A 55,065-nucleotide genomic window follows, 5' to 3' on the forward strand; every position below is an offset into this window, starting at 1 on the left:
GCAGCCGGCGCCTACGTCTCCAGGGTCCGCAGGTAGTCGGCGGCCTCGTCGAGGTGGTCCTCGGTGAAGACGCGGATGCCGTGCTGTTCGAGCAGCGCCGTCGTGACGCCCTGGCCGGGGCTGCGCCGCCCGCTGAACGAGCCGTCGTTGATCGACAGCGCGCCGCACGACGGGCTGCCCTCCTTCAGCACCGCCAGCCGGATGCCCTGCGAGCGAGCCACGGCCAGCGCCGACTCCGCGCCCGCCACGAACTCGGCCGTCACATCGGACCCGTCGGTCGCCAGCACGCGGGCGGTCCCGGACAGGACGGCCGCCCCGCCCGCGCCGCGCTCGATCTCGGCGGCGGGGCGCGGGGTCGGCAGCCCGCCCGACACCTCGGGGCAGTGCGGCACCAGTCGCCCCTCCTCGCGCCACGCGGCGAGCCGGGCGTCCGAGCTGGTCTTGGCGCGACCGTCGTAGCGCACCCGGCGGCCCATCAGGCAGGCGCTGACGAGGATCCTCTCCATGCCTTCGATCCTATGAGCGCGATCGGCACCAGCGAGACGGCCGCCAGCGCGATCGCGACGCCGAACGCGTACGTGAAGGGCCGTTCCACGCCCGTCCTGGTGAACACCTGCAACAGCACGGCCAGCACCGCCACGCCGAACGGCGAGGCGAGCCGCACCGCGATCACGCTCAGCGTGGTCGCGGCCGGGATGGCGACCGGCTCCAGCGTCCTGAACGCGGCCGCCATCAGCGACGTCGACACCAGCCCGTGCCCGAGCCCCAGGACGAACATCGGCACGAGACCGCCGAAGACGGCGAATCCGGCGATGCCCGCCACCGCCACGACCACGCCCGCCGCGCCGACCCCGCGCGGCCCCCTGCTGTCGGTCAGCCTGCCCGCGACCGGCATCGTGATCGCCGCGCCGATCCCCATCGGGGCCAGCAGCAGGCCCGCCTCAAGCGCGCTCCCGCCCTGCGCGAGCTGGCTGTAGAGGGGCACGAGCACCGTGAAGCCGAACATGGCCGCCGAGTAGCACACGAGCGCGCCCACAGCGGCGGCGAACGTCCTGTTCCCGAACAACCGCAGGTCCAGCAGCGTGCCCGCCGTCCGCAGCGCGCGCACGGCGAACGCGGCGACCAGCGCCACGCCGATCCACAGCGCGGGATGGAGCGCGGAGGCCCCGTTGCCGATCTCGGACAGCCCGTAGACCAGCGCGGCCAGGCCGGGCGAGAGCACCGCCAGGCCCAGCACGTCGAGCCCCTGCGGGCTCGCGCCCGGCTCGCGGGGCAGCAGCACGAACGCCGCCGCCAGCGCCACCGCGCAGATCGGCACGTTGATCAGGAACAGCCACCGCCAGCCGAGGCTCTCCACGATCACCCCGCCCAGCGGCGGCCCGAGCACCGGCACCAGCATCGCGGGGAGCGAGATCATGGCCATCGCGCGGCCCATCCGCTCCTGGCCGGCCGCCCTGGCCAGCATCATCTGGCCGACGGGCAGGAGCAGGCCCCCGCCCAGCCCCTGCACCGCCCGGAAGGCGACCAGGCTCCCGACCGACCAGGCGGCGGCGGTGAGCGCGGAGCCCGCGACGAACAGCACGAGCGAGACCAGCCAGACGTTCCTGGCGCCGAACCTGCCCACGGCCCAGCCGGTGACCGGGACCGTCATCGACAGGGCCAGCAGGTAGCCGGTGACCGCCCACTGCATGGTGGCGAGCGTGGTGCTGAAGTCGCGGGCCAGGGTGCCGAGCGCGACATTGACGATCGTGGTGTCGAGCATCGTCATGACGACGCGCGCGGGGCGGACGACAACTTCGAACGCGGCCTCAACTGGGTCCTCGACGGCATCGAACGCGCCATCCCGCGGCGGTAGCGGGACCCCCACCTCATGCGGGCCCGCGGGATGGGGACCGGGGCACCCTGGGGATAGCCTTAGCCCCGATGAACACCGTCATCTCCACGATCGTCATCGTCATCTCGCTGCTGCTCATGCTGGCGAGCCTGATCGTCGCGATCCGCAACCGGCCGATGGGCATGGTGCTGCTGATCGGCTTCGCCGTGCTCGAGGTGGCCGTGCTGGTGCAGGCGGGTTTCGTGATCGCGGCGGTGGCCGGGGGCCAGGGGCCCGCCGAGAAGGTCACGCTCTTCGGCTACGTCGGGGGCCAGGTGGTGATCCCGCCCGCCGGGGTGTTCCTGGCGCTGGCGGAGCGGAGCAGGTGGGGCTCGGCGATCCTGGTCGTGGCCGGGTTCGCGATCGCGGTGATGACGGGGCGGCTGCTGCAGATCTGGGCGGGGGGCGCGTGACCACCTCCATCGGCACGGGGCCGGGGCGTGCCCTGATCGCGGTCTACGGGCTGTTCTCGCTGGCCGCCGGCGCCCGTGCGGCGGTGCAGATCGCGAGCAGGTTCGACCAGGCGCCGCTGGCGTACTCGCTGTCGGCCCTCGCGGCCGTCGTCTACATCGCCCTCACCGTCGCGCTCTGGCGCGGGGCGCGCCTCCTCGCGCTGGTGGGGCTGGGGATCGAGCTGGTCGGCGTGCTGGTCATCGGCACCCTCAGCGTCCTCGACCCGGCCGCCTTCCCGGACGAGACGGTCTGGTCGGCCTACGGGAAGGGGTACGCGTTCATCCCGCTCGTGCTCCCGGTGGTGGGCCTCTACTGGGTGCTCCGCCGCAACCGTTAGTCAGTCCGCGCGTCCGACGCCGCCTGCGCCATTCGCCACGCCTGCCGCTCTCGACCGATCCGCTCGCCTCACCCGCGCCTCGGCACCACCAAAGTCTGCACGGGCGATGCCGCCCGCGTCCTCGCTCGTGCTGAGTCGGCTGCCGCGCCCGCTCGCGTTGCGGTGGCGTTACCGGGGATGCCTCGGAGGGCGGTGGTGGGCGGCCAGGAATAAATGGATATTTCGGTCCTGTTAAGATGGCGATTCGTCCTATGACTTGATGAGTGGAGGACCGCCCCCGACATGAGTGTGCTGACCCAAGAGGCACGAGGCCGTACCACCGGACCCCTCGCCTGGCTCCTCGTGCTGGGAATCGTCCTCGCCGCCCTCAACCTCCGCACCGCCGTCACCAGCGTCGGCCCCCTCCTCGACCAGCTGACCGGCGCGCTGGGCATGTCCAGCGTCGGCACCGGCCTGCTCACCACGCTGCCCGTCCTCGCCTTCGCCACCGTGGGCGCGATCACGCCCACCCTGGCCAGGCGCCTCGGCGAGCACCGGCTGCTCCTGCTCGCCCTCGTCACGCTGGGCGTCGGCATGCTGGTCAGGTCGCTCGTCGGCTCGGCCCCGGTGTTCCTGCTGAGCAGCGCCGTGGCGCTCTCCGGCGGCGCGGTCGGCAACGTGCTCATCCCCACGCTGATCAAGCGCCACTTCCCGGCTCGCACCGGGATCATGACCACCGTCTACACCACGGCCCTGGCGGTCGGCACCATGCTGGCCGCCGCCGCGACCGTGCCGATCGAGCGCGCGTCGGGCGACTGGCACATCGCGCTCGGCGTGTGGGCGGCCCTGGCCGCCGTCGCCGCCATTCCGTGGCTTGCGCTGCTGCGCAGTGAGCCGGAGCGGGACGCGGGCAGCCGGGATGCGGGCCTGCGCCGTCTCCTCCGGAGCCGGCTGGCGTGGATGATCGCGATCTACTTCGGCACCCAGTCGATGATCGCGTACATGATGTTCGGCTGGCTCGCCACCATCCTCACCGACAGCGGGTTCAGCACGTCGGAGGCCGGGGCGGTCCTCGGTGTGTTCACCGCGCTGAACATCCCGGTCTCGATCCTCGTCCCTGTCGTCGCCTCCCGCTTCCGCGACCAGCGTCCCGCCGTGGTCGGGCTCGTCGTGTTCTACGCGGCCGGGTTCCTGGGGCTGTGGGTCGGGCCGCCCGCCCTGGCGCTGCTCTGGGTGACGCTGGTGGCGGTGGGCATGGGCTCGTTCCCGCTGGCGCTGATGATGCTGGCCCTGCGCACCCGTACGCCGGAGGCCACGGCCGCGCTGTCGGCGTTCGGGCAGAGCGCGGGTTATCTCATCGCCGGCGCCGGTCCGCTGCTGGTGGGCGTGCTGCGTGAGGCGACCGGCGGGTGGACGCTGCCGTACACGCTGATCTTCGTGGTGCTCGTCGCGCAGCTCTTCACCGGCCTGTACGCGGGCCGCAACCGCTACCTGGAGGACGAGCAGCCGGCCCCTGCGAGAATGACCGGGTGAGATCCACCCTCGTCACCTTCCCCGACGGCCGCACCAGCGGTCGTTCCCAGGTCGTCGGGGCCGTGCCGGTGGGGGACCGGCACGGTCTCGTCGTCGCCGAGACGCCGTTCCACCCCCTCGACCACACCTGGCCCGACCAGCCCGCGGACCGGGGCACGATCGGGGGCCTGCCGGTCGTCGACTGCGTGACAGGGGCCCGGTCGAGCGCCGGCGAGGTCTTCCTCGGCGACGCCATCCCGGTGCGGCGCGGCACTGAGGAGGGCTGGGACTGGCTGGTCGTCCACGTCACCGAGACCCCGCTGCCCGTGGGGGCGGAGGTGGAGCTCGAGGTGGACGCCGATCTCCGGGCGGCGCTCTCGGCGGGCCACACCGCCTGCCACCTGGCCGCCCTCGCCGTGAACGCGGCCCTGGCCGGCCACTGGCGCAAGGAGGCCGCGCTCGACCCGCTCGGGCACCCCGACTTCGACCAGACGGCGATCGTCTCGTCCAGGATCGAGCCGCACGGCAGCGTGGACGTCTACCGCCTGGGCAAGTCGTTGCGCAAGAAGGGGTTCTCCGCCGAGGGCGTGGACTTCGGGAAGATCGCCCAGCAGGCGAACGAGCAGCTGGCGGCATGGGTGGCGGCCGACGCGCCGGTCCGGCTGGACGTCCCGGGCCCGGGGCTGACGGCCCGCCGCACGTGGCACTGCTCGCTGCCGGCGGGCGAGGCGTCCATCCCGTGCGGCGGCACCCACGTGCGGGGCACGGCCGAGCTGGGACGGGTCGAGGTCGCGTTCTCGCTGGAAGAGGCCGCCCTGACCATGCGCACCACCTGCGGCGGCGCGGGCTAGCCGGTCAGCGACTCCGATCATGTCTGTCAGCATGTGTTGACAAGCGGGTGCTTGTCAGCACATGCTGACACCATGGAAGTCACCGAGCTGGCCGAGGCGGCCGCCGATCGCGACCCGGGAGTGGGGCTGGCGGCCGTGGCCGCGCTCAGGGCCCTGCTGGAGGAGCTGGAGGCGACGCACGTGTCGAACGCCCGCGCCCAGGGCTGGTCGTGGGAGCAGATCGCCGACGCGCTGGGGGTTCGGCGGCAGTCGGCTCATCGCAAGCATGCTCGAAGGACGGGGAGGTAGCCGCGTGTTCGCCAGGTTCACCGAGGGGGCCCGCAGGGCCGTGGTCAGGGCCGGGACGCTCGCGCTCGACGCGGGCCGGTCCACGCTCGACGCCGATCTACTGCTGCTGGGGGTGGCCGAGGTCCGGCCGTTCTCGCTGGAGTCGTTCACCGCCTCCGAGGCCGACGTGCGGGCGCGGGTGGACGTGGGCGACGCGCGGGCGCTGCTGGCCACGTTGGGGATCGACCTCGACGCCGTGCACCGCCGGAGCAGGGCGGGCCTGGACGTGCCCGGGTTGTGGAGCCTGCGGCGGTCGCGGGTGCGGCCCCTGCGGGTGACCCTGTACGGGCCGCTGGGGCAGATCCCGCTGGCCATGCACGCCAGGAAGGTGATCGAGGTGGCCATGTGGCGCCCCGGGCCGGTCGCGGGCGAGGACCTGCTGTGGGGCCTGCTCGCCGACCACGCGAACGGCGCCGCCGCGATCCTCCGGGACGCCGGGGTGGACCTGACCGCGCTGATCCGCGAGGCTCGCGTCCCCACCCGGCGTACGGCCTGACCGCACCGCCGTCAGACCGGCTCCAGGTGGGCGATCTTCTCGGGGTTCGCGAAGAGGTAGATCTTCTCGATCTTGCCGTCCGAGATCAGCAGCGAGGCGACCGAGATCACCCGCCCGCCCGCGGAGACGACCATCGCGGGGGCGTTGTTCACGGTCGCCAGCCCGAAGGTCAGGTCGGAGATCCCCGCCATGCCGATCGAGGCCATGAACGCCGCGATGTTGGCGGGGGTGTTGATCGACAGCAGCCAGCGGCTGACGTTGTCGGCGCCGGTGATGGCCCGCAGCGCGGCCCGGGCCTTGCCGCCGCCGTCGCTGACCATCGTGACCTCGCTCGCGAACAGCTCGATCAGCCCGTCGAGGTCGCCCCCGGCGGAGGCGCTGATGAACCGCTCGGTGATCCGCCGCCGCTCCTCCCGGTCCACGTCGAACCGGGGCCGCCGCTCCCGCACGTGGTCCCGCGCCCGCCGCGCGAGCTGCCTGGTCGCCGGCTCGGCCCGCCCGATGATCTCCGCGATCTCGGCGAACGGCAGGTCGAACGCCTCCCGCAGCACGAACACGGCCCGCTCCAGCGGCGACAGCGTCTCCAGCACCAGGAGCAGGGCCAGCTCCACCGTCTCGGCCAGCTCGGCGTGCTCGGCGACGTCGGGCGCCGTGCTGATCGGCTCGGGCAGCCACGGTCCCACGTACGACTCCCGGCGCGACTTCGCCCACCGCAGCCGGTCGATGGCCAGCCGCGAGGTCACCCTGATCAGGTACGCCTTGGGGTCGTCGACGGTCGCCTCGTCCACCCCCGACCAGCGCAGCCACGCCTCCTGCACGACGTCTTCCGCGTCGGCGACACTGCCCAGGATCCGGTACGCGACCCCGGTCAGCAGGCTTCGGTGGTCTTCAAAGGTCGGCATAACTCCATAGACGTACCACAGAGGCTTCGGCGTGACACAGCCGCTCCCGATCTCCGATACACTTGGTGATCGTAAGGGGCTATAGCGCAGTTGGTAGCGCGCCTCCATGGCATGGAGGAGGTCTGGGGTTCGAATCCCCATAGCTCCACAAGATTCACGGCAACGGCGAGGTCCTTCGGGGCATCGCCGTTTTCGCGTCTCCGGTGCGTCAGCGGCCCGCGGTGAAGGCCAGGAGGAGCGCGGCGGTCCGCGGCGGATCCTCCAGAATGGGCGAGTGCCCGACGCCGGGCAGCAACTCGATCCTCGCGCCCGGAACGGCGCGGTAGTCGGCGGCGGACGAGGAGCGCCACCTCCGGTCGTCCTCGCCGAAGATCACCAGCAGCGGCTTGCCGAGACCCGTCAGCCGGTCCGGGAGCGCCCGCTGCTCCAGATAGTCCTGGACCGCCCGCGGCGCCGTGGCGAACGCGTGGAAGGTCATACGGCGCAGATCGTTCACGAGCTCCTGCGGGACCTGGTAGCCCGCGCGGCTGAACCCGGTGCTCGCGAGCCGGCGGATCTGCTCGTCGGTCGGCGGCCACTGCGAGGGTCCGATCGCGGCGGGCTCCTGCGCGATGAAGGCGCTCATGCGGGGGCCGGTGTTGACGAGCGCGAGCGCGGTCACCAGGTCGGGCCGTCGCTCGGCGAGGGCGGTGGCGACCACGCCGCCGCTGGAGTGGCCGACGACCACGGCGTGCTCGACGCCGAGCCGGTCCAGCGCCTCACCGACCCGGCGGCCCTGGTCCGGGAGCGCATAGCCGCGGTCGGCAGGCTCGGCCGACCGGCCGTGCCCGGGCAGGTCGATCCGGATGACGCGATGGGCACCGGTCAGCAGCGGAACCAGCGCGTCCCACGAGCGGATCGAGGACGCGGTCCCGTGGACGAGCAGGAGCGCGGGGGCGTCGCGGGGGCCGTCCTGGCACACGTGGACGTCGCCGTCGCCGAGGGACAGGGTCGAACTTTCGGTGGCCTCGATGTCGCTTTCAGGAACAGTCATGAGGCCACTGTGCCGCCGGTACGGGCCGGCGGATTGGACAAATGTTCCCGCGGCCGGCGCGAATAGCATGGGACGGTGGGGACGTTCGTGCACGGCGCGGTGGTGTGGGACGTCGCGTGCCCGCAGCGGCCCAGCCGGGTGGCCGGCGTCACCATGGCCGGGTTCCGGGTGCGCCGGCTGGACGCGCTCCGGATGGTCCCGCACCCGGCCGTGACGCTGCTCGTGGAGTTCGGCCCTGGTTCCCCCGTCATGGACTGCGCCGCCGGGGGGCAGCAACGGGGAAGCGTGGTCGCGGGGCCCGGGCTCGGGTCCGGAGGCGCGGTCTGGGCCCGGGGCGAGAACGTCGAGTGCGTGCAGGTGCGGCTGTCCCCGGTGATCGCACGCGCGGTTCTGGGCGCCTCCCCGGCCGACCTCGACGGCGCCGTGGTGCCCCTCGACGACCTGTGGGGCCGGGAGGCGTCACGGATCCGCGAGCGACTGAACGATGTCTCCTCGTGGCAGGATCGCTTCGCGCTGACGGACGAGTTGCTCGCCCGCCGGCATGAGGCGGGGGCGTCCGTGGACGCGGAGGTGGCCTGGGCCTGGCACCGGATCGTCGTCAGCCGCGGCCTGGTCCGGGTCGACGGGCTGGCGTCCGAGGTCGGGTGGAGCCGCAAGCGCCTGTGGTCCCGGTTCCGCTCGCAGCTCGGCCTGCCGCCCAAGCGCGCCGCCAAGCTGGTCCGCTTCGACCACGCCGCCCACCGCCTGGTCGCGGGTGAGGGCGCGGCCCGGGTCGCGGCCGACGGCGGCTACACCGACCAGTCCCACCTGCACCGGGACGTCATGGCGTTCACCGGGGTGACCCCGGTGAACGTGGCAGGGGAGCCGTTCCTGGCGGTTGACGACATCGCCTGGCCGCGGTGAACGCGGCCGGTGGGCCGGGCCTTCGCGCCTGTTCCGCTCGCCCTACGGCAGGGCGGGCACGACACCGCCGAGGCCGAGGTGACCGTCGGCTACCAGCGCAGGGGGAGGGTGGCGACGAACTCGCCGAGCCGGTCGGCGATGATCCGGTGGTCGTGGACGGACGGGTGCCAGTGGCAGCCGAGGTAGTCCAGGCCGGACTCGCTGTAGTACCAGTAACGGATCCGGTCGTCGCCCCTGCTGTTGCGCTCCTGGACGATCTGCTGCGCGGTCTCGGCGAACACGGTGGTGTTGGACATGTTGGTGGCACTGACCACGATGATCGTGCGGGGACCGTACCGGGCCCGGAGCTTGTCGAGGAAGCCCTGGTAGGCGGTGCGGTAGGCGGCCACCAACGTCTCCGGCGTCCACGGCTCGCCCGGGTTGATCGCGGTGGAGAAGTCGTTGATGCCCAGGCCGACCACGACCAGTTGCGGGTGCCAGGTGCCCGGGTTCCGCCAGACGTCGCCGTCGACGTTCAGCAGGGCCCGGTCGTAGTAGGTGCGGAAGTCGGTCCCGGGGTCGCTGCCGCTGTAGTTGCGCACCATGCCGCGACCGGAGAAGGCGTTGATCTGGTAGTCGGCGTTCAGGCGGCGGGCGGTGAGGGCGCCGAAGCTGAGGTCGGCGTCGGTGGTCCGGGCGACTTCGCCGCCGGTGCAGTCGCGCGAGCCGGACAGGTTGCCGTAGCCGACGGTGTAGGAGTCGCCGATGAACTCGATCTGCCGGTGGCGCGCGGCGGGCCTGCCGAGGATCGCGCCGCCGGGGGCGGCGACGAACCCGCCGAAGGCGCTCGTGGCCCACGGGCTCTCCGTGCGTTTGACGAGCCGTACGCGGTGCACGCCGCTGGTCAGGCCGTTGACCCGGTACGTCGTCCGGCCCGGCGTCACCAGGGTGGCGACGGTCGCGCCGTCGACCTCGACGTCGTAGTCGTTGTCGGCGTCGTCGAGGACGATCCCGACGCCGGTGCCGCGGAAGCGGCCCTCGAAGTAGACGCCGGGCCAGCTGTATCGCAGGGAGTCCCCGTCGGCCTTGACACGTCCGGCGGTGTGCACCTTGGCGAGGGCGCCGGATGCCGTGTCCGCGCTCGCCAAGCCTGGCGGCAGGACCAGGGAACCCGCCAGCGCGGCCAGTGCCACGGTCACACGCACAGTTCGCACAGCTTCTCCTTCTCGGCTGGGCGATTGTAACGAGCGCTTGCCCGGGTGCCGCAAGATCCGGTCACCCCCCTGCGCGCCGACCTGGGCCGTTGCCGCCGTCCCCGTGAAAAGAGGCTGAAACTAAGCGGAGGCGGCTGCTTCGCCGACCAATCCTGAACGCCCCCGTCACTTGGCGAGCACGTCCAGGTAGTGCTGGTTGAACATGACGCCGAGCACGTTGCCGAACGGGTCGACCACGGACGCGGTGACGAACCCCTCGCCGTGCTGCCTGATCGGCTGGTGCTCCTTGGCCCCCAGGGCGAACAGCCGGTCGAGGGCGGCCCGCAGGTCGTCCACGTGCCAGTACGTGATCGACCCGGTGGGCCCGTCGGTCGCGCCCGCCGGGGCGTAGCGGGCGTCGATGATGCCCAGCTCGTGCTGGTAGTCGCCGACGCGGAACTCGATGTAGCCCGGCACCTGGTAGTACGGCTCCAGGCCGAGCAGCTCGGTGTACCAGGCCTTGGCCGCTTCGAGGTCGGCGGCGTGGAAGCTGATGGTGGCGAATCCGCGGAGCATGTGTGGTCCTTCCTTCCGGGTGATGTCTACGATTCTTCCGGTCAAAGTGCTCATCCAATGAGCACTTTTCCGAGGAGAATTTCCTGCCATGCGAGCCGATCGACTTGTGGCCGTCCTGCTGCTCATGCAGTCCCGCGGCCGGGTGACCGCGGCCGAGCTGGCCGCGGAGCTGGAAGTTTCCGTGGCCACCGCGCGCCGCGACCTCGAAGCGCTGTCCGCCGCCGGCGTGCCGGTCTATCCGCAGGCCGGGCGCGGCGGCGGCTGGTCGCTGCTGGGCGGCGCCAGGACCGACCTCAGCGGGCTCACCGCGAACGAGGCCGAGGCGCTGTTCCTGCTGGCCGGCCCGGCCGCGGCCGCCACGCCCGAGGTCAAGTCCGCGCTGCGCAAGCTGGTGCGGGCCCTGCCCCAGACGTTCAGGGACGACGCCGAGGCGGCCGCGGAAGCCGTGGTGATCGACCCCACCGGCTGGGGCGAGCGCGACCCCGACCGCCCCGAGCTGGTACGGGTCCTGCAGAGCGCCACCGTCCGCCGCCGCAAGGTCAGGCTCGGGTACGAGGGCCGCTCCGGCGAGCGTACGCACCGGCTCGTCGAGCCCTGGGGCCTGGTGGACAAGGACGACGTCTGGTACCTGATCGCCGGCACCGAGGCCGGGCAGCGCACGTTCCGGGCGGACCGGATCGTCGAGGCCGAGGTGACGGAGCTGACGTTCGAGCGGCCGGAGGGGTTCGTGCTGTCGGAGGCGTGGGGGAGGGTCGTGGACGAGATGGAGCGGCGGCGCTCGCTGCTGTCCGCGACCGTGCTCATCGCCGAGCGGTTCCTGCCGGTGCTGCGCCACCAGTTCGGGCGCCACTGCGAGGTCGAACGCGTCGAGGAGGACGGGCGGGCCAGGGTGCGGGTGGCCGCGCCGATGGCGTTGACGATCGCCGAGCAGCTGGCCGGATGGGGGGCGATGATGGAGGTCGTGGAACCGGCGGAGGTCAGGGCCCACCTGGCCAGGATCGGGTCCGAGCTCGTGGAGCGCTACCGCGCCTGAGCCCCGTGCCTGAACCGGGCCCGAGCCGGGTCTGAGCCGTCAGGGGAGGGTGGCCGACAGGGCCGCGTGCTCCCACCGGATGTGCTCCCACGCCTGCTCCACGTGCCGCCGCTCGGTCGCGACGCCGCCGATGGCCATCCGCAGCACCACCCGGTCACCGATCCTGGTGTGCGTCATGTAGACGGACCCGCTGGCGTTGAGCAGCTCCAGCAGCCGCATCGTGGCCCGGTCCGCCTCGTCCGCCGCCAGCCCCGGCCACACCGGGCGGAAGCACACGAGCCCGAGCGGGTGCGGCTCGTGCACCTCGAAGCCGGGCTCCGCGGAGATCCACGACGCCAGCTCCTGCGCCAGCGCCACGCCCTTGCGGATGTGCGCGCGCAGCCCCTCGGCCCCGTACCAGCGGATCACCGACCACAGCTTCAGCGCCCTGAACCGCCTGCCCAGCGGCACCTGCCAGTCCCGGTAGTCGACGACGGAGCCGGTCGAGGTGGCCGGGTTCCTGAGGAACTCGGGCATGACCGACAGCGCGTCCAGCAGCGGGGCGCGGTCGGCCGTCCAGAGCACGGTGCAGTCGAAGTTGGTCAGCAGCCATTTGTGCGGGTTCGTGGAGTAGGAGTCGGCGTACTCGGCCACCCCCTCGTTGAGCCACCGGAGCTCGGGACAGACCGCCGCGACCCCCGCGTAGGCCGCGTCCACGTGCAGCCAGATCCCGCGCTCGCGGCACACCTCGCCGATCGCGGGCACCGGGTCGACGGCCGTGGTGGAGGTGGTGCCGACGGTGGCGCACACCATGGCCGGCACGGCGCCGTCCGCCTCGTCCTCGTCCAGCAGGGCACGCAGGTGGCCGGGGTCCATGGCCAGCGTGCGAGGATCGGCGTCCACCACTCGTACGCCCGCCGCCCCCAGCCCCGTGATCCGCGCCGCCCGCTCCAGCGACGAGTGCGTCTGGGACGACACGTAGATCGTGTACCTCCGGGTGACGCCGTCGGAGGTGACCCGGCCGCCGCTCGCCCGGTGCAGCGCGGCCAGCAGGGCGACCAGGCACGCGCTCGACGCCGAGTCCTGGATGACGCCGCCGCCCGCCCGGTCCGTACGGAAATGTTCCGGCAAGCCGAGCAGCCCGGCCAGCCAGTCGACCACCACCGTCTCCAGCTCCGTGCACGCCGGGCTGGTCACCCAGAGCATGCCCTGCACGCCGAGCCCCGCGGACAGCAGCTCGCCCAGGACGGCCGGGCCGCTGGCGTTGGAGGGGAAGTAGGCGAAGAACCCGGGATGCTGCCAGTGCGTGATGCCGGGCAGCAGGATCCGCTCCAGGTCCGCCAGCACGGCCTCGAACGGCTCGCCCCGCTCGGGCGCCGCGGACGGCAGCGCGCGGCGGATGTCACCCGGCTTCACCTGGGACATCACGGGATAGGACTCGACGCCGGCGAGATAGTCCGCGATCCAGTCGACGACCTGTCTGCCGTGGCGGCGGAATTCCTCCGGACTCATGTGACCGCTCATCCGCCCACTCTGATCGCAAGGCGGGCGTTGGGAAAGGGGACGGGCCGGAGGCTTTCCAGCCTCCGGCCCGTCTATGTCGAGCGGTCGGACGACCGCCTTGGGTCAGTGATGTCCGGAGTGACGACGGCCGCCGAACGACTTGCCGAGGTGGAAGCCGCCGGGCAGGTGCACGGAGACGTGGCGACGGCCGTCAGGAGTGGTCGTGACGTGGAAGCGGCGGTTGCCGAAACTGTGGCCGACGCCGTGCCGTGACAGGTTGATCCGGAACGGGCCCACCTTGATGGTCTTCCGGTAGTGCCAGCCCATGTCCCTCCTTCGCCGTTCGTGTGCTCACCTGGACAACGGACGGGGCCGCCGTCCGGTTCCGGCGAGCACCCGGGCCAGGGCTACGGTGGGGGCGCAGGCAGAATCCGGAAGGACGACGTCACATGATCGTGATCGCCCACCTGAGCGACATCCACATCGGCGCGACGCCCCAGAGCGTCGGCCGCGCCACCTCCGTCATGCGCTACCTCGACGCGCTCCCCGCCGACCTCGACGCCGTGCTCGTCACCGGCGACATCGCCGACCACGGGCTCCCCGAGGAGTACGAGGAGGCGCGCAAGCTGCTCTCCGCACGCCATCCCGTGCTGGTCGGGCCGGGCAACCACGACGTGCGGGAGCAGTTCCGCCGCGTCCTGCTCGGCGACCAGGGCGGCGGCGCGGGCCCGATCAACCAGGTCCTGCGCACGGAGCGGGCCGTCTACGCCATGTGCGACTCCTCCATCCCCGGCGAGAACTCCGGCCATCTGGACGACGAGACGCTCGCCTGGCTGGACGACGTGCTCGCGGGGGCGGACCTGCCGGTGTTCGTGGCCTTCCACCACCCGCCCGCCCTCCTGCACAGCCCGGTGGTGGACGGCATCCGGCTGCACCGGCACGAGCCCCTGGAAGAGCTGCTCGGCCGGCACCCGAACGTGCCCGCCGTGCTCGTCGGCCACGCCCACACGGGCGCGGCCACCACGTTCGCCGGCCGGCCGCTGCTGGTCGCCCCCGGCGTCGTGTCCACGCTGAAGCTGCCGTGGGAGGGCGGCACGACGTTCGCCAACTGCGCGGACTACGACCTCCCGCCGGCGATCGCGTTCCACGTGCTCGACGACGCGGGCCGGATGACCACGCACTACCGGGTCGTCCCGTAGCCGCCGGGCGGGGCCTCCAGGCAGTGGTTCGCCCGGAGGCCCCGCCCGCGCCGTCATCGCCCGGTCAGCCGCACGAACGTCACGGAGTGCGCAGGGAAGTCGTAGGTGAAGGCCGAGGAGAAGCCGCGCACCTGACGCTCCACCGGCACGACCCGCTCCGGCTCGGACAGCGAGTTCGCGTCGGACGGCGAGCCCGTCATCGTGGTCACCGTGGCGACCGGCCGGAACCGCGCCGGGCCCAGGTCCACGCTGCTGCGCACGGAGGTGTCCTGCGCGTTGACGACCTTGAGCGTCACGGACTTCCCGTCCCTGGACACCACCTGGTAAAGCGGCTCCACGACGGCGTCGTCCACGAAGTCGGAGACCTTCTGCCCGTCCAGCCAGGTCGTGATCCGCCGCCCGCTCACCTGGACCTTGATCCGGTAGTCGCGGCCGGTCTCGATCGTGGTGGCGGAGGTGGCGATCGAGGACTTCGCGCCGTTGGTGGCCTTCTCGACGGCGGACTGAGTGTTGCCCCAGCCGCCGAGGTTCCACCAGTAGAAGTTGCCGGTGTCCTTGACCCCGAACATGATCAGGAAACCCTCGCCGCCGGCGGTCTTCCGGGCGGTGACCTCCATCGTGTAGTTCGACCAGCCGGGCGAGCCCGCCGTGGACCTGGCGTCCGTCACCTGGGCGGTCTGCGCGTAGGCGCCGTCCTGCACGGCCCAGGTGCCCAGGCCGGGGGTCCACTTGCCGGCCCCGGCCGAGAAGTCGTCCGACAGCAGCACGGTCCCGTCGGCCGCGGTGACCTTCACGTCGTCGTAGCGGACGGCGGTGTTCCACGCGCCGAGCCCCACCGCGCCGCCGATGTCCTCGACCGTCCTGCCCTCGCCGGTGAAGGAACTGGGCAGCACCCGGTCGCCGGCGTTGGTGGAGAACAGCCGCTGCACGTAGTAGTTCGGCGAGCCGTAGACCTGGTCGTTGTCGAACCAGATGAGGTCCGGCGTCCAGTCCACGTAGTCGACGTTGGCCAGCAGCGGCGCGTACGAGGCCAGCCGCACGACGTCGGAGTTGCGCTCCAGGCCCGTCATGTACGACGCCTCCGCCAGCGCGTTGCCGAGCGTGTTGCCCCGCGAGGCGTACTCGCCCACGAACACCTTCGGCCCGGTGCGGTCATAGGTGTCGTAACGGTGGTTGTTGGTCAGGAACCACTCGGGGCTGTTGTAGTAGTGCTCGTCGACGAGGTCCGCCTTCTGGTCGCGGGCGAACTGCCACATCCGGTCGAACCAGGCGCCCTGCGACGTCTGCCCGGAGTTGCTGATGATCTTGATGTTCGGATACTTCGCCTTGATGGCGTCCGCGAACTTCGGGTAGTTCGCGAAGAACTCGGGATAGATCTCCTCGTTCCCGAGCCCGATGTACTCCAGCCCGAACGGTCTCGGATGCCCGAGCTGGGCGCGCTTCCTCCCCCACTCCGAGCTGACCGGCCCGTTGGCGAACTCGATCAGGTCGAGCGTGTCCTGCACCCACCGGGCCAGCTTGGCCTCGTCGGTCAGCGGCCGGTTCTCGCCGCACCCGTTCACGCCCACCGACAGCACCGGCAGCGCCCGCGCCCCGATGTCCTCGGCGAACTGGAAGTACTCGTAGAAGCCGATGCCGTAGGACTGGTTGTAGCCCCAGAAGTTGAAGTTGGTCGGCCGCTCCTCGACCGGTCCGATCGTCTCCTTCCACTGGTAGATCCGCCGCCGGTCCTGATTGTCCGAGTACGGGTCGTACGTGCCGACGTTCGTCACGCACCCGCCGGGGAAGCGCAGGAACCGGGGCTTCAGGTCGGCGATCATCCTGGCCAGGTCCGTGCGCATGCCGTGCCCCTTGAACGTGTCCCGAGGGAACAGCGACACCATGTCCAGGTCGGTCCGGCCGCCCGGCGCCAGCACCACCAGCCGGCCCGCGTCCGTCGTCCCCGAGGCCGTGAACGACGCGGTGTACTTCGCCCAGTCGCCGGCCCGCACCGGCAGCGTGACCGTGCCGTGGACGGTGGAGCCGCTCTCCCCAGTGCCACTCTCCACTGAGACCGTCAGCGGCCCCGCCGTGTCGCGCCTGGCCCAGAGCGACACGTCGTACCGCTTGCCGCTCCGCACCGGGATGCCGCGGTTGAACCCGGCGTTGCTCGCTCCCGCGTTGCCGTCACCGGTCACGTCGAGCCGCAGGTAGTTGCGGTTGCCGGCGTTCAAGGGCCGGTCGGTGGCGATGGTGAGCCCGGCGGTGGCGCCGCGCTCGGTCTTGGACCACGCGGTCAGGCCCGTGTAGGAGCGCTCGTCCACGCTGTTGAACTCGAACGAGCGGTTCTGCACCAGCTCGGCGTAGAGCCCGCCGTCGGCGGCGTGGTTGATGTCCTCGTAGAAGACCCCGTAGAGGTCGGGGCTGACCTTGGTGCCCTTGGCCTCGGTGTCCACGGTCAGCTTGCCCGAGCTGTAGCCCTCGACCCGGAACTTCGTGGTCGCCGTTCCCGTGACCAGGGCGCCGCCGGAGATGGAGACGTTCTGGCCGTCCGAGGAGAGGACGACCTTGCCGCCGCCCGCGTCCTTGAGCCGGAAGACCGACGGGGTCCCGCCCAGCCGCACCTTCCCGGCGGCGACCCGCAGGTGCTCACCGGTCGCCGCGTCCTTCAGCGTCACACCGTCGGAGCCGGCCGTGGCCGTGAGGGCCAGGCTGGTCATGCCCGCCTTCGCCGACGCCCGCACCACTCCCGACGGATCCGCCGAAAGGTACGGCAGCGCGGCGGCGCGCAGCGTGAACGGCCCGGACGGCACCACCGGCCTGCCCTCGCTCGCCTTGATCGCGATGTAGTCGAACACCGCGGTCATCGACGTGCCGTTCTGCGCCGACAGCGCGAACAGGCCGACCTGCCTGACGTCCAGCTTCGCGCTCACCCTGGCCGCCTGCGCCCAGGCCGAGCCGTCCCAGTACGACGAGACGAACTCGTCCCCGGTCCTGGCCAGCTTGACGATCTCGCCGGTGGAGCCGGGCCGCGCCGCGAAGCTCGCGTTGAACGCGGCTCCGACCTCGGTGTCCGTCTCGATCACCGGCCCGCCCGCGGACCCGACGTGGGCGAGCCCGGCGCGTACGTAGTTGTCCCAGTCCTGCCAGGCCAGCAGGCCCGCGCTCTGGTAGTCCAGCGAGACAGGGGCGCTCAGCTTGGTGACCACCTCGAAGTCGCCGGCGGGGACGTCCACGAGGAAGAGGTTCCTGGCGGTGTTGGTGCCCTGGTAGGTGTCGCCGGTCAGGCTCTCCACGCGCAGCGCGTCGTCCGACAGCGACCAGCGGGAGCTGTCCGGCGACAGCACCGTCCAGTCCTCGCCGAGCGTGGCGCCGTCGAACTGGTCGACGACGGCGCCGTCAGGGATGGGCCCGGCCGCCGCGGTCGCCGGTGGCGGCGCCACCAGCGAGGCCGCCAGGAGCAGGGCGGATAAGGCGATTCGCTTCATGAGTGGGGGGCTCCTCAAGGTTGTTAGCGTTAACAAATCGAGTGAGCGTTAACAACGGCGATTCGCGACAAGTTAAGGACTGCCCCCGACCCTCGTCAAGGCCCACTCCGTGTGACCCGACCGTAATCAGGCGGGCCCTTGACGAGACCCGTTGTTAACGTTCACAGTCGGGGCGAGCTCATCAAGCACTCCAAGACGCTCGTCGGCATCATCGGCCGATCGAAAACAGGCGTCGGCGACGCCCTCGGGGACCAGCGTGGCTGGTGCGTAGGCCGGACCGGAAGACAGGAAGGCGCCCACATCCCGCTCTGGGATGTTAGCGCGAACATCAGAAGGGACCCCCCACGTGTTCAAGAGGATCTCAGCTCTGGTCATCGCCGGTCTGACCGCGATGTCGGTGACCGCATGCGGTGGCGGCGGTGGCGGTGGCGGCGACTCGATCACCATGGGCTTCTCCCAGGTCGGCGCGGAGAGCGGCTGGCGCACCGCGAACACCAAGTCCGTGCAGGACTCGGCCAAGACCGCGGGCATCACGCTCAAGTTCTCCGACGCCCAGCAGAAGCAGGAGAACCAGATCAAGGCCATCCGCTCCTACATCCAGCAGAAGGTGGACATCATCGCCTTCTCGCCGGTGGTGGAGTCGGGCTGGGACACGGTGCTCAAGGAGGCCAAGGACGCGAAGATCCCGGTCATCCTGACCGACCGCGCCGTGGACTCCAAGGACACGACCCTCTACAAGACCTTCCTCGGCTCGGACTTCGTCGAGGAGGGCAAGAAGGCCGGCCAGTGGCTGGTGAACGAGTACAAGGACGGCAAGGACCCGGTGAGCATCGTCGAGCTGCAGGGCACGACGGGCTCGGCGCCGGCCAACGACCGCAAGGCCGGCTTCCAGGAGGTCATCGGGGCCGACCCCAAGTTCAGGATCATCGCCTCGCAGACCGGCGACTTCACCAGGGCCAAGGGCAAGGAGGTCATGGAGGCCTTCCTGAAGTCGAACCCGGACATCGACGTGCTGTACGCCCACAATGACGACATGGGCCTGGGCGCGATCGAGGCCATCGAGGGCGCCGGCAAGGTGCCCGGCAAGGACATCAAGATCATCACCGTGGACGCCGTCAAGGACGGCATGCAGGCGCTCGCCGACGGGAAGATCAACTTCATCGTCGAGTGCTCGCCGCTGCTCGGCCCGCAGCTCATGGACCTGGCCAAGAAGGTCGTCAAGAACGAGCAGGTGCCGGCCCGCGTGGTGACCGAGGAGACCACGTTCACGCAGGAGCAGGCCAAGCAGGTCCTGTCCTCCCGCCAGTACTGACCCGCCGTCCGGTCGCGCCTCCGCACTCCGGCCGAGGGCCGCCCCCACCAGCGGGGGCGCGACCGTCCTCCCGAACGCCCGAGGGCTCTGGACCGGGGCGTCAGGAAGGCGTAGTGACGAGGTCAGGCGGCGGTTCCCAGCCATATGAGGAGAGACATGGTCACACCCGCGCCGGTCCTGACGATGAGCGGGATCGGCAAGCAGTTCCCTGGCGTGAAGGCCCTGGACGGCGTCGACCTGCGGCTGCTGCCCGGCGAGGTGCACGCGCTCATGGGAGAGAACGGCGCGGGCAAGTCCACCCTGATCAAGGTGCTCACCGGCGTCCATCCCGCCGACGCGGGCACGATCGAGCTGGGCGGCGCGCCCGTCGCGTTCGGCAGCCCCCTGGAGGCGCAGCAGGCCGGCATCAGCACGGTCTACCAGGAGGTCAACCTCTGCACGAACCTCTCGGTGGCCGAGAACATCTTCATCGGCCGCGAGCCCCGCAGAAGGGGCCGCATCAACTGGAAACGGATGCGCGCCAGGGCCGCCGAGCTGCTGTCGCGGCTGGAGCTGAGCGTGGACGTGTCGGCGCCGCTGTCGGCGTACTCGCTGGCCGTCCAGCAGATGGTGGCCATCGCGCGGGCGATCGACATCGACGCGCGGGTGCTCATCCTGGACGAGCCCACCTCCAGCCTGGACGCGGACGAGGTCGAGCAGCTGTTCCGGGTGATGCGGAGGCTGAAGGAGGAGGGCATCGCCATCCTCTTCGTCTCCCACTTCCTCGACCAGATCTACGAGATCTCGGACCGCATGACGATCCTGCGCAACGGCAGGCTCGTCGGTGAATACCTCACCGACCGGCTCCCGCAGGTCGAGCTGGTCGCCAAGATGATCGGCCAGGAGCTGGCCGCGCTGGAGCGGTTGCACGGCGAGGCCAAGGTCTTCGACCGGCCGCTGGTCGAGGCGCGCGGGCTGGGCCGGTCGGGGGCCGTCGAGCCGTTCTCGCTCACGATCCACGAGGGCGAGGTGGTGGGCCTGGCCGGGCTGCTCGGCTCCGGCCGTACGGAGATCGCGCGGCTGCTGTTCGGCGCCGACCACGCGGGCACGGGCGAGGTCGCGGTCGGCGGGAGCCCGGCGTCGTTGCGCACGCCCCGCGCGGCCATGAACCACAAGATCGCGTTCTGCTCCGAGAACCGCAAGGCCGACGGCCTCATCCCCGACCTCACCGTGCGCGAGAACATCATCCTCGCCCTCCAGGCCATCAGAGGCTGGACCAGGCCGGTGCCGCGCGAGCAGCAGGACGAGCTGGTCGGCAGGTACGTCAAGGCCCTGAAGATCAGCCCGCCCAACCCCGAGCACCTCGTACGCAACCTCAGCGGCGGCAACCAGCAGAAGGTCGTGCTGGCCAGATGGCTCATCCTCGAGCCGCGCCTGCTCATCCTGGACGAGCCCACCCGGGGCATCGACGTCGGGGCGAAGACCGAGATCCAGCGCCTGGTGGCCGAGCTGTCCGACGGCGGCATGGCGGTGCTGTTCATCTCGGCCGAGCTGGAGGAGGTGCTGCGGCTCAGCCACAAGGTCGAGGTGCTGCGCGACCGGCGGCTGGTGGCCGAGCTGCCCAACGACGACGAGCTGACGACGGACGTGCTCATGGAAACGATCGCGAGCGGAGGCCGGTCCTCATGAGACGGCTGCTCTGGCCGGTGGTGGTCCTCGTGCTGCTGCTGGCGCTGAACGTGTTCTTCACGCCCAGCTTCTTCTCGATCCAGGTCAGGGAAGGCCACCTGTACGGGAGCCTGATCGACATCCTGCGCTTCGGCGCCCCGCTGATCCTGGTCTCGCTCGGGATGACGCTGGTCATCGCCACCGGCGGCATCGACCTGTCGGTGGGCTCGGTGGTGGCGATCTCGGGGGCGCTGGCGTGCCTGCAGATCAGCGAGGACGCCGGGCTGTTCACCGCCGTGGCGGCGGCGCTCGGGCTCTGCCTGGTGCTGGGGGCCTGGAACGGGTTCCTGGTGGCGACCGTCGGCATCCAGCCGATCATCGCCACGCTCATCCTCATGGTGGGCGGGCGCGGCCTGGCCCAGCTCATCACCGACGGGCAGATCATCACCGTCAACAGCCCGGCGTACAAGGTGATCGGCGGCGGCTACTGGCTGACCGTGCCGTTCGGCATCATCATCGTGATCGCCGTGCTGGCCATCACGGCGTTCCTCACCCGGCGGCTGGCGCTGGGCATGCTGATCGAGTCCGTCGGCGGCAACGCCGAGGCCAGCCGGCTGGCGGGCATCAGGGCGCGCGGGATCATCATCATGGTCTACGCGTTCGCCGCCCTGTGCGCGGGCGTGGCCGGGCTGATGATCAGCTCGAACGTCTCCAGCGCCGACGGCAACAACGCCGGCCTGTGGATCGAGCTGGACGCCATCCTGGCCGTCGTGATCGGCGGCACCTCGCTGTCCGGCGGGCGGTTCTCGCTCGGCGGCACCGTGCTGGGCGCGCTGATCATCCAGACCCTGACCACGACGATCTACTCGATCGGCGTGCCGCCGGAGACGACGCTGCTGTTCAAGGCGCTGGTCGTGACGGCGGTCTGCCTCATCCAGTCCCCATCCTTCCGCGAGAAGGCGTTCCGCAGGCGCGGGCGCGCCGCACCCGCCAGCCCGGTGGCCGAGGAGAAGGTGCGAGTCACCACATGAGCACGCTGACGATCGGGCGGGCGAGCGTGCCCGCCAAGTACCTGCCGGTCCTCGTGACCGGGTGCCTGTTCCTGGCCATGTTCGTGGCCGGCGGGATCCGCTACGAGGGGTTCGCCAGCGGGCAGGTGATACTCAACGTCTTCATCGACAACGCCTTCCTGCTGGTGGTGGCCGTCGGGATGACGTTCGTGATCCTGACCGGGGGCATCGACCTGTCGGTGGGGTCGGTGGTGGCGCTGTCGACGATGATCTCGGCCAGCCTCATGCAGGGGCCCGGGTGGCCGCCGTACCTGGTGATCCCGCTGGTGCTGGTCATCGGGTCGGGGCTGGGGCTGGTGATGGGGTACATCGTGCACGCCTTCGACATCCAGCCGTTCATCGTGACATTGGCGGGCATGTTCCTGGCGCGGGGGTTGTGTTACACGATCGGCACGGACTCCATCCCGATCAACGATCCGACCTTCACGGCCTTCGCGCAGGCGAGGATCGACCTGTTCGCCGACATGTGGATCTCACCGAGCGTGATCGTCGCCGTGGTGGTCGTGCTGGTGGCGGCGTACGTGCTGCACTACACCCGCCTCGGCCGCGCGGTGTACGCGACCGGCGGCAGCCAGCAGTCCGCGCTGCTCATGGGGCTGCCCGTGGGCCGGACGAAAATCGCCGTTTACACGATCAGCGGGTTCTGCTCGGCGCTGGGCGGCGTGCTGCTGTCGTTCTACATGCTCTCCGGCTACGGGCTGCACGCCGTAGGCATGGAGCTGGACGCCATCGCGGCGGTCGTCATCGGCGGCACGCTCCTGACCGGCGGAAGCGGCTTCCTGCTGGGCACCGTTCTCGGGGTGCTTGTGCTCGGCCTGATCCAGACGATCATCAGTTTCGAGGGGACTTTGTCCTCTTGGTGGACCAAGATCTTCATCGGAATGTTGCTTTTCGTCTTCATCTTGCTGCAGCGCCTGTTTTCGGCCCGAGCAAGGCGCTGACCTGCGATGAAAGTTACCCGAAAGTTTCCGGTAGGTTATGCGCGGGCGTTGACATGGGGGTTGTTAGCGATAACAATCGGCGGAAGCGAACGAGAATTATGTTCTGATTCGTTGCTTTCTGTGATCGAATCTCTCGCTCTACCGGCAGCCGCCGCGTCCAGCGCTGCCGCGACCCCCATCGCAAGGAGATGACATGAGGTTGGGACGAATCGGGGGCGTGGTGTCCGTCATCGCCCTCGCCGCGACGATGACGGCCTGCGGATCGAGCACCAAGACCGTCGACGCCCAGGCCTCCGCATCGGCCTCCGCGGGTAACGGGGGCGCCCTGATCGGCGTCACCATGCCCACGAAGTCGTCGGAGCGCTGGATCCACGACGGCGACAACGTCAAGCAGCAGCTGGAGAAGCTGGGCTACAAGGTCGACCTCCAGTACGCGGAGAACGACATCCCGACGCAGGCCAACCAGATCGAGAACCAGATCACCAAGGGCGCCAAGCTCCTGATCATCGCCTCGATCGACGGCACCGCCATCACCTCTCAGCTCCAGCAGGCCGCCGACAACAAGATCCCGGTCATCGCCTATGACCGTCTGATCCGCAACAGCCCGAACGTCGACTACTACGCCACGTTCGACAACTTCAAGGTCGGCGTGCAGCAGGCGACCTCGCTGCTCAAGGGCCTCGGCGTCGAGGACGGCAAGAAGGGCCCGTTCAACGTCGAGCTGTTCGGCGGCTCGCCCGACGACAACAACGCCACGTTCTTCTGGAACGGCGCCATGTCGGTGCTCAAGCCGAAGATCGACGACGGCACCCTCAAGGTCGCGAGCGGCCAGACCGACTTCAAGCAGGCCGCCATCCTGCGGTGGGACCCCGCCACGGCGCAGAAGCGCATGGAGGACATCCTCACCAAGACCTACACCAGCGGCAAGAAGGTGGACGGCGTGCTGTCGCCGTACGACGGCCTGTCGATCGGCATCCTCTCGGCGCTGAAGAGCTCCGGCTACGGCAAGCCGTACCCGATCGTGACCGGTCAGGACGCCGAGCTCCAGTCGGTCAAGTCGATCATCGCCGATGAGCAGTACTCCACCATCTTCAAGGACACCCGCAAGCTCGCCGAGCAGACCGTGAAGATGGCCGACGCCGTGCTCAAGGGCCAGAAGCCCGAGGTGAACAACGAGAAGGACTACGACAACGGCAACAAGGTCGTCCCGTCGTACCTGCTCGACCCGGTGATCGTGGACAAGAGCAACTACAAGGAAATCATCGTCGGCGGCAACTACTACACCGAGGACCAGCTCAAGTAAGGGCCCGAGCCCCGGGGACCGCACCGGTCCCCGGGGCTTCCCTGAGCGAGGGGCAAAATGACCGAGCACATCTTGCGGATGAGCGGGATCACCAAGACGTTCCCCGGTGTCAAGGCGCTGCAGAACGTCAACCTGTCGGTCCGGCGGGGCGAGATCCACGCCATCTGCGGCGAGAACGGCGCCGGCAAGTCGACGCTGATGAAGGTGCTTTCCGGGGTCTACCCGCACGGCGAGTACGACGGCGAGATCACCTTCGAGGGCAGGACGGTCGAGTTCGGCGGCATCCGCGACAGCGAGCACGCCGGCATCGTCATCATCCACCAGGAGCTGGCGCTCAGCCCGCAGCTGTCGATCGCGGAGAACATCTTCCTCGGCAACGAGCGGGCCAAGCGCGGCTTCATCGACTGGAACCGCACCAACTACGAGGCCGGCGAGCTGATGAAGCGGGTCGGCCTGCGTGAGAACCCGACGACGCCGATCGCCGACATCGGCGTGGGCAAGCAGCAGCTCGTCGAGATCGCCAAGGCGCTCTCGAAAGAGGTGAGGCTGCTCATCCTCGACGAGCCGACCGCCGCGCTCAACGACGACGACTCGGCCCACCTGCTCGACCTGCTGCGCGGCCTCCGGGACGAGGGCATCACCTGCGTGATCATCTCCCACAAGCTGAACGAGGTCATCGCGATCGCCGACTCCGTCACGATCATCCGCGACGGGCAGACGATCGAGACCCTGGAGATGGCCAGCGGCCACGTCACGGAGGACCGCATCATCTCCGGCATGGTCGGCCGCGCGCTCGACAACCGCTTCCCGCCCCACGAGCCGACCATCGGTGACGAGGTGCTGCGCGTCGAGGACTGGACCGTCTACAGTCCCAGCCAGCCCGGCCGCAAGGTGGTCGACGGCGCCGCCCTCACGCTGCGCCGGGGGGAGATCGTCGGCCTGGCGGGGCTGATGGGCGCCGGGCGCACCGAGCTGGCGATGAGCGTGTTCGGGCGCACGTACGGGGTGCACATCTCCGGCAAGGTCTTCAAGGACGGCAAGCCGATCGAGCTCCGCAACGTGCAGGACGCGATCAAGCACGGCATCGCCTACGCCACCGAGGACCGCAAGAGGTACGGCCTCAACCTCATCGAGGACATCAAGCGCAACATCTCGGCGGCCGGGCTCACCGGGCTGTCGAAGCGCGGCTGGGTCAACGAGAACGAGGAGTACCGGGTCGCCGAGCAGTTCCACAAGAGCATGAACATCAAGGCGCCCACCGTCAACAGCATCGTCGGCAAGCTGAGCGGTGGAAACCAGCAGAAGGTCGTGCTCTCCAAGTGGATCCTGACCGAGCCTGACGTGCTCATCCTCGACGAGCCCACCAGAGGCATCGACGTCGGCGCCAAGTACGAGATCTACACGATCATCAACCGCCTCGCCGACCAGGGCAAGGCCGTGCTCGTGATCTCCTCCGAGCTGCCCGAGCTGCTCGGTCTGTGCGACCGCATCTACACCCTCTCCGAGGGCCGGATCACCGGCGAGGTGCCGCGCCAGGAGGCCACGCAGGAACACCTCATGTACCTGATGACCAAGGGACAGGAAAAATGAGTAGCATCACGCCCGCCGACGTGGAGGTCGGCGCCAAGGGCGACGGGGGAGCGCCGCGGCAGCCGGGCAGGGTGTCGCTCGGCGGAGTGTCGCTCAACCTGCGATCCAGCGGCATCTACATCGCGTTCGCGCTGATCGTCGTGCTGTTCTCGGTGCTGACCGACGGGGCGCTGCTCCAGCCGCAGAACATCTCCAACATCATCGTCCAGAACTCCTACGTCCTGATCCTCGCGATCGGCATGATCCTGATCATCATCGCCGGGCACATCGACCTGTCGGTCGGCTCGGTGGTGGCGGTCACGGGAGCGCTGGCGGCCGTGCTCATGGTGAACATGGGCTGGCCCTGGCCGCTGGCCCTGCTGGTCACGCTCGTGGCCGGGGCGCTCATCGGAGCCTGGCAGGGCTACTGGATCGCGTACTTCGGCATCCCGGCGTTCATCGTGACGCTGGCCGGCATGCTGCTGTTCAGGGCGCTGACGCTGACCGTGCTGGGCAACCAGGGCATCGGCCCGTTCCCCGACCAGGTCCGCACGCTGGCCAACGGCTTCACCAACGGCTACCTCGGCAACATCGGCCTCGGCCCGCTCGGCGGCGCCGACCTGTTCAGCCTGCTGATCGGCATCGTCGCCATCGCCGGCATGGCGGTCTCCCAGTGGCGCACCCGCAACGCGCGCCGCGGCTACGGGCAGGCCGTGGAGCCGATGGCGCTGTTCGTGCTGAAGCTGGCGGCCGGGGCCGCGCTGATCCTCTTCCTGGTCGTGCAGCTGGCCCGCTTCAAGAACCTCCCGTGGGTGCTGGTGCTGCTGGCGGTGCTCGTGCTCGGCTACTCGCTGATGGCCAACCGCACGGTCTTCGGCCGGCAGATCTACGCCATCGGCGGCAACCTCCAGGCGGCCGTCATGTCCGGCGTGAAGGTCAAGTCGGTGGTCTTCTGGATCTTCGTCAACATGGGCGTGCTGTCGGCCATCGCCGGCATCATCTTCGCCGGCCGGCTCAACCAGGCGGGCCCCACCGCCGGCAACAGCTTCGAGCTGGACGCCATCGCCGCGGCCTTCATCGGCGGCGCGGCCGTCCAGGGCGGTGTCGGCAAGGTGGTCGGCGCCATCACCGGCGGTCTGATCATGGCGGTCATCAACAACGGCATGTCCCTGATCGGCTCGCCCAGCGAGCGGGTCATGCTCGTCAAGGGGGCGGTCCTCCTGGCTGCCGTCGCGTTCGACGTGTGGACCAAGCGCAGGGCGGGTGCCTCGCGTTAGCTAAGATCCCCTGAGCCCAGCGAAAGGAGAGACCGTGACGACCCCCAAGCGCCGCCTGCCGGTCATGGCCGATGTGGCCAAGGAGGCGGGCGTGTCGCACCAGACGGTCTCCCGGGTGCTTAACGATCACCCGAACGTCCGGGCGGACACCCGCGCCCGGGTGGAGGAGGCGATCACCCGGCTGGGCTACCGGCGTAACCTGGTCGCCCGCGCCCTGGTCACCAAGCGGTCGAGGACGCTCGGCGTGGTGAGCTTCGACACCACGCTGTACGGCCCGGCCAGCACGATCTACGGCATCGAGCAGGCGGCCAGGACCGCGGGCTACTTCGTGAGCATCGTCAGCCTCAAGTCGATCGACGCGGCCGGCGTGCGCGACGCCATCGACTATCTCGCCGAGCAGGGCGTGGACGGGGTGGTGGTGGTCGCGCCGCAGCGCTCGGCCAGGCGCGCCCTGGAGAACCTGCCGACCGGCATGCCGGCGGTCGCCGTCGAGGGCACCCACAGCGCCGACGTGTCGGTGGTCTGCATCGACCAGGTCCAGGGCGCCAGGCTGGCCACCCGCCACCTCCTGGAGCTGGGGCACGAGACCGTCTGGCACGTGAGCGGCGCCCCCGACTGGCTGGAGACCGAGGGCCGGATCGAGGGCTGGCGCGCCGCCCTTGAGGAGGCGGGACGGCCGGTGCCCGAGCCGCTGGCCGGTGACTGGAGCCCGCGCGCCGGTTACGAGGCGGGCAAGAGCCTGGCGGCGATGGAGGGCGTCACGGCCGTGTTCGCCGGCAACGACCAGATGGCGCTCGGCGTGCTGCGCGCGCTGAGCGAGGCGGGCGTGCGGGTCCCCGACCAGATCAGCGTGGTGGGCTTCGACGACATCCCCGAGTCGGAGTTCTTCTCGCCACCGCTCACCACGGTCAGGCAGGACTTCGACATGGTGGGCAGGCACTGCATCGAGGTGCTGCTGCGGCAGATCGACGCCGGGCCCACCGCGTACGAGCGCCTGGTCGTCCCGCCCAGCTTCGTCGTGCGGTCCAGCACCTCGGCTCGGTATTAGGGCCCGGCATTAGATGATGGGCATGCCACAGAAGAAAATCCCCTGGAGTGCAATGTGAACGCTAACAGTTACGTGGTCGGAGTCGACTTCGGCACGCTCTCGGGGCGTGCCGTCGTCGTCCGCGTGAGCGATGGCGAAGAGCTGGGCAGTGCCGTCTACGAGTACGCCCACCGCGTCATCGAGCACAGCCTGCCGGGATCCGACGAGAGGCTGGGCCCGGACTGGGCGCTGCAGTCGCCGCAGGACTGGATCGACGTGCTGAGGATCGCCGTACCCCAGGCGGTCGCCGCCTCGGGCGTCGCGCCCGAGCAGGTCATCGGCATCGGCACCGACTTCACCGCCTGCACCGTGCTGCCCACCACGGCGGACGGCACGCCGCTGTGCTTCGAGACCCCGTCCGAGCCGCACGCGTGGCCGAAGCTGTGGAAGCACCACGCCGCGCAGTCGCACGCCGACCGGATCAACGAGCTGGCCGCGCGCCGGGGCGAGAGCTGGCTGCCGCGCTACGGCGGCAAGATCTCCTCGGAGTGGGAGTTCGCCAAGGGCCTTCAGGTCCTGGAGGAAGCCCCCGAGGTGTACGCCAGGACCGAGCGCTGGATCGAGGCCGCCGACTGGATCATCTGGCAGCTCACCGGCGTCGAGAGCCGCAACATCTGCACTGTCGGTTACAAGGGGATCTTCCAGGACGGCGCCTACCCGTCCGAGGAGTTTCTCGCCGAGCTCAACCCCGGCTTCGCCGGGTTCGTGGGCAAGCTCGCCACCGGTCAGGTCGGCGACCAGGTCGACGGCACCACGCTGGCCCCGCTCGGCGGCCTCGCCGGGCGCCTGACCGCCCAGGCCGCGCAGTGGACCGGCCTGCCCGAGGGCGTGGCCGTGGCCGTCGGCAACGTGGACGCGCACGTCACCTCGGCCGCCGCCGACGCCGTCCGGCCCGGCCAGATGGTGGCCATCATGGGCACCTCCACCTGCCACATCATGCCCAGCGACCAGCTCGCCGAGGTGCCCGGCATGTGCGGCGTCGTACGCGACGGCATCGTGCCCGGCCTCTGGGGCTACGAGGCGGGCCAGTCCGCGGTCGGCGACATCTTCGCCTGGTTCGTGGACAACCTCGCGGGCGACCTCGACCACGAAAGCCTGACCGCGCTGGCCGAGAAGCAGGCGGTCGGCGAGCACGGCCTGGTCGCGCTCGACTGGTTCGGCGGCAACCGCTCGGTGCTCGTGGACCACAACCTGTCGGGCGTGATCATCGGCCAGACCCTGGCCACCAAGCCCGAGGACGTCTACCGGGCGCTCATCGAGTCCACCGCGTTCGGCGCCCGGATGATCGTGGAGACGTTCGAGAAGTCGGGCGTGCCGGTCGAGGAGTTCGTGGTCGCCGGCGGCCTGCTGAAGAACCGCTTCCTCATGCAGGTCTACGCCGACGTGCTGCGCCGCCCGCTCTCGGTCATCGGCTCCGACCAGGGCCCCGCGCTCGGCTCGGCCATCCACGCGGCCGTCGCCGCCGGCGCCTACCCGGGCATCCAGGAGGCCGCCACGGCCATGGGCAAGCGCACCGAGGCCGCGTACGTGCCCGACGAGGCCGCCGCCGACGCCTACGACCGGCTCTACGCCGAGTACCGCAGGCTCCACGACTTCTTCGGAGACGGAAAGATGCTGCACACCCTCCGCGCGATCAGGAACGAGGCCCACGCATGAGGAAGATCGTCGCAGAGCTGCACGCGGAGCTGGTCCGCTACAACCTGGTCGTCTGGACCGCGGGCAACGTCTCGGGCCGGGTCCCGGGCGAGGACCTGTTCGTCATCAAGCCGTCCGGGGTCTCCTACGACGAGCTGACCCCGGAGAACATGGTCGTGTGCGACCTCGACGGCAACCTCGTGGAGGGCGAGCACTCGCCGTCCAGCGACACCGCCGCGCACGCGTACGTCTACCGCAACATGCCCGACGTCGGCGGCGTCGTGCACACGCACTCCACCTACGCCTCGGCCTGGGCGGCGCGCGGCGAGGCCATCCCCTGCGTGCTGACCGCGATGGCGGACGAGTTCGGCGGCGAGATCCCCCTCGGCCCGTTCGCGCTGATCGGCGACGACTCGATCGGTCAGGGCATCGTCGAGACGCTCAAGGGCCACCGCTCCAAGGCCGTCCTCATGCAGAACCACGGCGTGTTCAGCATCGGCAAGGACCCGAAGGCGGCCGTCAAGGCGGCCGTCATGTGCGAGGACGTGGCCCGCACCGTCCACGTGGCCAGGCAGCTCGGCGAGCCCCTGCCGATCCCGCAGGACGACATCGACCGCCTGTACGACCGCTATCAGAACGTCTACGGACAGAGGAGCCCGCGTTGAAGATCTGGTTTCTGACCGGCAGCCAGGGACTGTACGGCGAGGACACGCTGCGCCAGGTGGCCGAGCAGTCTCAGCGGATCGCCGAGCAGCTGCCCATGCCCGTCGAGTGGAAGCCCGTGCTCACGGACGCGGCGGCGATCAGGCGGGTGATGCTGGAGGCCAACGCCGACGACTCGTGCGCGGGCGTGATCGCGTGGATGCACACGTTCTCCCCGGCCAAGATGTGGATCGCGGGTCTGGACGCGCTGCGCAAGCCGCTGCTGCACCTGCACACGCAGGCCAACGTGGAGCTCCCGTGGAGCACCATCGACATGGACTTCATGAACCTCAACCAGGCCGCGCACGGCGACCGCGAGTTCGGCCACGTGCAGACGCGGCTGGGCGTGCCGCGCAAGACCGTGGCCGGGCACGTCAGCGACCCGTACGTGGGCGAGCGCATCCTGACCTGGGTGCGCGCCGCCAAGGGCCTGGCCGAGGTGCGCACGCTGAAGCTGGCCCGCTTCGGCGACAACATGCGCGACGTGGCGGTCACCGAGGGCGACAAGGTCGAGGCGCAGCTCCGCTTCGGCGTCTCGGTCAACACCTACGGCGTGAACGACCTGGTGGAGGTCGTGGACGCGGCCTCGGACGCGGACGTGACGGCGCTGGTCAAGGAGTACGCCGAGCAGTACAACGTCGCCCCCGAGCTGCTCGGCGAGCGCAACGAGTCGCTGCGCTACGCGGCCAGGATCGAGCTGGGCCTGCGCGGCTTCCTGGAGTCGGGCGGCTTCAAGGCGTTCACCACGAACTTCGAGGACCTCGGCGGCCTTCGCCAGCTCCCCGGCCTGGCCGTGCAGCGGCTCATGGCCGACGGCTACGGCTTCGGCGGCGAGGGCGACTGGAAGACCTCGGTCCTCCTGCGCACCCTGAAGGCCATGACGCCCGGCGGCACGTCGTTCATGGAGGACTACACCTACGACATGTCGCCCGGCCAGGAGCTCATCCTGGGCGCGCACATGCTGGAGGTCTGCCCCTCGATCGCCTCCGGCACGCCGTCGTGCGAGATCCACCCGCTGGGCATCGGCGACCGGGAGGACCCGGTCCGGCTCGTGTTCGACGCCGAGCCCGGCCCCGGCATCGTGGTGGGCCTGGCCGACATGGGCGACCGGTTCCGGCTGGTGGCCAACGAGATCGACCTGGTGGCCCCGCCGCAGCCGCTGCCCAAGCTGCCGGTCGCCCGCGCGGTCTGGAGCCCCCGCCCCAACCTGCGCACGTCCACGGAGTCGTGGCTCACGGCGGGCGCGCCGCACCACACGGTGCTCTCGACGGCGGTCGGCCGCGAGGAGCTGACCGACCTGGCCGACATGCTGGGCGTGGAGCTGCTGATCATCGACGCCGACACGACGACCGAGCGGTTCGCCAAGGAGATCCGCTGGAACCAGGCGTACTACCGCCTGGCCCAGGGCTTCTAGTCCTCGGGCGGTTTCTTGGGGGCGTTCCTGCGCTGCTCCTCGGCGCGTTCGCGGAGGCGGCGCAGGAACTCCTCGTCGTCGTCCGGGTTGGTGGCGGCGGGGCGGTCCGGGCGGTCGTGCTCGGGGAACGCGTTCGGCCGCGTGACCGCCTGCGACCGGTCCGGGCGGCCCGCCACCAGCCAGGCGACGGAGCCGATCAGCGGGAACAGCAGCACGACGATCACCCAGAGGATCTTCGGCAGATTCCTGCAGAGCACGTCGGGTGTGGTGATCGCGTCGAAGAGGCAGTAGAGCCAGAGCACGAGCGTGGCAAGGCCGATGGCCTCGGACAAGTAGAGCACGGCACACCTCCGTCAGCGGCTCATGAAGCTAGCGGCCCCGGGGCGGGGCTGACAAGGTGGTTTGTGGGAAGGTAATGCCGTGACGCTGACCAATTGGGCGGGAAACACCGCATTTCGGGCGCGAGACGTCCATCATCCGACCTCCCTCGACGAGCTTCAGCGGCTGGTCTCGGCCGGCTCCCGCGTGCGGGCGCTGGGGAGCGGCCACTCGTTCAACGACGTCGCGGACACCGACGGCGACCTCGTCGTGCTCGACCGGATGCCGGACGCGGTGGAGATCGACAGCGCGGCGGCCACGGTGCGGGTGCCCGCGCGCTTGACGTACGCGCGGCTCGCCCCGCAGGTGCACCGGGCCGGGTTCGCGCTGGCGAACCTGGCCTCGCTGCCGCACATCTCCGTGGCCGGCTCGGTCGCGACCGGCACGCACGGCTCCGGCGACGCCGTGCCCGGCCTGGCCTCCGCCGTGTCGTCGCTCGACCTCGTCACCGCCGACGGCTCCGTGCTGACGCTCTCCCGGGGCGACGCGGACTTCCCCGGCGCGGTTGTGGCCCTCGGCGCGCTCGGCATCGTCACCTCCCTGACCCTCGACCTGGTGCCGGCCTTCGAGGTGCGCCAGTACGTACGCGAGGGCCTGAGCGTGGCCGCGCTCGCCGACTTCGACCAGATCATGGCCGGCGCGTACAGCGTCAGCCTCTTCACCGACTGGCGCGACACCCGCGTCTGGCTGAAGAGCACCGAGGAGAAGAGCACCGAGGAGCTGACCGACGCCGGCTGGCACGGCACCACCCCGGCCGACGGCCCCCGCCACCCCCTGCCCGCCATGTCGGCGGAGAACTGCACGATCCAGCTCGGCGTGCCGGGCCCGTGGTACGAGCGGCTGCCGCACTTCCGGCCGGACGCCGAGCCGAGCGGCGCGGGCAACGAGCTGCAGTCGGAGCTCATCCTGCCCAGGGAGCACGCGGTCAAGGCGCTGCGCGAGCTGTACGCGATCGGCGACCGGATCCGGCCCGTCCTGCAGATCTCGGAGGTGCGCTCGATCGCGCCCGACGACCTGTGGCTGAGCCCCTTCCGCGACCGTGACAGCGTCGGCATCCACTTCACCTGGATCCGGGACGTGGCCGCCGTGCTGCCGGTGCTGGAGCTGGTGGAGGAGACGCTGGCGCCGTTCGCGCCCAGGCCGCACTGGGGCAAGCTGTTCACCCGCCGGCCCGCGTGCCCCGACGAGTTCCGCTCGCTGGTGCGGCGGCTCGACCCCGAGGGCAAGTTCGCCAACGACTTCACGCGGATACTGCTGCAGGAGTAGCACCCTCGCGCGGTCGTGCGCCCCCGGATGTAGGCGACCACCGGTCCGGGGGACGATGTCGCCGGGGCCTGGATCCGCGATCGTTGGTGGCATGACCGATCACCCGTTCAGGTTCGGCGCGGTCGCCGGACATGCCACCGACGCCGCCGCGTGGACCGGCCTGGCCCGCAGGGCGGAGAGCCTCGGCTACTCGACGCTGCTGATGCCCGACACGCTCGGCACGCTGGCGCCCTTCGCCGCCGCCGCCGTGGCCGCGACGGCCACGACGACCCTGCGCGTCGGCACGTTCGTGCTGAGCGCCGCCAACCGGACTCCCGAGGCCGTCGCGTGGGAGACCTCGACCCTGCACGCGCTCACCGACGGGCGCTTCGAGCTGGGCCTGGGCGCCGGACGCCCGGACGCGGAGCGGGACGCCGCGGCGCTCGGCGTCGGGTACGGCACGCCGGGCGAGCGCATCGAGCGGGTCGCCCAGACCATCGACGCGGTCAAGGACGTACGCGTCCTGGTCGCCGCGTCCGGGACCAGGCTCATGAAGCTCGCCGCGCGGAAGGCCGACACCGTGGCGCTCGGCGTGCCGCCCCACTACACGGAGGACCAGGTGGCGGCGAAGCTGGACGAGCTCTACGAGCTGGCCGGCGACCGCTTCCACGACCTGGAGCTCAGCATGAACCTCGCGGCCGCCGGGGCCGAGCCGCCCTCCTGGCTGAACGTCCCCGCCGGCGGCACCGGGGTCCTGCTGGGCACCGCGGACGAGATGGCGGACACGCTCCGCAGGCGCCGCGACCGGCTCGGCGTCTCGTACGTGTCGGTGAACGCCCAGTACCTGGACGAGTTCGCGCCGGTGGTCGAGCGTCTCGCCGGTACCTGACGGGATCTGACAGGTATGACCGGCACGATGGAGCCATGACCGCCAAGGGAACCTTCGACACCGCAGACTGGGACGCCAAGCCGCCGTTCGTGGAGCGTGACGGCGTCTCGTTCGGCCTCGTGACCATGTCCAAGACCTTCCACGGGGACCTGACGGGCACCGGCGTCGTCTACCTGCTGACAGCCTCGACGGAGGTCGAGGACTCCATGTCCTACGTGGCGATGGAGCGCATCGAGGGTACCCTCGACGGCCGCGCGGGGGCCTTCGTCGTGCAGCACAACGCGGTCAGCGACCGCGGCGAGCGGTCGCTGAGGATCTCGGTCGTCCCCGACTCGGGGACGGGGGAGCTACGGGGGCTCAGGGGCGAGATGGACATCGTCATCGCCCCTGACGGCTCGCACTCCTACACATTCGACTTCACTCTCTGAACCGCCACGACCAGCAGAGCCCCGCCGGCCAATGCCATCCGCCGGACGGGGACACGCCCCGCCCGGCGGTCGCCACCTCCCTATTCGACGGTGACGCGGTCGCCCGCGGGCGCGCGAACCGGGGAGTGGCCGGCGAGGTACGACGCCAGCGCCCCCGTGTCGTCCGGCCCGCCGTAGTACACGCCGCTGGTGCCCTTCCACTGCGGGAAGCCCTGCCAGCCGCCGCTCATCACATAGTTGATCGCGATCTTGAGCACCTGGGTGTCGGACACCGGGGTGCCGTTCAGCGTGAGCTCGGTGACGACGCCGTCCTTCAGCGTGTAGCGAAGCGCGGCCGAGGGGGTCGCCACTCCGGCGTTCGGGCTCGTCGGCACGAGGAACTTCTTGAGCTGCGCCCCTGTCACCGTCCGCACGTCGGGGGCGAACCCCGCGGGCTGGACGCCGTACAGGTCCTGGTACTTGATCGGCCCGGCCTTCAGGCCGTTGTGCATCCCGTACTTGCTGACCAGCGCGGCCTGCGCCCCCGAGACCGACTGGACCGCCTCAAGCATGGCGTCGGCGACCAGCTCGGCCAGCGGGCCGCCGTCACTGGTCAGCGCGATGTCCTCGGCGGCGACGCCGACCTGCTCGTCGCCGACCGGCGGGTGGCACGCGAAGTAGTGGAGGAGGTTGGACCTCAGGCCGTTCGGCTGGTTGATCTCGATCCGGATCGAGCTCTCCTCGGTCTCCCACCCCCACTCGAACGTCTCCAAGACGGTGGTGAAGACGGCGCCGTGGTCGGCAGGCACGTCGACGGTCTTCCACTCCTGGGTGCCGACGACGCGGTACCGAACGGTCTGCGCGCCGGCCGGAAGCCCCTCGAAGGAGCCGTGGATCTTGAAGGTCACCGGGCACTTCGACGCGGTGGTCCGCTCGAAGGCGATGGTGGCCTTGCCCACCTGGTTCTGCGCGGGCGTGTCGCCGTCCTGCCCGGTGGGAGCCGGCGTGGGCGAGCCGACCGGGGCGGCGACCCCCACGGCGGAGCTGGTCACGCTGTCCCACGTGTCGCCCGTGCCCGTACCGTCACCGGTGCAGGTGACCGAGAACGACGCCTTCCCGGACGTCTTCCGCACCGGGCTTGCCAGGCGCACCGCGCCCCAGCCGCGGGCGTCGCCGGTGACCTTGAGCGACGTGGACAGCCGGACGGTCTTGAGCCCCTTGCCGCCGACCTTGTACGTCCTGGCCCGGCTCCGGTCTCCGTCGCTGAAGGTCCACGCGTACTTCAGCGTCACGGGCGCCTTGACCTTGACCGTGGTGGACAGCGTCACGGCCGTCGGGCAGGCGCCGGAATGGGCCTTCGGCGAGGCGGAGACCGCGCCGAAGGCGACCGGATTCGGGGCGGCCTGCGCTCCTGAGGTCAGGGCGCCGGATGCCAGGGCGACGACGGCCACCAGCACCGAAATTCGGCGCCCGACCTTTGTGGATAAACCCACGGGATTCCTCTCTCACGACGTGATGGACGTGGATGAACGAACCCGGACGCTAGCGGAGCGCTACGACAATCTTGATCAGAGCGCGCTGATCGCCGCCTTCACCGCGCCCGCGGCTGGGCGCGGTGGGCGTACGGTGGGAGGAGTTGACCGCGCAGGACACCTACGAGCGAGGGCTGCGCGCCCTGGTGGACGGCCTGCTGCCGTAAATGGGTGGCCGCGCGGGCACGGCATGTGAAACGGTCGGGTTCTGATGATCCACTGGACCGAGGCAGGGCAGGAACGGTCGGCGATCTGGCGTTCGGCACTGGGCGTGCCGCCGCCCAGCCGGGTGGTCACGGCCGACGACCGGATGACGGCCGCCACCGCCTACCGGCTGGCCTGCGAGGGCACCGCGCTGCTCTGGCAGGGTGACTTCCAGAACGCCCGCCAGCTGCTGGCGGCCATGGGGCGCCGGTGCAAGCCCGCGGCCCCCGGCGCCGGGTTCCACCGCTACCGCCAGGCCAGGTCCCAGCGCGCCCGCACGCTGGGCATGCTGCTCGTCCCGTTCGCGGAGGGCCACGTGGTGCCGCTGCGCAGGGCGCCGGACGTGCGCGAGGCGTGCGCAGAGGTGTACGGCGCCGACGCGCCGCCGGCGGTGGGCCAGCTGCGCGAGCTGCTCGGCCTGATCGGGGCCCACGAGTGGCGGCGCAAGGGCGTGTACGTCCCGGCGCTCGGGGCTCGCATCCACCCGCACCACGGCGTGTTCTCGCCGATCAGGGGCGAATACGTCGATCTGGTCGCGAGCGCGCCGCTGCCGGAGGACCACCGGCTGGCCTTCGACATCGGCACCGGCACGGGCGTGCTGGCCGCCGTGCTGGCCGAGCGGGGCGTGCGGCAGGTCATGGCCACCGACCTCGACGAGCGGTCCGTCGCGTGCGCCGAGGACAACCTCGCCCGTCTCGGGCTGGACGACCAGGTGGAGGTCGTGCGCGCCGACCTCTTCCCGCCCGGCAGGGCGCCGCTGGTCGTGTGCAACCCGCCGTGGTTGCCCGCCGAGCCCGTCTCGCCGCTCGACCAGGCCGTCTACGATCCCGGGGGGCGGATGCTCAACGGGTTCCTCGACGGTCTCGCCGGGCATCTGGAGCCGGCGGGCGAAGGCTGGCTCATCCTCTCCGACCTGGCCGAGCATCTCGGCCTGCGCACCCGGGCCGACCTGCTGGCCGCCTTCGAGCGGGCGGGGCTGCGCGTGGCCGGGCGCCTGGACGTCCCGCCCCGGCACAACCGGCCGAAGGACCAGCAGGACGCGCTGCACGAGGCCCGCGCCGCCGAGGTCACCTCCCTGTGGCGGCTCACGGCCTGAGGCTTCCGGCACGCGGGGAGTCACGCGCTGAAGGCCCGCCGGTACGCCGACGGCGACGTGCGCATGGCCCGCGTGAAGTGGTGCCGGAACGTCACCGCGCTCTCGAACCCGACGGCCGCCCCGATCTCCTCCACCGGCGCCCCGGTGGACTCCAGCATCGGCAGGCTGGCCGCCACCCGCTGCGAGATCACCCACCGCAGCGGGCTGGTGCCGGTCTGCCGCTTGAAGTGCCTGATGAACGAGCGCTCCGACATGTGCGCCACCCCGGCCAGGTCCGCCACGGCGATCGGCTCGGCCAGGTGCTCCAGGGCCCACGCCATCGCCCTGGCCACCCCGCCGTCGTCCGTCACCGGCGTCACGGCGGCCTGGATGAACTGCGCCTGACCGCCCTCCCGGTGCGGCGGTATGACCAGGCGGCGGGCCACGGAGTTGGCCACGTTCGGCCCGTGGTCGGTGCGTACGAGGTGGACCAGCAGGTCGAGGCCCGCCGCGCTGCCCGCGCTGGTCAGCACGTCGCCGCCGTCCACGTACAGGACCGAGGGGTTGACCCGGACGAGCGGGAAGCGCTCCTGGAGCAGCTCGGCGTACTTCCAGTGCGTGGTGGCCTCGCGGCCGTCGAGCAGCCCGGCCGCCGCCAGCGCGAACGCGCCCGAGCAGATCGACACCAGGCGCGCGCCGCGCGAGTGCGCGTGCCGCAGCGCGGACGCGAGCGCGCCGGAAACGGCCCCGCGCACGTCCGCCACCCCGGGCACGATCACCGTGTCGGCCTCGGCCAGCACGTCCAGCCCGTGCGCCGCCTGCATGGTGAACCCGCCCACCACCCGCAGCGGCTCCGGCGTCTCCGCGCACACCGCGAGCGAGTACCACGCGATGTCCAGTTCAGGCCGGGGCAGGCCGAAGAACTCCACGACGCAGCCGAGCTCGAACGGCGCCATCCCGTCGAACGCCAGCACGGCCACCCGGTGCGGCCTGGAGGGTTGCGGCAGGAGCATGCCTCGCATGTTAGCCCCAGCCTTTCAGCGGCAAGAGAGGTATATGTATATATCGGCTGTGCAGACCGTTTTGCCCGATCACCGCTACGCGCAGGCGGAGATCACCGAGGCGTTCTCCCGGCTGACTGACTGCGACGAGGAGCTGCTGCGCCGGTTCCACGCGGCGGCCGGCGTGGAAGGCCGCAACCTCGCGCTCCCGCTGGCCGACTACACCAAGCTCGACTCCTTCGCCCGCGCGAACGACATGTACCTCGAAATGGCCCTCGACCTGAGCGAGCGGGCCGTCAAGGGCGCCCTGGACAAGGCCGGCGTGCGCCCGGAACGGGTCGACCACCTGCTGTTCTGCTCGACCACCGGCATCGCCACGCCCTCGCTCGACGCCAGGCTGGCCCAGCGGGTGGGACTGCGGCCGGACGTCAAGCGGGTGCCGGTGTTCGGCCTTGGGTGCGCGGCGGGGGCGTCGGGGCTCTCGCGCCTGCACGACTACCTGCGCGGCTGGCCCGACCACGTCGCGATGCTGGTGTGCGTGGAGCTGTGCTCGCTGACGATCCAGCGGAACGACACCTCGATCGCGAACCTGGTGGCCAGCGCCCTGTTCGGGGACGGCGCGGCGGCCGTCGTGGCGACCGGGCGCGGGCAGGGCCCCGAGGTCGTCGCCACCCGCAGCAGGCTCTATCCGGACACCGAGCACCTCATGGGATGGGAGGTCGGGCCGCACGGGTTCCGGATCGTGCTGGACCCCGACCTGACCGCGTTCGTGGAGCAGGTGCTGGCCGGTGACATCAAGGCGTTCCTGGCGGACTACGGCCTGACCCCCGAGCAGGTCGCCACCTGGGTCTGCCATCCCGGCGGCCCCAAGGTCGTCGAGACGATCGGGCAGACCCTCGCCCTGCCGCCCAAGGCGCTCGACGTGACCTGGCGGTCGCTGCGCGAGCACGGCAACCTGTCCTCGGTCTCGGTGCTGCACGTGCTCCAGGAGACGCGGGGCCGGCCGAACGCGCCCGCCGTGCTCCTCGCGCTGGGGCCCGGGTTCTCCGCCGAGCTGTTGCTGCTGCACTGGTGAGCGCGTACCTCGTCCTGATCGGGCTGGTCGCGCTGGAACGGCTGGCCGAGCTGGCGGTGGCCCGCCGCAACCTGTCCTGGGCCAGGTCCAGGGGCGGCGTCGAGCACGGCCGGCGGCACTACCCCTGGATCGTCGTGGCCCACGCGGCGCTCCTCGGGGCGGCGCCCGCCGAGGTGTGGCTGCTCGGCCGCCCCTTCGTCCCGCCGCTCGGCTGGCCGATGCTCGCGGTCGTCGTCCTGGCCCAGGGGCTGCGCTGGTGGTGCGTCGGCACGCTGGGCAGGCGGTGGAACACCCGCGTGGTCGTGGTGCCGGGCATGCCGCCGGTGCGCCGGGGCCCGTACCGGTGGCTGCGGCACCCCAACTACGTGGCCGTGGTCGCCGAGGGCCTGGCGCTGCCGCTGGTGCACACGGCCTGGCTCACCGCGCTGGCCTTCGCCGCCGCCAACGCGGTGCTGCTCACCGTACGGGTGCGGGTCGAGGACGCGGCGCTGTCACGTTAGAGCCACATTCCGACGCCTGTCCCGCGTCCCTCGGCACCCCAGCTGTCCCTTTTGTCGCACCTGATCACGCGTCGATCGCGGTTTGCGCTCGCTTACGTCACCGCCCCGGCCATCGCAGACCTACTTCCGTCGAAAGGCGTGGAGGTGGTTGCAATGAAATTTCGTCCTTTAGCGGCGGGAATCGGGTTTGTTGCGCTGCTCGCCCTCTCCGCGTGTGGAGGCGGCCCCGGAGGCTCGACCAGCGGTGAACGCGCGGCGAGAGCTCCGGCGAACGCGGAACCGGCCCCGGTCCGCCCGAGCGCGTCACCCGCCAAGACGAACGGCGAGGAGGACACGACCACGGCCCAGATCTCCACGTTCGCCCTGGACGTGGACACGGCCTCGTACGGCTACGCCCGCCGCACCCTCCAGGAGGGCCGCTGGCCCGCGCCAGGCGAGATCCGCCCGGAGGAGTGGGTCAACGCGTTCCGGCAGGACTACGCGCCGCCGCCGGACGACGGCTTCGCGGTGCACGTGGACGGCGCGCGGCTGCCGGAGCGCGACCAGGCGATCCTGCGCGTCGGCCTGCAGACGCGCGGGTCGGACGCGGCGGCGCGGCGGCCCGCCAACCTCACGTTCGTCGTCGACGTGTCCGGCTCGATGGCCGAGACCGGGCGGCTGGACCTGGTCAAGTCGGCCCTGCTCAAGCTGCTCGAACAGCTCGCGCCCGGCGACCAGGTGTCGATCGTGTCCTTCAGCGACGACGCCGACGTGCTGGCCTCGATGACCCCGCTGACCGCGCGGGAGGAGCTGCGCGACGCGGTCAACGGGCTGACCGTCTCGGGCGGCACCAACCTCGAGGCCGGGCTCGTCGCCGGCTACCAGGAGGCGTCCAAGGCGTTCCGCCCCGCCGCCACGAACCGGGTCATCCTGCTCTCCGACGGCCTGGCCAACCAGGGCGCCACCGAGTGGCAGAGCCTCCTCGACCGGGTCAAGGAGCACGCGGGCAAGCAGGTCACGCTGCTCACCGTCGGCGTCGGCCGCGACTACGGCGACAAGCTGATGGAGCAGCTCGCCGACAACGGCGACGGCATGGCCGTGTACGTCAGCACCCAGGAGGAGGCCGACAAGATCTTCGCCACGCAGCTCCCCGCCAACATCGAGCTGCGGGCGCGCGACGCCAAGGCCCAGGTCGTCTTCAACCCGTCGGTGGTGGAGCGCTACCAGCTCATCGGGTACGAGAACCGCGCGCTGGCCACGGAGGACTTCCGCGACGACACCCGTGACGGCGGCGAGATCGGCCCCGGCCACTCGGTCACCGCGCTCTATTCGCTGCGGCTCAAGCCGGGCGCCGAGGGGCAGCTCGCCCAAGCCACCGTACGCTGGCAGGACCCCGACACCCGGACCGCCTCCGAGGAGAGCAAGGCGCTGCGGGCCGACGAGCTGGCCGCGGCGCTCGACAAGGCGCCGGTCAGGTTCCAGGTGGACGTGGTGGTGGCCGCGTTCGCGGTCTACCTGCGGGACCGGAAGGCGTTCGGCATGGACCTGCCCGAGCTCAAGGAGCAGGCCGTCCGGCTGGCACCGGCCACCGAGGACCCCATGGTGACGGAGCTGGTCCAGCTCATCGACCAGGCCCGCTCGGTGGGGTGACGTCAGCCGAGTATGGGGGCGGCGGTGGCGGAGCTGTAGTAGAAGTCATACATCGCCTGGGCGAACCCGTCCTTCGACACGTGCGCGACCTTCTTGCCGCGCAGCCGCTCGAACGACGCCCGTGACGCCGCCCCCGCCACGTCGTACGCCGACCACAGGCGCAGGAACTCCGCGCGGTCGAGCCGGTCGTCGCCGTCGGCGTCGAGCGCGTCCCAGAGGGCGTCGGTGATCGGCCTGACCACGTTGGCCACGAACTCGGCGCGGTCGCGTCCCGGGGCCAGCGCGTAGTCGATGTAGGACCTCCTGCTGATGCGGCCCTCGGCGTCGGTGCCGATGTGGCGGACGGCGTACTGCCAGACCCGCTCGTAGGCGTCGCTGACCCGCTGTGCGCCCTGCCCGGACAGCCCGAGCCGGGCGCACAGCGCGGACGCGACCACGATCATGTCACGGTGGTCGAGGTAGCCGTTGTGGTCCATGTCGCTCGTGTCAAACGCATGTCCAGCATTTCGGGCATGTGCATCCATAGCCGGCCACCTCTGGTGACGATGTCTTTACCTGGCGTTACTGAGATGGTGGGCGGGCCGGGCGGCCTGTGTCAATGCGGTGGAGACGAATCCCTGCTCGGACGCCGGGCGCACGGGCAGCAGGCCGGCGTAGAGCAGGTCCACCAGCGGCATCGGCCGGGGGTAGCAGAACACCGACGAGCGCGTGCCGAGGATCGACGGGGTGTCGATCACGAAGGGCAGCTCGGCCAGCAGGAACGGCAGCGCGTTCTCGGCCTGCTCGCGCGAGAGCTCCGGCGCGCCGACGATCGGGCGCACCGCGTCCACGCAGTGCTCCCCGAAGACCGGATCGGTGGCGAACAGCCGCTCCAGCCTCGCCCTCGCCTCGGCGTAGGCCGGATCGTGGGCCAGTTCGTTCCAGTCGAACACGGTGGCGTTGGGCGGGTCGAGGGCGTCGAGCGCGCGGACGACCCGGTTGCGCGTGTTGTTGGCGGCCGCCCGCGCCTTGGCCCCGGCTCTGCCCGCCGGACACCCTCTCGCGACCAGCGTCCCGGCCAACTCGACGCCGGGCACGAGGACGTGGACCCGCGCGAACGTCCGGGTCGCCCAGTCGAGGAGGTGCCTGATGGTCCGGGGGGTGAAGTACCCGTTGAGCGCGCTGACGCCGATCACGGCATGCTCGCGCTCGTCGAGGATCTGGGCACATCGCGGAGTCATGGGCAGTGGTTGCACGCTGAACACGGCAATGGACAGTAGCAAATTTTTACTCTCCGTATACCCAGTTTTTGACGTGTGCTTGGGCGGTCCTGAAGTCGGCTACACTCGTACACGCAGCAAGGGGCTATGGCGCAGTTGGTAGCGCGCCTCCATGGCATGGAGGAGGTCTGGGGTTCGAATCCCCATAGCTCCACTTGCGCGACGGTGGCGAGTAGCGCCCAGGTTCGCTCAACGGCGGTGTCCTTCGGGGCGTCGCCGTTTTACGTGTTCAGGCCCTGCGGGCGGCTCCAGCGCCCTGAAGGGGCTCTGCGGGCTTCCGTTCGAGCCCGCCGTTCTTGCCTGTGAAGGCTGCCGGGCGGGTTCTCGCTGACGTCACTGCCGCCTCGCCGGGACGGGTGGCGTCCTGTCCCGCAAGCAGTCCTGTTTCGGAGACAATGGCTGGTTGTGAACTTTTCGCCAGACCTGTGACCCCTCTAGAGATGTTCGATTCGAACATTTGACCATATATCTAATTTTGTGTGGAATAGTAGCCATAAGGCACATATGTCTCTCGCCGTATGGGGGGCGGTGGCAGTGGCAGTGGCCTGGGACGACATAGAGCGTCTGACCAGCGCCCATGCGAGGTTCCAAGACAGGGGCGATGTCGAGGGAAGCGTCCGGGGTTCCATCCTGACGTCCTGGCAACGCTGCCGGTTGCTCGGCTTGGTCCCCGACCAATTGGAGATCCCCTACCAGGAGGATCTGGATCTGCATGGCCGCCTCATCCACGCGGCCGCCCCTGTGCTCGACAAGGTGGAGGGCGAACTCACCGGAACGCGCGTGAGCGTGATTCTCTGCGACGAGAAAGCCAGGGTCCTTCAGCGCCGGGGCGGCGACCCTGAACTGAACAGGAGCCTCGACGGCGTCTGTCTCGCGGTCGGATTCGCTTTCGCGGAGCAGATCGCCGGAACCAACGGCATCGGCACGACGCTGGCGAGCAGGAAACCCAGCTATGTCTTCGGCAGCGAGCATTTCGCTGCATGCATGCACCCGTTCGCCTGTGCCGGCGCGCCCATCCGCGATCCGTTGAGCGGGCAGGTCGAGGGCATCCTCGACCTCACCTGCCGGCGGTCCGACGCGGATCCGGCAATGCTGAAATTCGTCCGCGACGCCGCCCACGCCATCGAGCAGCGGCTGCTGGAGCAGGCCACACAGCGGGAGCGGGACCTGCTCGGGACCTTCTTGCGCACCCACCACGCCGCCTCCCTGCCCGGCGGGCCGCCGTGTGGCGAGCATGAAGGAGCGCTCCCCTCGATCAACGACGTGCTGGGCCGCGCCGACCAGGCCCTGCTGCGGGAGCGGGCGGCGGAGCTGATCTCTTCCCCGCACCGGCTCATGGCCCAGGTGGAGCTCTTCGACGGCCAGGTCGCCACCCTCATGCGCCGCTCAGTCCTCGGGCCCTCGGGGGAGGCCGGCATCGCGGTCGAGGTCAGCCTCCCGGGCGAGGCCAGAGGCGCACGCCGCATGTCGGTTACCGCCCCCACCGTGGTGCCGCCCCCCTCGGACGCTCTGGTGATCCCGACCGCTCCGAAGGACTTCAAGCCGCCGGTGCCGTCCGGCGCGGTCCCCGAGCCCCGCATGGCGCCCCCTCCCGAGCCGGTGACGGCGGTCGCTTCCATGACCAAGGAAACCACCACGGAGCCCGGCGCCAGCGAGGGATGGCTGCTCCTCGTCGGCGAACTGGGCGTGGGACAGCTCGCCCTGCGGGCACGGCAGCGCCTGGAACTCCTCTACGACGCCAGCGTCCGCATCGGGACCACCCTTGACGTGACCCATACGGCAGAAGAGCTGGCCGATGTGATCATCCCGCGGTTCGCGGACTTCGTCAGCGTCGACCTGTCGGACGCCGTTCTGTGCGGGGACGAGGCGGCCCACGACATGGGCGTGCTCCGCCGGGTGGCGTTGGGCGCCATCCTTGAGGACTCCCACCTGGCCGAGGTGGGGGAATTGGTGAAGTTCGTCCCGTCCACCCCGCAGGGCCGGTGCCTGGCCGGCAGGGAGGCCGTGCTGGAACCGGATCTGGCGGAGGCTCATGGGTGGAAGGCCATAGACCCCGTGCGCACGGAGCGGATCCTCAGATTCGGGATTCACTCGTTGATCGCGGCGCCCATGTATGCGCGCGGCGCGACCCTGGGCGTGGTCAGCTTCTACCGCTCAGAGCAGCGTGCGTTCGAAGAGGACGACCTTCGCCTCGCTGAGGAGTTGGTCGGCCGCGCGGCGCTGTCCATCGACAACGCCCGCCGCTTCACCCACGAGCACAACATGGCGCTCGCGCTGCAGCGCAGCATGCTTCCCCGGGGCCTGCCCTCGCAGAGCGCGGTCGAGGTCGCGCACCGCTACCTGCCCGCGTACGGCGGGGTGAGCGGCGACTGGTACGACGTCATCCCGCTGTCCGGCGGCCGGGTGGCGCTGGCGGTCGGCGACGTCGTCGGGCACGGCCTGCACGCGGCCGCCACGATGGGCCGCCTGCGTACCGCCATGCAGAACTTCGCCGTCCTCGACCTGCCCGCGGAGGATCTGCTCGCATGCCTCGACGAGCTTGTCGACCGGCTCGACTCCGACCAGAGCGACGGCGCCGGGATCATGGGCGCCACCTGCCTGTACGCGGTGTACGACCCGGTCTCCAGGAACTGCACCCTGGCCCGTGCCGGGCACCCGCTGCCCGCGCTCGTTCTTCCGGATGGAACCGTCGAATTCCCGGACGTGCCGGCAGGGCCGCCGCTGGGCCTGGGAGGTCTGCCCTTCGAGACGATCGACCTGGAGATCCCCGAGGGCAGCGAGCTTGTTCTCTACACGGACGGTCTCATCGAGGAGCGCAGCCGCGACATCGACGTGGGCCTCGCGCTGCTGCGGCGCGCCCTGACGCACCCCAGCCGCCCGCCCGAGGAGACGTGCAAGGCGGTCGTCGAAGCCCTGCTGCCCGGCCGCCCCAGGGACGATGTAGCCCTGCTCGTCGCCCGCATGCACGCGCTGGATGCCGACCAGGTGGCCAGTTGGAAGCTGTCCGCCGACCCGGCGAACGTTTCCAAGGTGCGCGGCGCGGTGACGGAGCAGCTGGACCGCTGGGGCTTGGAGGAGCTGGAGTTCACCACCGAGCTGATGGTCAGCGAGCTGGTCACCAACGCGATCCGCTACGCGAGGGAGCCCATCGAGGTGCGCCTGCTCCGCGACTGCACTCTCATCTGCGAGGTGTCCGACGGCAGCAGTACCTCGCCTCGGATGCGCCGCGCCACCAGCAACGACGAGGGCGGGCGCGGGCTGTTCCTGGTCGCTCAGCTCGCCTCGCGCTGGGGCACCCGGTACACGGCGAACGGGAAGGTCATCTGGACCGAACAGAACCTGCCAAGTCCCATTCTTCGCCACACGGAGAGGACTAGTGATCATGCAGCTTGAAGCACTCTACAGACCGTCCCCGGTCAAGGAGTTCACGCCGCTGCCCCGGGCGCTGCTGGGGCCTGGAACGCACGAACTCGTCGGCCCGGAGGCCAGGAGATTGGGCTTCCACCGGACGCTGGTCGTCACCTCGGGCCTGCGGGGTACGGATATCGTGCAGCGGATCGTCGATCAGGGCAAGTTCCACGGTGTGGACTTCGTCGTCTACGACAAGGTCGAATCCAATCCCAAGGACTACAACTGCATGGACGCCGCGGAGGCGTTCCGGGAGAACAAGTGCGACTCCTTCGTCTCCATCGGCGGCGGTTCCTCGCACGATGCCTGCAAGGGAGCCCGGATATCCCTCGCGCACGACGGCCGCAGCATCAACGAGTTCGAGGGCTATCACAAGACGGAGAATCCTGACAATCCGCCGCACATCGCGGTGAACACCACCGCCGGCACGGGCTCTGAGACCACGTCGCTGTTCGTCATCACCGACACCACGACCGACCCGGACAACCCGCACAAATACGCGGCCTTCGATCGCTCGGCGCGCGTGACGCTGGCCATCGACGACCCGGTGCTCTTCTACGAGTGCCCGATCGACTTCACCGCGCAGTGCGGAATCGACGTGCTCACGCATGCCTCGGAAGCCTACGTGTCACGGCTGGACTTCACGCCCGCGCTCGGCCAGGCCCTGCAGGCCGTCGAGATCGCCGCTCAGTACCTGCGCACCGCCACCTGGGACGGCCGCAATCTGGCCGCTCGTGAGGCCATGATGTACGGCGAGTACATGGCGGCTCAGGCGTTCAACTCCGGCGGGCTGGGGCTCGCCCACTCGATCTCGCACGCGTTCAGCGCCTTCTACGACCTGCATCACGGGCTCAACAACGCCGTGCTGTTGCCCCGGGTCTGGGCCTTCAACCTGCCGGTCGCCTACCGGCGCTTCGCCGACATCGCCCGCGCGATGGGCGTGGACACCGTCGGCATGAGCACGGTGCACGCGGCCGACGCGGCGGTCGAGGAGCTCATCCGCCTGGTGCGCGACCTCGGAATGCCGGAGAAGCTCACCGACGTGAAGCAGGACACGTACTCCAAGAACCGGCTCGGGCAGGGCCCTACCGAGTTCTACCAGCGGTCGAGAGAGATCGTCGGGGACGACGCCGACGTCGACCGGATCACCCGGCACACTCTCGGCGACTCCTGTGTCCCGACCAACCCCAAGGAGCCCACCTACGACACAGTCCGTCCGCTCGTCGAGCACTGCATGAACGGCGACCTGGACGATCTGCTCACCTGAGGTGGCAGCCCTTCATGCGAACGGAGAAAACGTGACCGGCATCCCGCACCCCGACGGCACGCCCGTACCCGATGCGTTCGAGTCGGTCACGGATGTGGTCGAGAAGTTCGCCGCGCACGGATACATCGCCGACCGGCGCCTGGCCACCTCCGTGTACCTGCAGTTCCGCCTGGGCAAGCCGGTCCTGCTGGAAGGCCCGGCCGGGGTCGGTAAGACGGAACTGGCGAAGGTCCTGGCCGCGGCCACGGGACGCCGGCTACTACGCCTGCAATGCTATGAAGGGCAGGACGAGTCGAGGGCCCTGTACGAGTGGGACTACGGAAAGCAACTCCTGTACACGCAGCTGCTGCGGGAGAAGATCAGCGAGATCGTCGCGGACGCGCCGGACCTCGCCACCGCCGTGGAACGCATCGGCGATCAGGACAGCGTCTTCTTCTCCGACCGCTTCCTGTCCCCACGGCCGGTCCTCGAGGCCATCCGCAGCCCCGAGCCGACGGTCCTGCTCATCGACGAGATCGACCGCGCCGACGAAGCACTGGAGGCCGTGCTGCTGGAGTGCCTGGACGAGTACCAGGTCTCGGTGCCCGAGATCGGGACCTACATCGCCCCGGCCCCGCCATGCGTTGTACTGACCTCGAACAACACCAGGGACCTGTCGGCCGCCCTCAAACGGCGCTGTCTGCACGTGTTCCTGGACTATCCGGACGCCGAGCGCGAGCTGGAGATCGTCCGTTCCAAGCACACCGGGCTGCCCGATGCGCTGGCCGTGCAACTGGTCGGTGTGGTGCGCGAACTGCGCGGTCTGCGGCTGCGGAAGAGCCCCGGCATCTCGGAGACGGTTGACTGGGCCCGCGCCCTGGCCGTGCTGGGGGCCGAGGAACTGGACGCGCAACTGCTCATGGAAACCGTCAACGTGGTGCTGAAATACGAACGCGACCTGAACCGGGCGCTCGACGTCCTGCCCCGCCTCGTCTCCGGGCGTCAGGGCGGGCCCGCCTCGCCGGCTCACACGGGTCATGGCCTTGGCCAGGCTCAGCGACCCGTCCCGGGCGACGGCGATGGCCCGTTCGATCACGCGTCACTCGGAGACGAGCCGGACGGCCGCGCCGTCCGGGCCGCGATGGACCAACTCGGCCGACACGAGATCGGCTACCGGCTGCCGTCGAGCCTCGGCGCGAGCGAGTCCCCCGGCAGCGGCACAGCGGGGCACCACGGCCATGAGCACCACGACGACGGGCACACCGGCAACGGCACGGGCCAGGGACAGCGCGCATTCTCCGCGGCCTTGCGACGCCGGGCGCGCTGAGAGTGCGCGAGCACAGGAGCCCGCCATGGAAGCAAGCATCCACCGTTTCGTCCGGTTGCTGCGCCTGTCGGGCGTGCGAGTCTCGGTCTCCGAGACGATCGACGCGACGAGGGCCGCGGCGCAGCCGGGCATCCTGGGCGACCGCGAGACGCTGCGTGAGGCCCTGCGACTGACCCTGATCAAGGACCGGCGCGACGACGCGGTCTTCGACGAGGTGTTCGCCGCCCTCTTCGCTCTCACACCGCCGAACCCCGCCGAGAACCGGCCCGGTCACCGCCACGGCCACGACGACCTCTCCGACACTGCCGCGGCCACGTCGTTCACCATTTCCGAGGAACCCTCGCAAATCCCGCGGCCTGGTCACCACCACGGTCCGCCCCACGACCTCCGCGACTACTTCGACCCGCAGGATCTCGCCCAGCGGTACAACCCCCACCAGGAGGCGAACAAGATCGACCGCTCCGCGCTGACCCAGGAGATCGTCCTCTCCCGGGACAGGCGGCGGTCCTGCGCCGATGCCGCCGCCGTCGCGAGCCTGGAGCTGGCGGCGGAAAGGTTGCACAATGCCGGCACACCCGGCCGATTGTCCTGCGGCAACGCCCTGCGCGCGGGCACCGAGATGACCGTCGCAGGACATCCGGACAGCCGATCCGCGGACGAGCAGGACGGCCAGGAGCTCGCCATCCCGAACGGCCGGGCACAGGTGGCCGACGGTCTCGCCGAACTGCTGGTACGCCATCTCGCCACATTGGCCGAGCTCACCGCCGCCGTCGAGTCGGGAGCCGTCGAGCGGGCGCGTACGGAGGCGGTGGACGAGCAGAGCCGCCGGGAGCTGGAAACGTCGCTGCGCCGGTTGGCCCGCACGCTGTCCGGGGCACTGACCGCCACCCGGCGCGACAACCCGCGCGGGCGGGCGCACGCGGCACGTACCATGCGGCAGAACATGCGCTACGACGGAATCCCCTTCCGGCCGGTGACCACGACCCGCGTCGAGAACGCCCCCCGGCTCGTCGTCCTCGCCGACGTCTCGCTCTCGGTACGGGCCACCGCCCGCTTCACCCTGTACTTGGTGCACGGTCTCCAGTCGCTGTTCGGACAGGTCCGCTCGTTCGCTTTCGTCGACGAACCCCAGGAGATCACCGAACTGTTCGCAGGACACCCGCTGGAGCAGGTGTCCAACCTGGTGTTCGGCGCGGCGGGCGGACTGCTCAACGTTGACGCCGACTCGGACTACGGCCGTACCTTCGAACTGATGCTCGCGGAGCACCGCTCGGCGCTGACCAGGAAGACGACCCTGCTGATGCTCGGAGACGGCCGGGGGAACGGCCACGATCCGAACCTGGACGCTTTCGAGGAGCTCGCCAGGCGAGCGCGGCAGACCATCTGGCTCACCCCCGAACCCCGGTATTCCTGGCGGCTGGGCAGATGTGACCTGCCCGGATACGCCGAGCACTGCGATCAGGTCCACGTGGTGCCCGACCTCGCGAGGCTCGAAAACGTCGCCCACCAGATGGCACAGTGGGCCACGGGCAGATGAACCGGCGGGCCCGGATCAGGCGTGATCGTGTCCGCGTCGCTCGTACGCCTCGCAACGCCGCGCCTCGGGGGATCGGGTGCTGGAGATATCGAATGCGTGTTCGTATAATGATCGGTATGGATATCGACACGCAGGACCTGCCCGAGCTCTGGCGGCCGCCGGTCGTGGAGCATGCCACGACGGCCCGCTACCTGCTGGCCTGGGGCGACGATGCCGAAGGGGTGCGATGGGGATTCCTGCTCTGGCCGCCGCGGGCGAGCGAGGGCGCGCGATGGGTGCACTGGGAGGAGATTCGCCCGGTCACGGGGGAGGACTACAGCGCGGTGCCGATCGCGGGTCCGTGGATGTGACCGTGCGGAGGGCGGAATCTCTGACTAAAGTCAGAGATATGGACGGTGCGGCGATCGGGCAGGTGCGGCGGTTCCAGCGGACGGTGACGCAGCGGATCGGGGCGCTCAACGACAGGTTCCTGGCCCGGGATCGGGCGCTCGGGCAGTCGCGGGTGCTCTGGGAGATCGGCGCGGAGGGCAGCGAGGTGCGTGCCCTGCGGACGCGGCTCGACCTCGACTCCGGCTACCTGAGCAGGCTGCTGCGGTCGCTGGAGGCCGACGGGCTGGTGGTCGTCGACGGCGGCGGCTCCGACGGCCGGGTCCGCACGGCGCGGCTCACGCGGGCGGGGCTCGACGAGCGGGAGGAGCTGGATCGCCGGTCCGACGAGGCGGCGGCGGCGATCCTCGAGCCGCTCTCCGGCACCCAGCGCGACCGCCTCGTGGCCGCGATGTCCGAGGTCGAGCGGCTGCTTCTCGCCTCCATGGTCAGGGTCGACGTCCTCGATCCACGTCATCCCGGCGCCCGCCACTGCCTCCAGGCCTACGCCGACGAGCTGGCCCGCCGGTTCGAGGGCGGCTTCGACCCGGCGCGCAGCATCTCCGCCACCGACGCCGAGCTGCGGCCCCCGGCCGGGCTGCTGCTGGTCGCCGAGCTGCACGCCGAGCCGGTGGGGTGCGTGGCGGTCAAGCTCCACCGTGCGGCCGGGTCCGCCGAGATCAAGCGGATGTGGGTGGACCCGGCCGTGCGCGGGCTGGGGCTTGGGCGGCGGCTGCTCGCCGAGGCGGAGGGCAAGGCGGCCGCCCACGGCATCCGCACGCTGCGGCTGGAGACCAACCGGGCGCTCGCGGAGGCCGTCGCCCTCTACCGGGCCTGCGGCTATCGGGAGGTGGCGGCGTTCAGCGAGGAGCCGTACGCGCATCACTGGTTCGAGAAGCGCCTGCCTGGACCGGCGGATTGAAGCGGTGATATCCGGGGGCGGTCCAGCCGGGCGACACGGTGCCGCCCAGATGCGCATACTCGTCCAGCTCGAAGCGCACCACCCGCTGGTCGCCCCACTCCACCCGGGCCCGGCCCGTGAGCTGCAGCGTCTCCCCGCGCTCCCAGTCCACGAACAGCAGCCCGGCCGCCGGGTCCAGCTCCAGGTTGCCCAGCGTCATGTACATCGAGTTGCCCTGGTAGTCCGCGAACTCCAGCGAGCGTGCCCCCGTCACCCGGACGAATCCGGGGTTGCCGCCCCGGTGCGACACGTCCGCCCCGAGCCCTTCGGCGCGGGTGGCGATGAAGAACGTGTCCGCCTCCGCGATCCACGCACGGTGCCGGTCCGGCAGCGAGGTCCCGCGCCCCAGCCCCGCGGGCCTGCCCGGGGTGGAGGTGGGGGAGCGGGTCTGGATGTACTTGGGGCAGTTGGAGTAGACCTGCTCCGTCCAGACCACCAGGGCGTCGCCGGCCCGCACGGCGGTGCCGTTCACGCGCATCCGGCGCCGCGTGTGCGGCTCGACGGCGATCAGGCCGATGTCCCGTTCCCGCTCGAACAGCCCGTGCAGGGGGTCGTCGGCGCCGGGCAGGGCGTGCAGCACGATCGTGCGGTCGTCCGTCGCGGCGGCGAAGCCCGCGGGGCCCGTGAGCACGCCGGCCCAGACGCGCCCGCCGTCGTCGGCCGCGCCCAGGACGATCATGTGCTGGTTCCGCAGGAACTCGGCCGCCGCCTCCGGGATCTCCGGACGCGTCCGCGAGCTGCCGTGGTCCTCCAGCCGGACCCCCGCCCGGCGCTGCACGGCGACCTCGCCCGGATGCCTCATTAGAAGAACCCGCAGGTCGGCGCGTCGGAGCTGGGCGCGGGCCGGTCGCCGGCACCGGTCGGGGCGAAGATCTCCAGCCGGATGCCGTCGGGGTCGGCGAAGAACACGCCGCCCGACGAGGCGCCCTCGCGGTGCGGCACGACGCCGTCGTGGTAGAGAGTCGCGCCGATCTCCCTGATCACCGTCTCCGCCCGGCGCACCGCGTCGAGGTCCGCCACCTGGAACGACAGGTGGTGCAGCCCCGGACGGGCGGACTCGAAGCGGCCCGTGCTCTGCTGCCAGAGGGTCAGCATCAGCGTGCCGTCCTGGGCCAGGAACGCGTACCGGCGACCGTCCTCCTGCGACTCGCCCGCCACCGTGAAGCCGAAGACGCGCGTGTAGAACTCTTTGGACTTGTCGAGATCGGTGACGTTGAGCCCGACATGTCCGGTCTGGAAGGACATTCCACTCTCCTCTAACGCATGCAATACCCGGTTGCCGTTAGAAAGAGGATATAACGGGAACCGGGTATTGCAAACGTTAGATTTTCTTGTGCTCCCTGTAGTGCCTGGCGGCCCGGGCGCGGTTGCCGCAGCCCGTCGAGCACCACTCCTGGCGCGGGTGCTCCTTGACGAAATAGAGCACGCAGCGCGGGGCCTGGCAGGTGCGCACCAGGGCGCGGTCCGGCCCCGCGAGGAACTCGACGGCCGCCGTGGCGAGCCTGGCGAGCAGCCGCGCGCCGGGGCCGGCGTCCGTCGCGGGCGCGGTGGCGAGGAGGGGCTCGCCGTTCCAGCGCAGTTGGGGCGCGGTGGGGGCGGCCAGGGCGGTGGCGTTGACCAGGGCCAGCGACTCTTCGAATCCGGGCAGGCTCGCCGCGTCCGCCCGGCTCGGCGGGCCCGGCGCCACGGCCTTGGCGAGCAGCGCGCGTACGGCCTGGCGCAGGCGTACCGTCTCCTGGCGCAGCTCCTCCGTGACGGTGAGGTCGCCGAGGTCGGGCGCGTGCGCCCGCACCCAGGCCGTCATGCCGTCGAGGTCGGACAGCTGGTCGGTCAATCCGGACCGCTCGGCCCTGATCGTGCTGACGAATTCGAGGGTCAGGGACATGTCCCCAATCTAACGCCCTCGGAGCCCGTCATCCGTTAGGCGCGGCCCACCCCGGCCAGGATGCCGCCCTTGGAGAGGTCGTACGAGCCGCCGGGGACGCCGTCGGGCGTCCAGTCGGCCACCGGCACGACGCCGGGGCCGAGCAGGCGCAGGCCGTCGAAGTAGGAGGCGATCTCGTCGTAGCCGCGCCGCGCCAGGCCGCCCGAGGTCGTGCCGGAGTAGACCTGCTGGCCGGCGGTGGCGACGTCGTCCATGTCGTGGCCCGCGTACAGGAGGTGCGACAGCACCATGTGGCCCCCGGGCCGCAGGCGCCGGCGGATGCGCGTGACGATCTGGTCGGCCTCGGCGTTGTCGGGGACGAAGTGCAGCACCGCCACCAGCAGGACCGCGTACGGCTGGGAGAGGTCGAGGTGCTCCGCGACGCGCGGGTCGTCCAGGATGGCGTCGGGATCCTTGAGGTCGCCCTCGATCGCCAGGACGTCCCTGTCCCTGGCCAGCAGCGCGCGGGCGTGGACCAGCACGATGGGGTCGTTGTCCACGTAGACGACGCGGGAGCCCGGGGCGTACCGGTGCGCCACCTGGTGCACGTTGTCCTGGGTGGGCAGGCCCGCGCCGATGTCGATGAACTGGCGCACCCCGGCCTCGGCGAGCATGCGTACGGCGCGGCCGATGAAGCCGCGGTTGGCCAGGGCGATCTCACGGGCGTCGTTGCCCATCCGCCGGCCGATCTCGATCATCTGCTCGGCCGCGTCGCGGTCGGCGGCGAAGTTGTCCCGGCCGCCGAGGTAGTAGTCGTACATGCGGGCGACGCTGGGCACGTTCGGGTTGATCCCGGCGGGTACGCGGTCCGCCTCGGCCATGTGACGACCCTTCCTAGTCGATCTTCCTGGGGCCGATTGTAGGGTGAATGCGGCTTTTGTCGTGGGAAATCAGAGTCGCCGGAACGTATGCCGGTACGCCAGGGGCGAAACCCCGACGGCCGCGTGCAGATGCTGGCGCAGCGAGACCGCCGTGCCGAACCCCGCCTTCCTGGCCACCTCCTCCACGCCCAGGTCGGTGGTCTCCAGCAGTTGCCTGGCGTGCTGGACCCGCTGGCCGTTCAGCCACCTGGCCGGGCTCACGCCGGTCTCGTCGCGGAAGCGCCTGGTGAACGTGCGCACGCTCATCCTGGCGTGCTCGGCCAGCGCGGTCAGGTCGAGCGGGCGGTCCAGGTGGGCCAGCATCCAGTCGCGCGTGGCCGCCGTGCCGCCGCCCGCCTCCGGCAGGTGCCGGTCGATGTACTGGGCCTGGCCGCCGTCCCGCCAGGGCGGCATGACGCAGCGGCGGGCCGCGCGGTTGGCCACCTCGCTGCCGTGGTCGTTCCTGATCACGTGGAAGCACAGGTCGAGCCCGGCCGCCACGCCCGCCGAGGTCAGCACGTCGCCGTCGTCCACGTACAGCACGTCGGGGTCCAGCTTCACCTGCGGGAAGAGCCGCGCGAACCGGTCGGCGTTGCGCCAGTGGGTGGTGGCCGGGCGCCCGTCGAGCAGGCCCGCCGCGGCCAGCACGAACGCCCCCGTGCAGATCGACAGGATCCGCGGCCGTCCCCG

At 70.6% G+C, this 55,065-nt stretch carries 53 protein-coding genes and 2 tRNA genes (2 of these 55 running past the window's edge); 36 read left to right on the forward strand and 19 right to left on the reverse strand.

Annotation, left to right across the window (positions count from 1 at the left end):
- Nucleotides 1-67 carry the final stretch of a hypothetical protein gene (locus ACIBQ1_RS32205; protein WP_397283052.1) on the forward strand. Its footprint begins 377 nt before the window's first position, so 67 of the gene's 444 nt are visible here — the last part of the coding sequence; its start codon lies off the left edge, out of view; it ends in the stop codon at nt 65-67.
- Here ACIBQ1_RS32205 and ACIBQ1_RS32210 read toward each other — a convergent pair.
- Both ACIBQ1_RS32210 and ACIBQ1_RS32215 read right to left on the reverse strand, forming a co-directional pair.
- On the reverse strand, nt 12-506 hold the full coding sequence (locus tag ACIBQ1_RS32210) for a DUF523 domain-containing protein (protein ID WP_397283053.1): 495 nt from the start codon (nt 504-506) through the stop codon (nt 12-14). The genes ACIBQ1_RS32205 and ACIBQ1_RS32210 overlap by 56 nt on opposite strands.
- The gene (locus ACIBQ1_RS32215; protein WP_397283054.1) at nt 476-1,768 is read right to left on the reverse strand and encodes a DHA2 family efflux MFS transporter permease subunit; all 1,293 of its coding nucleotides are present in this window, start codon (nt 1,766-1,768) and stop codon (nt 476-478) included. Before ACIBQ1_RS32215 ends, ACIBQ1_RS32210 begins: the two co-directional genes overlap by 31 nt.
- Nucleotides 1,769-1,923: 155 nt before the next feature.
- Here ACIBQ1_RS32215 and ACIBQ1_RS32220 point away from each other — a divergent pair, with 155 nt between their 5' ends.
- The 6 genes from ACIBQ1_RS32220 to ACIBQ1_RS32245 all read left to right on the forward strand — a co-directional run bounded on the left by ACIBQ1_RS32220 (nt 1,924) and on the right by ACIBQ1_RS32245 (nt 5,828).
- Entirely contained in the window at nt 1,924-2,286 is a 363-nt protein-coding gene (locus ACIBQ1_RS32220) for a hypothetical protein (RefSeq protein WP_397283055.1), read from the forward strand.
- On the forward strand, nt 2,283-2,663 hold the full coding sequence (locus ACIBQ1_RS32225; RefSeq protein ID WP_397283056.1) for a hypothetical protein: 381 nt from the start codon (nt 2,283-2,285) through the stop codon (nt 2,661-2,663). The genes ACIBQ1_RS32220 and ACIBQ1_RS32225 overlap by 4 nt, the downstream gene beginning before the upstream one ends.
- A 282-nt stretch (nt 2,664-2,945) precedes the next feature.
- Complete coding sequence (locus tag ACIBQ1_RS32230) at nt 2,946-4,175, forward strand: CynX/NimT family MFS transporter (RefSeq protein WP_397283057.1); 1,230 nt, start codon at nt 2,946-2,948, stop codon at nt 4,173-4,175.
- On the forward strand, nt 4,172-5,005 hold the full coding sequence (locus tag ACIBQ1_RS32235; RefSeq protein ID WP_397283058.1) for a metal-dependent hydrolase: 834 nt from the start codon (nt 4,172-4,174) through the stop codon (nt 5,003-5,005). Before ACIBQ1_RS32230 ends, ACIBQ1_RS32235 begins: the two co-directional genes overlap by 4 nt.
- A 72-nt stretch (nt 5,006-5,077) precedes the next feature.
- A complete protein-coding gene (locus tag ACIBQ1_RS32240; RefSeq protein ID WP_185078147.1) occupies nt 5,078-5,293 on the forward strand; it encodes a helix-turn-helix domain-containing protein in 216 nt (71 codons plus the stop codon).
- Between the two features lie 4 nt (nt 5,294-5,297).
- Entirely contained in the window at nt 5,298-5,828 is a 531-nt protein-coding gene (locus ACIBQ1_RS32245; protein WP_397283059.1) for a Clp protease N-terminal domain-containing protein, read from the forward strand.
- A gap of 11 nt (nt 5,829-5,839) precedes the next feature.
- Here ACIBQ1_RS32245 and ACIBQ1_RS32250 read toward each other — a convergent pair whose 3' ends face one another.
- Nucleotides 5,840-6,730, reverse strand: a complete 891-nt coding sequence (locus ACIBQ1_RS32250; RefSeq protein ID WP_397283060.1) for an RNA polymerase sigma-70 factor — start codon at nt 6,728-6,730, stop codon at nt 5,840-5,842.
- 75 nt (nt 6,731-6,805) lie between these two features.
- On the opposite strand from ACIBQ1_RS32250, the gene ACIBQ1_RS32255 reads away from it, so the two are divergent.
- Nucleotides 6,806-6,878, forward strand: a tRNA-Ala gene (locus tag ACIBQ1_RS32255).
- Between the two features lie 60 nt (nt 6,879-6,938).
- Here ACIBQ1_RS32255 and ACIBQ1_RS32260 read toward each other — a convergent pair.
- Nucleotides 6,939-7,763, reverse strand: coding sequence for an alpha/beta fold hydrolase (locus ACIBQ1_RS32260; RefSeq protein ID WP_397283061.1), 825 nt, complete (start codon nt 7,761-7,763; stop codon nt 6,939-6,941).
- A 75-nt stretch (nt 7,764-7,838) separates the two neighbouring features.
- Between ACIBQ1_RS32260 and ACIBQ1_RS32265 the strand changes: the two genes are divergently transcribed.
- Complete coding sequence (locus tag ACIBQ1_RS32265) at nt 7,839-8,666, forward strand: helix-turn-helix domain-containing protein (protein WP_397283062.1); 828 nt, start codon at nt 7,839-7,841, stop codon at nt 8,664-8,666.
- A gap of 89 nt (nt 8,667-8,755) precedes the next feature.
- Here ACIBQ1_RS32265 and ACIBQ1_RS32270 read toward each other — a convergent pair whose 3' ends face one another.
- On the reverse strand, nt 8,756-9,859 hold the full coding sequence (locus ACIBQ1_RS32270) for an SGNH/GDSL hydrolase family protein (protein WP_397283063.1): 1,104 nt from the start codon (nt 9,857-9,859) through the stop codon (nt 8,756-8,758).
- A gap of 165 nt (nt 9,860-10,024) precedes the next feature.
- Nucleotides 10,025-10,414, reverse strand: coding sequence for a VOC family protein (locus ACIBQ1_RS32275; RefSeq protein WP_397283064.1), 390 nt, complete (start codon nt 10,412-10,414; stop codon nt 10,025-10,027).
- A gap of 88 nt (nt 10,415-10,502) precedes the next feature.
- Here ACIBQ1_RS32275 and ACIBQ1_RS32280 point away from each other — a divergent pair, with 88 nt between their 5' ends.
- On the forward strand, nt 10,503-11,447 hold the full coding sequence (locus ACIBQ1_RS32280) for a helix-turn-helix transcriptional regulator (RefSeq protein WP_397283065.1): 945 nt from the start codon (nt 10,503-10,505) through the stop codon (nt 11,445-11,447).
- Between the two features lie 39 nt (nt 11,448-11,486).
- On the opposite strand, the gene ACIBQ1_RS32285 is transcribed toward ACIBQ1_RS32280, so the two are convergent.
- Together ACIBQ1_RS32285 and ACIBQ1_RS32290 are read right to left on the reverse strand one after the other, a co-directional pair.
- Nucleotides 11,487-12,938, reverse strand: coding sequence for an aminotransferase class I/II-fold pyridoxal phosphate-dependent enzyme (locus ACIBQ1_RS32285; RefSeq protein WP_397283066.1), 1,452 nt, complete (start codon nt 12,936-12,938; stop codon nt 11,487-11,489).
- A gap of 114 nt (nt 12,939-13,052) precedes the next feature.
- The gene (locus tag ACIBQ1_RS32290; protein WP_397283067.1) at nt 13,053-13,256 is read right to left on the reverse strand and encodes a DUF4236 domain-containing protein; all 204 of its coding nucleotides are present in this window, start codon (nt 13,254-13,256) and stop codon (nt 13,053-13,055) included.
- A gap of 122 nt (nt 13,257-13,378) precedes the next feature.
- Here ACIBQ1_RS32290 and ACIBQ1_RS32295 point away from each other — a divergent pair, with 122 nt between their 5' ends.
- Complete coding sequence (locus ACIBQ1_RS32295; protein ID WP_397283068.1) at nt 13,379-14,128, forward strand: metallophosphoesterase; 750 nt, start codon at nt 13,379-13,381, stop codon at nt 14,126-14,128.
- Nucleotides 14,129-14,181: 53 nt separating this feature from the next.
- Here the strand turns inward: ACIBQ1_RS32295 and ACIBQ1_RS32300 are convergent, their stop codons facing one another.
- Entirely contained in the window at nt 14,182-17,595 is a 3,414-nt protein-coding gene (locus tag ACIBQ1_RS32300; protein ID WP_397283069.1) for an alpha-L-arabinofuranosidase C-terminal domain-containing protein, read from the reverse strand.
- A gap of 346 nt (nt 17,596-17,941) precedes the next feature.
- Here ACIBQ1_RS32300 and ACIBQ1_RS32305 point away from each other — a divergent pair, with 346 nt between their 5' ends.
- From ACIBQ1_RS32305 to araA, 11 genes are all read left to right on the forward strand, one after another.
- Nucleotides 17,942-18,907, forward strand: a complete 966-nt coding sequence (locus ACIBQ1_RS32305) for an ABC transporter substrate-binding protein (RefSeq protein WP_397283070.1) — start codon at nt 17,942-17,944, stop codon at nt 18,905-18,907.
- 156 nt (nt 18,908-19,063) lie between these two features.
- Complete coding sequence (locus ACIBQ1_RS32310; RefSeq protein ID WP_397283071.1) at nt 19,064-20,575, forward strand: sugar ABC transporter ATP-binding protein; 1,512 nt, start codon at nt 19,064-19,066, stop codon at nt 20,573-20,575.
- Nucleotides 20,572-21,585, forward strand: coding sequence for an ABC transporter permease (locus tag ACIBQ1_RS32315; RefSeq protein ID WP_397283072.1), 1,014 nt, complete (start codon nt 20,572-20,574; stop codon nt 21,583-21,585). The genes ACIBQ1_RS32310 and ACIBQ1_RS32315 overlap by 4 nt, the downstream gene beginning before the upstream one ends.
- Nucleotides 21,582-22,565 carry a galactofuranose ABC transporter, permease protein YjfF gene (yjfF, locus tag ACIBQ1_RS32320; protein ID WP_397283073.1) on the forward strand — a complete coding sequence of 328 codons (984 nt, stop codon included), beginning with the start codon at nt 21,582-21,584 and terminating at the stop codon, nt 22,563-22,565. The genes ACIBQ1_RS32315 and yjfF overlap by 4 nt, the downstream gene beginning before the upstream one ends.
- A 193-nt stretch (nt 22,566-22,758) precedes the next feature.
- Complete coding sequence (gene chvE / locus ACIBQ1_RS32325; protein WP_397283074.1) at nt 22,759-23,868, forward strand: multiple monosaccharide ABC transporter substrate-binding protein; 1,110 nt, start codon at nt 22,759-22,761, stop codon at nt 23,866-23,868.
- Between the two features lie 57 nt (nt 23,869-23,925).
- The gene (gene mmsA, locus ACIBQ1_RS32330; RefSeq protein WP_397283075.1) at nt 23,926-25,458 is read left to right on the forward strand and encodes a multiple monosaccharide ABC transporter ATP-binding protein; all 1,533 of its coding nucleotides are present in this window, start codon (nt 23,926-23,928) and stop codon (nt 25,456-25,458) included.
- A complete protein-coding gene (gene mmsB / locus ACIBQ1_RS32335) occupies nt 25,455-26,714 on the forward strand; it encodes a multiple monosaccharide ABC transporter permease (RefSeq protein ID WP_397283076.1) in 1,260 nt (419 codons plus the stop codon). The genes mmsA and mmsB overlap by 4 nt, the downstream gene beginning before the upstream one ends.
- A 64-nt stretch (nt 26,715-26,778) precedes the next feature.
- Nucleotides 26,779-27,762 carry a LacI family DNA-binding transcriptional regulator gene (locus ACIBQ1_RS32340; protein WP_397283235.1) on the forward strand — a complete coding sequence of 328 codons (984 nt, stop codon included), beginning with the start codon at nt 26,779-26,781 and terminating at the stop codon, nt 27,760-27,762.
- 72 nt (nt 27,763-27,834) lie between these two features.
- Nucleotides 27,835-29,457: a ribulokinase gene (araB, locus tag ACIBQ1_RS32345; protein ID WP_397283236.1), complete on the forward strand. Its 1,623-nt coding sequence runs from the start codon at nt 27,835-27,837 to the stop codon at nt 29,455-29,457.
- On the forward strand, nt 29,454-30,101 hold the full coding sequence (locus ACIBQ1_RS32350; RefSeq protein ID WP_397283077.1) for an L-ribulose-5-phosphate 4-epimerase: 648 nt from the start codon (nt 29,454-29,456) through the stop codon (nt 30,099-30,101). The genes araB and ACIBQ1_RS32350 overlap by 4 nt, the downstream gene beginning before the upstream one ends.
- Entirely contained in the window at nt 30,098-31,552 is a 1,455-nt protein-coding gene (gene araA / locus ACIBQ1_RS32355) for an L-arabinose isomerase (RefSeq protein WP_397283078.1), read from the forward strand. The genes ACIBQ1_RS32350 and araA overlap by 4 nt, the downstream gene beginning before the upstream one ends.
- Here araA and ACIBQ1_RS32360 read toward each other — a convergent pair.
- On the reverse strand, nt 31,549-31,893 hold the full coding sequence (locus tag ACIBQ1_RS32360) for a PLD nuclease N-terminal domain-containing protein (RefSeq protein WP_397283079.1): 345 nt from the start codon (nt 31,891-31,893) through the stop codon (nt 31,549-31,551). The two genes, araA and ACIBQ1_RS32360, sit on opposite strands and share 4 nt — an antisense overlap.
- A gap of 79 nt (nt 31,894-31,972) precedes the next feature.
- Here ACIBQ1_RS32360 and ACIBQ1_RS32365 point away from each other — a divergent pair, with 79 nt between their 5' ends.
- From ACIBQ1_RS32365 to ACIBQ1_RS32375, 3 genes are all read left to right on the forward strand, one after another.
- The gene (locus ACIBQ1_RS32365) at nt 31,973-33,196 is read left to right on the forward strand and encodes an FAD-binding protein (RefSeq protein ID WP_397283080.1); all 1,224 of its coding nucleotides are present in this window, start codon (nt 31,973-31,975) and stop codon (nt 33,194-33,196) included.
- Nucleotides 33,197-33,287: 91 nt separating this feature from the next.
- Nucleotides 33,288-34,064, forward strand: a complete 777-nt coding sequence (locus tag ACIBQ1_RS32370) for an LLM class flavin-dependent oxidoreductase (protein WP_397283081.1) — start codon at nt 33,288-33,290, stop codon at nt 34,062-34,064.
- Nucleotides 34,065-34,099: 35 nt separating this feature from the next.
- On the forward strand, nt 34,100-34,492 hold the full coding sequence (locus ACIBQ1_RS32375; protein WP_397283082.1) for a DUF3224 domain-containing protein: 393 nt from the start codon (nt 34,100-34,102) through the stop codon (nt 34,490-34,492).
- Between the two features lie 80 nt (nt 34,493-34,572).
- Here the strand turns inward: ACIBQ1_RS32375 and ACIBQ1_RS32380 are convergent, their stop codons facing one another.
- Nucleotides 34,573-35,964, reverse strand: coding sequence for a 5'-nucleotidase C-terminal domain-containing protein (locus tag ACIBQ1_RS32380; RefSeq protein WP_397283083.1), 1,392 nt, complete (start codon nt 35,962-35,964; stop codon nt 34,573-34,575).
- A gap of 250 nt (nt 35,965-36,214) precedes the next feature.
- Between ACIBQ1_RS32380 and ACIBQ1_RS32385 the strand changes: the two genes are divergently transcribed.
- Nucleotides 36,215-37,303 (forward strand): methyltransferase, encoded by a 1,089-nt coding sequence (locus ACIBQ1_RS32385; RefSeq protein WP_397283084.1) that lies wholly within the window; start codon nt 36,215-36,217, stop codon nt 37,301-37,303.
- Between the two features lie 20 nt (nt 37,304-37,323).
- Here the strand turns inward: ACIBQ1_RS32385 and ACIBQ1_RS32390 are convergent, their stop codons facing one another.
- Nucleotides 37,324-38,295 (reverse strand): helix-turn-helix domain-containing protein, encoded by a 972-nt coding sequence (locus tag ACIBQ1_RS32390; protein ID WP_397283085.1) that lies wholly within the window; start codon nt 38,293-38,295, stop codon nt 37,324-37,326.
- A gap of 43 nt (nt 38,296-38,338) precedes the next feature.
- Between ACIBQ1_RS32390 and ACIBQ1_RS32395 the strand changes: the two genes are divergently transcribed.
- From ACIBQ1_RS32395 to ACIBQ1_RS32405, 3 genes are all read left to right on the forward strand, one after another.
- Nucleotides 38,339-39,358, forward strand: coding sequence for a type III polyketide synthase (locus ACIBQ1_RS32395; protein WP_397283086.1), 1,020 nt, complete (start codon nt 38,339-38,341; stop codon nt 39,356-39,358).
- Nucleotides 39,355-39,858 (forward strand): isoprenylcysteine carboxyl methyltransferase family protein, encoded by a 504-nt coding sequence (locus tag ACIBQ1_RS32400; RefSeq protein WP_397283087.1) that lies wholly within the window; start codon nt 39,355-39,357, stop codon nt 39,856-39,858. The genes ACIBQ1_RS32395 and ACIBQ1_RS32400 overlap by 4 nt, the downstream gene beginning before the upstream one ends.
- A gap of 153 nt (nt 39,859-40,011) precedes the next feature.
- The gene (locus tag ACIBQ1_RS32405) at nt 40,012-41,487 is read left to right on the forward strand and encodes a von Willebrand factor type A domain-containing protein (RefSeq protein ID WP_397283088.1); all 1,476 of its coding nucleotides are present in this window, start codon (nt 40,012-40,014) and stop codon (nt 41,485-41,487) included.
- 2 nt (nt 41,488-41,489) lie between these two features.
- On the opposite strand, the gene ACIBQ1_RS32410 is transcribed toward ACIBQ1_RS32405, so the two are convergent.
- Entirely contained in the window at nt 41,490-41,963 is a 474-nt protein-coding gene (locus ACIBQ1_RS32410; RefSeq protein WP_397283089.1) for an EF-hand domain-containing protein, read from the reverse strand.
- A gap of 75 nt (nt 41,964-42,038) precedes the next feature.
- A complete protein-coding gene (locus ACIBQ1_RS32415) occupies nt 42,039-42,707 on the reverse strand; it encodes a tRNA-dependent cyclodipeptide synthase (protein ID WP_397283090.1) in 669 nt (222 codons plus the stop codon).
- A gap of 120 nt (nt 42,708-42,827) precedes the next feature.
- Between ACIBQ1_RS32415 and ACIBQ1_RS32420 the strand changes: the two genes are divergently transcribed.
- The 7 genes from ACIBQ1_RS32420 (at nt 42,828) to ACIBQ1_RS32450 (ending at nt 51,552) form a co-directional block, all read left to right on the forward strand.
- Nucleotides 42,828-42,900, forward strand: a tRNA-Ala gene (locus tag ACIBQ1_RS32420).
- Nucleotides 42,901-43,400: 500 nt separating this feature from the next.
- Nucleotides 43,401-46,139, forward strand: coding sequence for a SpoIIE family protein phosphatase (locus ACIBQ1_RS32425; protein WP_397283091.1), 2,739 nt, complete (start codon nt 43,401-43,403; stop codon nt 46,137-46,139).
- Nucleotides 46,129-47,421: an iron-containing alcohol dehydrogenase gene (locus ACIBQ1_RS32430; protein ID WP_397283092.1), complete on the forward strand. Its 1,293-nt coding sequence runs from the start codon at nt 46,129-46,131 to the stop codon at nt 47,419-47,421. Before ACIBQ1_RS32425 ends, ACIBQ1_RS32430 begins: the two co-directional genes overlap by 11 nt.
- Nucleotides 47,422-47,452: 31 nt before the next feature.
- Nucleotides 47,453-48,727: an AAA family ATPase gene (locus ACIBQ1_RS32435; RefSeq protein WP_397283093.1), complete on the forward strand. Its 1,275-nt coding sequence runs from the start codon at nt 47,453-47,455 to the stop codon at nt 48,725-48,727.
- Nucleotides 48,728-48,752: 25 nt separating this feature from the next.
- The gene (locus ACIBQ1_RS32440) at nt 48,753-50,264 is read left to right on the forward strand and encodes a VWA domain-containing protein (RefSeq protein ID WP_397283094.1); all 1,512 of its coding nucleotides are present in this window, start codon (nt 48,753-48,755) and stop codon (nt 50,262-50,264) included.
- Between the two features lie 116 nt (nt 50,265-50,380).
- On the forward strand, nt 50,381-50,614 hold the full coding sequence (locus ACIBQ1_RS32445) for a hypothetical protein (protein WP_397283095.1): 234 nt from the start codon (nt 50,381-50,383) through the stop codon (nt 50,612-50,614).
- A 38-nt stretch (nt 50,615-50,652) separates the two neighbouring features.
- Nucleotides 50,653-51,552, forward strand: coding sequence for a GNAT family N-acetyltransferase (locus ACIBQ1_RS32450; RefSeq protein WP_397283096.1), 900 nt, complete (start codon nt 50,653-50,655; stop codon nt 51,550-51,552).
- Here ACIBQ1_RS32450 and ACIBQ1_RS32455 read toward each other — a convergent pair.
- The 5 genes from ACIBQ1_RS32455 to ACIBQ1_RS32475 all read right to left on the reverse strand — a co-directional run.
- Nucleotides 51,491-52,393: a pyridoxamine 5'-phosphate oxidase family protein gene (locus tag ACIBQ1_RS32455; protein ID WP_397283097.1), complete on the reverse strand. Its 903-nt coding sequence runs from the start codon at nt 52,391-52,393 to the stop codon at nt 51,491-51,493. The genes ACIBQ1_RS32450 and ACIBQ1_RS32455 overlap by 62 nt on opposite strands.
- Nucleotides 52,393-52,836 (reverse strand): VOC family protein, encoded by a 444-nt coding sequence (locus ACIBQ1_RS32460; RefSeq protein ID WP_397283098.1) that lies wholly within the window; start codon nt 52,834-52,836, stop codon nt 52,393-52,395. Before ACIBQ1_RS32460 ends, ACIBQ1_RS32455 begins: the two co-directional genes overlap by 1 nt.
- A 76-nt stretch (nt 52,837-52,912) precedes the next feature.
- Nucleotides 52,913-53,476 carry a CGNR zinc finger domain-containing protein gene (locus tag ACIBQ1_RS32465; RefSeq protein WP_397283099.1) on the reverse strand — a complete coding sequence of 188 codons (564 nt, stop codon included), beginning with the start codon at nt 53,474-53,476 and terminating at the stop codon, nt 52,913-52,915.
- Between the two features lie 35 nt (nt 53,477-53,511).
- Nucleotides 53,512-54,336, reverse strand: coding sequence for an SAM-dependent methyltransferase (locus ACIBQ1_RS32470; protein WP_397283100.1), 825 nt, complete (start codon nt 54,334-54,336; stop codon nt 53,512-53,514).
- Nucleotides 54,337-54,405: 69 nt separating this feature from the next.
- A protein-coding gene (locus ACIBQ1_RS32475) for a GlxA family transcriptional regulator (RefSeq protein WP_397283101.1) crosses the window boundary here: on the reverse strand, nt 54,406-55,065 show its 3' portion. It continues 288 nt past the right edge of the window; 660 of the gene's 948 nt are visible here — the last part of the coding sequence; its start codon lies off the right edge, out of view; it ends in the stop codon at nt 54,406-54,408.

Source organism: Nonomuraea sp. NPDC050153 (assembly GCF_044460125.1).
GTDB lineage: Bacteria > Actinomycetota > Actinomycetes > Streptosporangiales > Streptosporangiaceae > Nonomuraea.

What these genes read in the sequence shown, in the direction of transcription:
- ACIBQ1_RS32440 (WP_397283094.1), top strand. Translation starts at nt 48,753, where the DNA reads ATGGAAGCAAGCATCCACCGTTTCGTCCGGTTGCTGCGCCTGTCGGGC.
- ACIBQ1_RS32370 (WP_397283081.1), top strand. Translation starts at nt 33,288, where the DNA reads ATGACCGATCACCCGTTCAGGTTCGGCGCGGTCGCCGGACATGCCACC.
- ACIBQ1_RS32340 (WP_397283235.1), top strand. Translation starts at nt 26,779, where the DNA reads ATGGCCGATGTGGCCAAGGAGGCGGGCGTGTCGCACCAGACGGTCTCC.
- mmsA (WP_397283075.1), top strand. Translation starts at nt 23,926, where the DNA reads ATGACCGAGCACATCTTGCGGATGAGCGGGATCACCAAGACGTTCCCC.
- ACIBQ1_RS32295 (WP_397283068.1), top strand. Translation starts at nt 13,379, where the DNA reads ATGATCGTGATCGCCCACCTGAGCGACATCCACATCGGCGCGACGCCC.
- ACIBQ1_RS32445 (WP_397283095.1), top strand. Translation starts at nt 50,381, where the DNA reads ATGGATATCGACACGCAGGACCTGCCCGAGCTCTGGCGGCCGCCGGTC.
- yjfF (WP_397283073.1), top strand. Translation starts at nt 21,582, where the DNA reads ATGAGCACGCTGACGATCGGGCGGGCGAGCGTGCCCGCCAAGTACCTG.
- ACIBQ1_RS32285 (WP_397283066.1), bottom strand. Translation starts at nt 12,938, where the DNA reads ATGAGTCCGGAGGAATTCCGCCGCCACGGCAGACAGGTCGTCGACTGG.
- ACIBQ1_RS32315 (WP_397283072.1), top strand. Translation starts at nt 20,572, where the DNA reads ATGAGACGGCTGCTCTGGCCGGTGGTGGTCCTCGTGCTGCTGCTGGCG.
- ACIBQ1_RS32395 (WP_397283086.1), top strand. Translation starts at nt 38,339, where the DNA reads ATGTATATATCGGCTGTGCAGACCGTTTTGCCCGATCACCGCTACGCG.
- ACIBQ1_RS32240 (WP_185078147.1), top strand. Translation starts at nt 5,078, where the DNA reads ATGGAAGTCACCGAGCTGGCCGAGGCGGCCGCCGATCGCGACCCGGGA.
- ACIBQ1_RS32290 (WP_397283067.1), bottom strand. Translation starts at nt 13,256, where the DNA reads ATGGGCTGGCACTACCGGAAGACCATCAAGGTGGGCCCGTTCCGGATC.
- ACIBQ1_RS32250 (WP_397283060.1), bottom strand. Translation starts at nt 6,730, where the DNA reads ATGCCGACCTTTGAAGACCACCGAAGCCTGCTGACCGGGGTCGCGTAC.
- ACIBQ1_RS32210 (WP_397283053.1), bottom strand. Translation starts at nt 506, where the DNA reads ATGGAGAGGATCCTCGTCAGCGCCTGCCTGATGGGCCGCCGGGTGCGC.
- ACIBQ1_RS32230 (WP_397283057.1), top strand. Translation starts at nt 2,946, where the DNA reads ATGAGTGTGCTGACCCAAGAGGCACGAGGCCGTACCACCGGACCCCTC.
- ACIBQ1_RS32405 (WP_397283088.1), top strand. Translation starts at nt 40,012, where the DNA reads ATGAAATTTCGTCCTTTAGCGGCGGGAATCGGGTTTGTTGCGCTGCTC.
- ACIBQ1_RS32260 (WP_397283061.1), bottom strand. Translation starts at nt 7,763, where the DNA reads ATGACTGTTCCTGAAAGCGACATCGAGGCCACCGAAAGTTCGACCCTG.
- ACIBQ1_RS32350 (WP_397283077.1), top strand. Translation starts at nt 29,454, where the DNA reads ATGAGGAAGATCGTCGCAGAGCTGCACGCGGAGCTGGTCCGCTACAAC.
- mmsB (WP_397283076.1), top strand. Translation starts at nt 25,455, where the DNA reads ATGAGTAGCATCACGCCCGCCGACGTGGAGGTCGGCGCCAAGGGCGAC.
- ACIBQ1_RS32280 (WP_397283065.1), top strand. Translation starts at nt 10,503, where the DNA reads ATGCGAGCCGATCGACTTGTGGCCGTCCTGCTGCTCATGCAGTCCCGC.
- ACIBQ1_RS32275 (WP_397283064.1), bottom strand. Translation starts at nt 10,414, where the DNA reads ATGCTCCGCGGATTCGCCACCATCAGCTTCCACGCCGCCGACCTCGAA.
- ACIBQ1_RS32310 (WP_397283071.1), top strand. Translation starts at nt 19,064, where the DNA reads ATGGTCACACCCGCGCCGGTCCTGACGATGAGCGGGATCGGCAAGCAG.
- ACIBQ1_RS32465 (WP_397283099.1), bottom strand. Translation starts at nt 53,476, where the DNA reads ATGTCCCTGACCCTCGAATTCGTCAGCACGATCAGGGCCGAGCGGTCC.
- ACIBQ1_RS32390 (WP_397283085.1), bottom strand. Translation starts at nt 38,295, where the DNA reads ATGCTCCTGCCGCAACCCTCCAGGCCGCACCGGGTGGCCGTGCTGGCG.
- ACIBQ1_RS32450 (WP_397283096.1), top strand. Translation starts at nt 50,653, where the DNA reads ATGGACGGTGCGGCGATCGGGCAGGTGCGGCGGTTCCAGCGGACGGTG.
- chvE (WP_397283074.1), top strand. Translation starts at nt 22,759, where the DNA reads ATGAGGTTGGGACGAATCGGGGGCGTGGTGTCCGTCATCGCCCTCGCC.
- ACIBQ1_RS32455 (WP_397283097.1), bottom strand. Translation starts at nt 52,393, where the DNA reads ATGAGGCATCCGGGCGAGGTCGCCGTGCAGCGCCGGGCGGGGGTCCGG.
- ACIBQ1_RS32430 (WP_397283092.1), top strand. Translation starts at nt 46,129, where the DNA reads ATGCAGCTTGAAGCACTCTACAGACCGTCCCCGGTCAAGGAGTTCACG.
- ACIBQ1_RS32470 (WP_397283100.1), bottom strand. Translation starts at nt 54,336, where the DNA reads ATGGCCGAGGCGGACCGCGTACCCGCCGGGATCAACCCGAACGTGCCC.
- ACIBQ1_RS32375 (WP_397283082.1), top strand. Translation starts at nt 34,100, where the DNA reads ATGACCGCCAAGGGAACCTTCGACACCGCAGACTGGGACGCCAAGCCG.
- ACIBQ1_RS32385 (WP_397283084.1), top strand. Translation starts at nt 36,215, where the DNA reads ATGATCCACTGGACCGAGGCAGGGCAGGAACGGTCGGCGATCTGGCGT.
- ACIBQ1_RS32460 (WP_397283098.1), bottom strand. Translation starts at nt 52,836, where the DNA reads ATGTCCTTCCAGACCGGACATGTCGGGCTCAACGTCACCGATCTCGAC.
- ACIBQ1_RS32300 (WP_397283069.1), bottom strand. Translation starts at nt 17,595, where the DNA reads ATGAAGCGAATCGCCTTATCCGCCCTGCTCCTGGCGGCCTCGCTGGTG.
- ACIBQ1_RS32215 (WP_397283054.1), bottom strand. Translation starts at nt 1,768, where the DNA reads ATGACGATGCTCGACACCACGATCGTCAATGTCGCGCTCGGCACCCTG.
- ACIBQ1_RS32220 (WP_397283055.1), top strand. Translation starts at nt 1,924, where the DNA reads ATGAACACCGTCATCTCCACGATCGTCATCGTCATCTCGCTGCTGCTC.
- ACIBQ1_RS32410 (WP_397283089.1), bottom strand. Translation starts at nt 41,963, where the DNA reads ATGGACCACAACGGCTACCTCGACCACCGTGACATGATCGTGGTCGCG.
- ACIBQ1_RS32415 (WP_397283090.1), bottom strand. Translation starts at nt 42,707, where the DNA reads ATGACTCCGCGATGTGCCCAGATCCTCGACGAGCGCGAGCATGCCGTG.